The sequence below is a fragment of the Roseococcus sp. genome, assembly GCF_965227005.1.
Classification (GTDB): domain Bacteria; phylum Pseudomonadota; class Alphaproteobacteria; order Acetobacterales; family Acetobacteraceae; genus Roseococcus.
In genome coordinates this window covers 1-40618 of sequence record NZ_CBDDFJ010000031.1, presented here as the reverse complement: position 1 = coordinate 40618, position 40618 = coordinate 1, and the positions used below count along the sequence as shown (strand labels likewise).

Genomic DNA, 40618 nt, shown 5'->3' with positions numbered 1-40618 from the left:
ATAGCGACGGCAAGAAGGCCCAGACGGGCGAGCGCCGCGCGTTGGGCTCGGCCTGGGACAACGAGGCGACCCAGGGCTGGGCCGGCCTGTCCGACAAGTACTGGCTGACCGCGCTCACCCGCGGCGAGGACGGCGTGCCCGTGCGCAGCGCCTTCCGCCACACCGCCGACGGCGCGATCGACCGCTGGCAGGTCGACGTGGCCCCGCCCACGCCCCAGACCATCGCGGCCGGCGCGACCGGCCAGCTCTCGACGCGCCTCTTCGCCGGCGCCAAGGAAGTGCGGCTGCTCGACCGCTACACCGACGACCTGCACATCCAGAACCTGGACAAGGCGATCGACTTCGGCTGGTTCTACTTCATCACCAAGCCGTTCTTCTACGCGATCGACTGGCTGTTCCACTTCACCGGCAATTTCGGCATCGCCATCCTGATCTTCACGCTCGCGCTGAAGATCGCCTTCTTCCCGCTCGCCAACAAAGCCTACAAGAGCATGAGCCGGATGAAGGTGCTCGGTCCGAAGATGACCGAGATCAAGGAGCGCTATAAGGAAGAGCCGCAGAAGATGCAGGCCGAGATGATGGCGCTGTACAAGTCGGAGAAGGTCAACCCCGCCTCGGGCTGCCTGCCGATCCTGCTGCAGATCCCCGTCTTCTTCGCCCTGTACAAGGTGCTGCTGGTCACCATCGAGATGCGGCACGCGCCCTTCTTCGGCTGGATCCGCGACCTTTCGGCGCCCGACCCGACGAACCTGTTCAACCTCTTCGGGCTGCTCCCCTTCGAGCCGTCGCACTTCTTCCATCTGCCGGCCTGGGCGCTGATCATGGGCATCACCATGTTCATGCAGCAGCGCCTCAACCCGCAGCCGCCGGATCCGATCCAGGCCAAGGTCTTCGCCTGGATGCCGGTGATCTTCACCTTCATGCTCGCCAGCTTCCCCGCCGGCCTCGTGATCTACTGGACCTGGAACAACCTGCTCTCGGTCGCGCAGCAGTGGTCGATCATGCGGATGGACGCCAAGGGTCGGCCGCCCGCCCAGGGCGGTGGGACGACCGCCGTGGCGAAGAAGTGACCCTTCCCTCCGGCGGCCTCCTCGAAGCCCGCGACGACGAGGAGCGCGCCGCCCTGATCGAGGCGGGGCGCCTGCTCTTCGCGCGCAAGTGCGACTTCTTCACCGCGGCCCAGGGCCTGGACCACCTCCCCCCTCCCGAGGGGATCGAGGTGGCGCTGGCCGGGCGGTCGAATGTCGGCAAATCGTCGCTGATGAACGCGCTGACGGGCCAAAACTCCCTGGCCCGCGTCTCGGTCACGCCGGGGCGCACGAAGCAGCTCAACTTCTTCCGCGTGGAGGAAAGCGAGATGACGCTCGTGGACATGCCCGGCTACGGCTACGCCAAGGCCTCCAAGGCGATGAAGGAGGACTGGCAGGGCCTCATGTTCGACTTCCTGCGCGGCCGGCCGAACCTGCGCCGCGTGCTGCTGCTCATGGACAGCCGGATCGAGACCAAGCCCTCGGACACCGCCGTGATGGACCTGCTGGACCGCGCGGCCGTGCCCTTCCAGCTCATCCTCACCAAGGCCGACAGCGTGAAGCCCGGCCCGCTGGCCCGGCGCCGCGCCGAGATCGAGGCGCTGGCCCGCAAGCACCCCGCCGGCCATCCGCTCGTGATCACCACCAGCAGCGAGACGGGCCTGGGAATGGACGAGCTGCGCGCCGAGATGGCGGCCCTTCTCGTCTGAATCGACGACCGCCGGAGCCCGATCGGGACCCCGGCCTGGGTTGACGCAGCGCAGCGCGCATCCGATAGCCGGTTCAAAGCCTTCCAAGGACCGAGCATGGACGACGCCCTCGCCCAGATGCAGACGCTGACCGGCGCCCTGCCCTATCTCAAGCGCTATGACGACCAGATCGTGGTGGTGAAATACGGCGGCCACGCCATGGGCGAGGAGGAGACCGCGCTGCGCTTCGGCCGCGACATCGCGCTGCTGGAGCAGGTCGGCGTGAACCCCGTGGTCGTGCACGGCGGCGGGCCGCAGATCAACGCCATGCTCTCGCGCCTTGGCGTGAAGTCGACCTTCGTGCAGGGGCTGCGCGTGACCGACCAGCAGATGGTCGAGGTCGTCGAGATGGTTCTCGCGGGCACCGTCAACAAGCAGGTGGCCGAATCCATCACCCGCGCAGGGGCTATGGCCGTCGGCATCTCGGGCAAGGATGGCGGGCTGATCCGCGCCCGCAAGGCCACGCGCACCATCAAGGATCCCGGCTCCAACATCGAGCAGGTGCTGGACCTCGGCCTCGTCGGCGAGCCCGAGGAGATCAACACCAAGGTGCTGAAGCTGCTGATCGGCGCCGATATCGTGCCGGTCATCGCCCCCGTGGGCGTGGGCGCGGACGGGGTCACCTACAACATCAATGCCGACACCGTGGCCGGCGCCGTCGCGGGCGCGCTCTCGGCCGAGCGCATGCTCATGCTCACCGACGTGCCGGGCGTGATGGATGCGAACAAGAACTTCATCACCGAGATGACGGTGGCTGAGGCCCGCGCGGGCATCGCGGCCGGCTGGATCGCCGGCGGCATGATCCCCAAGGTCGAGACCTGCATCTACGCCGTCGAGCAGGGGGTGAAGGGGGCCGTCATCCTGGACGGGCGCGTGCCGCATGCCGTGCTGCGCGAGCTGTTCACGGTCGGCGGCGCGGGGACGCTCATTAAACCCTGAGTTCAGACAATCGCGCGATAGTTGTGAATATTTTCGCGACAATTGCACGCCCAGGTAGTAGATTCCTGGGCAGGGACGGACCGGGGTTGCGGAAGGCCGCAGCGCTCGCCGCCCCAGAGGTCTGACACGATGGGCGATTTCCGGAACGCCACGCTCCCTGAGATGCTCCGGCGTGGATGGGGCTCGCGAACCTCGGGACGAGCGCTCGCAACTTCGGCATGAGCTACAACCGGCTCAAGGTCCTGATCCTCGGCGCGGCCGCCCTCGCCCTTCTGGCGCTGGCTCCCTTCGTGGCACGGCTGCTCTGGCGCGGCGAGTTGATGACCGTGAGCGCCACGGAGGACGTTCTGACCCGCGCCGCGGATGTGGCGGAGTCGCTCCTCAACCGCCATCTCCTGCAGGTGGAGGGCCAGCTCGTCAGCCTGGGCGAGCTGATGGGCCAGGGCTTCCTCGACCGCGACGATGCCGGGCACGCCAGCCCCGCGCTGCGCGAGATGACGGCCCATAGCTTCACCTACCGCAACCTCCTGCTGACCGATCTGGACGGCTTGGTCTGGGCCTCGGCCGTGGCCTCGCGCATCGGCCACCCGCTGGCGATCCCGTCGGCACAGCTGCGCGCGGAACTGTCCCTCGGGACCACCGAGCTCTTCGGCCCCGTGCCGCATCCGCAGAGCGGCGAGCTCATGCTGGTCATGGTCCGCCGCATCACCGTCGGGCACGACCGGCCCGACATGCTCGCCGCCGCCGAGATCCCGACGGCGCTGATCACCTCGGCCCTGGCGCCCATGGTCAACCCCTCGGCGCTGCGCATCCGGCTGGAGCGGAGGGACGGGACGGTCCTCGCCGCCGGGCCGGGCCAGGAACATCTGGAAGGCGGGACCCTGATCCCGCTGCGCCAGCTGAGCCCCGACGTCGTCCGCGCCCCCAACCGGCAGGGCGAGGGCAAGGTGTTCGGCACGACGCGCGCGATCGCCTTCCCCGATCTGTTCGCCGTGATCATGCTGCCCGAGGACGTCGCCCTGGCGGAGTGGTATGGGATCCGCCACCGCGTCCTCATCGGCGCGGCGGTCATCGCCACGCTGATCCTGGTCCTCGCCATCGGCCTGCTGAGCGCGCTCGGCGCCCGCCACCGCGCCGCGCAGGACCGCGAGGCGGCGAGCCGGCGGCTCGCCGAAGCGGTCGAGAGCCTGGCCGACGGCTTCGCCCTGTGGGATGCGAGGGACCGGCTGGTGGTCTGCAATTCGCGCTACCGCCTCCTGATGGACCTGGGCGAGGAGGGGATAGGGCCGGGACTGCCCTTCGCGGACCTCGCGCGGCGCTGGATCAATCGGGGGCTCTACAGGAACCACGCGCAGTTGCCGGTCGACGCGCAGGTCGAGGAAGCCCTCCAGACGCATCGTTTTCCGGCCAGCCATGTCGATCGCGAACTGTCCGACGGGCGCTGGCTGCGCGTGGGCAAGCGGCGCGTGGCCGATGGCGGCACCGTCGTCGTGCTCTGCGAGATCACCGATGCCCGCCAGACCATGGCCGCCCTGGCCGAGGCGCGCGACCTTGCCGACCGCGCCGCCGCAGGCAAGTCGCGCCTGCTCACCCATGTCAGCCACGAGCTGCGCACGCCGCTCTCGGGCCTGCTGAGCCTCGCCGGGCGCATGGTGGGAGAGGCGAGCCTCTCGGCCGATCAGCGCCGCCAGGCGGTTCTGGTCGGCGCTACCGCCCGCCACCTGCTGGCCCTGGCCAATGAGGTGCTGGACCTCGCGGCCATGGAGGCGCGAAGCCTGACGCTGAACGTCGCGCCCACCGCCGCCGCCGCCATCTTCGAGGACGCGCTGGCCATGGTGCAGCCGCTGGCCGAGGCCAAGGAGGTGACGCTCGCCTTCACGGCCGAGGGGCTGCCGGCGCGCATCGAGGCGGATGCCACGCGGCTGCGGCAGATGGTGCTGAACCTGCTGGCCAATGCCGTGAAGTTTACCCCGCGCGGCAGCACCGTCCGCCTCGACGTGACGACGCGGTCCGTGCCGCCCGTGCTGCGCATCGAGATCCTGGACCAGGGCCAGGGCGTGCCGGACAGCGAGCGCGACCGCCTCTTCACCGACTTCACGCGCCTCGCCCCCTCGGAGACGGAGGGCACCGGGCTGGGGCTGTCCATCACCGCCCGGCTCACGGCGCTGATGGACGGGCGGATCGGCTGCACCGACGCCCGCGGCGGTCCCGGCGCCTGCTTCTGGGTGGAGCTGCCGCTGGTCGCCGTCGCGCCCGAACCCGTCCTCGCCCGGATGCCGGACGCCGATGCCGATCCCGTGCGCAGGCTGCGCCTGCTCGCGGTGGACGACGTGCCGGCCAATCTCTCGGTGATGCGGGCCCTGCTGGCGACGACCGGCTTCGAGGTGGAGACCGTCCTCGACGGCGCCGGCGCGCTGGCGGCGGTGGAACGCGCCGCGGGCGAGGACCGGCCCTTCGACATCGTGCTGATGGACGTGATGATGCCGGGGATGGATGGCCTCGAGACCACGCGGCGGCTGAAGGCCCTGCCGGGCGCGGCCGGGCGCATGCCCGTGGTCGCCGTCACGGCCAGCGTCTTCCCCGAGGACGTCGCGGCCTGCCGCGCGGCAGGCATGGCGGCGCATCTGAGCAAGCCCGTGGAGCGCCTTCAGCTCCTGCGGATGCTGGCCTCGATGATCGCCGATCCCTCCGGGTCGGCGAGCGGCGACCTCGCCGCGCTGCGCCCGCATTTCCTGGCCGAGCTCCGCCGGCGCCTGGAGCAGCTGGAGGCGCCCGGACGGGAGGGGTGCGGACTGGAGGGGCGTGCCCAGCTGGAGGCGATGCATGCCGTCGCGGGCATCCTGGGGCATCTGGGCGAGCCCGAACTGACGGAGACGGCGCGGCTCGTCCTCAGGGCGCTTCGCGAGGGGGATCCCGCGGCGCCGGGGCGAATGGCGGCGTTGCTGGTCGAGCTGGGGCGGGCCTTCCCGCGCTACGCCCTCGCCGAGGCGGCCGCCTGAGGCGCTCAGGCGGGCTTCGCGCCGTCCCGCTCGATCATCAGCCGCCGCGCCTCGGGCGGAATCGGCGTGCTGGCACCGTCCTGCACGCAGACCAGCAGCGCCTTGCATTCGAAGCAGAGGCCGCCCTTCCAGACCGCGTAGTCATGCGTGAAGCTGGTGTTGCGCAATCCCGGCACGCGCATCGTCAGCAGCACCTCGTCCTGGAAGCCGAGGGCGCGGACGTAGCGCGCCTCCAGCTTGGCCACGACCGGCCCCGGCGCATCGGCGCGCAGCACCTGGCCGAGCGAGCGCCAATGGTCCACGCGCAGGTCCTCGAACATCACGAGATAGGCCGTGTGGTTCACATGGCCGTAGAGATCACATTCCGCCCAGCGGATGCGGTGGCGCACCATCACGCTCCACTCGCCCTCGACGCCGAATTCCTCCGCCAGCGATGCCATGCCCGACTCCCGTTCTGAGCCGCGCAGGCTGGACGAAATCCCTCCCGCCATCCACCCTGCGCCCTGGATCGCATGAGACATCACCCATTGCGCCGCAGGGGCATCCTGCTGTCGGGAGGCCTGCTGGCGGCGCCGCGCCTAGCCCGCGCCGCCTGGCCGCTGGACCGCCCGATCGATCTCCTCGTCCCCGCCGCGGCGGCGACCCCGCCCGACGCGCTGGCACGGCTCGTCGCGCGGCATCTCGCGCGGCAGATGCCGGGCGCGCGCATCGCCGTGGTGAACCGGCCCGGCGCGGGCGGGCAGATCGGCTTCGAGGCGCTCTTCCACGCGCCCGCCGACGGCTATGCGCTGGGCCTGGTCACGGGCGCGGCGCTGCAGGCCCTCGCGATCGAGCGGCGCGTGCGCTACGAGCCGGAAGCCTTCACCTTCCTCGCCAATATCGTCGAGGATCCGGGCGGATTCTGGGTGAAGGCCAACAGCCCCTGGACCAGCCTCGCCGACCTCCGGCGCGCGGCCCGCGGCGGGCCGGGCGAGCTCGGCGTCGGCACCACGGGCATCGGCAGCGACGACCACCTGCTCCTGATGGACTTCGAGGCGGCCGCGGAAATCGCGCTGCTGCATGTGCCCTATGCCGCCATCCGGCCGATCCAGCGCGACCTGCTGGCCGGAACCCTGCCGCTGGCCGCCTTCCCGGCGAGCGAGGCGCTGCCGCTGCTGCGCAGCCAACGTATCCGCGGCCTGGCCCTGGCCGCGCCGGAACGCTGGGCGGCGATCGGGGACCTGCCCACCTTCCGCGAAAGCGGCTTTGACCTGCGCGGCGGCGCCACGCGCGGAATCGCGGGCCCGCCGGGCCTGCCGGGCGAGGTGACGCTGCAATTCGAGCTCGCGTTGAGGGACATGCTGACCGATCCCGAATTCCTCCGCGAGGCCGAGGCGCAGACACTCCCGCTGCGCCCGCTCGTGGGCGCAGCCTATCGGCGGATGATGGCGGCGGAGGATGCCGCGCTCCAGGCGCGGTGGCGGCGGCGGCCCTGGCGCGAGTGAAGCGCGATCCGCCGCGCCGGATCGCGCTTCGGCCTTTGCCGAGAGGGCGCTTCACCGTTTCGGCGATTCCACCGGAACGGATCGCACTCCAGGCAGATTGCCCTTGCGCCGGAGGTGCCGGCCCCGTCACGCTCCCTGAAAATTCAGGGAGGCCTTCATGACCAGCCGTCGCCAGATTCTGGCGGGGGGCGCGGCCGCGCTCGCCGCGCCGCGCCTCGCCGCCGCGCAGGCCGCCTGGCCGGGCGAGCGCCCCATCGAGGTCATCATCCCCTTCCCCGCCGGCGGCGGCGTGGATGTGATGGCGCGGATCGTCATGCCCCTGGTCGCGGCGCAGATTCCCGGCATGCGCCACGTCGTCACCAACAAGATCGGCGCGGCCGGGCAGATCGGGCTGGAGGCGATCTTCAACGCCGCGCCCGACGGCTATACCCTCGGCGCCACCACCCTGCCCGCGCACAACGCCATCCCGATGGAGCGCCCCGCGCGTTACCGGGCGATGGATTTCACCTTCCTCGCCAATGTCGTGGGCGATGCGAACTGCTTCTATGTCCGCGCCGACAGCCCCTTTCGCAACGTGGCGGACCTGGTGGCTGCCGCAAAGGCACGGCCCGGCCAGCTCACCTACGGCACGACGGGCGTGGGCTCGGACGATCATCTCTTTATGCTGAACTTCGAGCAGGCGGCGAACGTGCCCCCGCTGGTCCATATCCCCTTCCCGGGGGCCGCGCCGCTCATCCCGCAGCTGCTGGGCGGCCACATGGACTTCGCCGCGATCAATGTGGGCGACGCGCTGGCGATGAAGCGCGAGGGGCGGCTGCGCATCCTCGCCCAGGCCGCCGAGACCCGCTGGGAGGAGGCGCCGGACGTGCCGACCTTCCGCGAGGAGGGGCTCGAGGTGCTCAACGGCGCCGAACGCGGGCTGATCGGTCCGCCCGGCCTGCCCGAGGCGATGACCGCGCGGCTGACGGCGGCTTTCGCGGTGGCGCTGCGCGACACGGATTTCCTCCGCGAGGCCAGGCGCCAGTTCATGCCGCTGCACACCCTCGTCGGGGCGGATTACCGGGCGATGGCCCAGCGGACGGAGGATCAGCTGCAGGTTCTGTGGCAGCGCCGGCCCTGGCGGGAGCGCTAGGGCGATCACGCCCCCTGGTACAGCGCCTTCAGCGCGAGGCGCCGCAGCATGTTCCGGCACAGCCCGTCCACCTCGCGACGGTCCGTGAGCTGCGGATGCACGCTGGCCCAGGCGGCGGCCAGCCGCCGCCAGAAGAGGCCGAGCTCCACCAGCCGGTCCCGCACCCTGGCCTGCGCCGCCGCCAGGCGGGTTGCCGCGCCGAGCGTCGCGTTGCCGTCCAGCATGGCGACGGCCGCCGCCCGGAGGTTCTCCGCCGTCTCGCGCGGGACCGAGGCCAAGGGATCGATCTGGCGCAGGGCATGCGCCAGCAGGTCGCCCGACCAGCCGGCCTCGCGCACCAGCACGCGGGTCGTGGCGGAGACCATCCGCTCCATGCCCTCGTAATCGGGCTGGGCGGCGGCGGCGGCCAGCACCTCGGCATGCGCGCAGGCCAGGCGCTGCAGCCCCTTGGCCAGCCCGGCCACGCGCTCCAGCGCGAAGCCGCCCTCGCCGATGCAGCGCGCCGCGGCGAGCTCGAACATATGCGCCCCGGGCGGGGTCCGGCGCAGCGCGTCGAGAAAGGCGCCGCCCGCCTCCCCGGAACCACGCTCCAGCGCGGAGACGAGCGCGGTGGTGGCGGCGTAGAGCTGATGGTCCTCAGGCGGCGGCAGTGGTTCGCCGCGCAAGGTGGGCGGCATGGGATCGCCGGGACTGACCGATTCGACGAGGCGCAGCGCCGAGGGCATGAGCCGCAGCAGGCGGAAGTCCCGGCTGGCGGGCGGGATGTCGAGGGCGGAATGCGCCTGTTCGATGTCGAGGACCAGGCGCAGCGCCTCGAAGCGGCGGACGAGGATGATTCCACCCGAGGGCGCGCGCTCGAAGGCGAGGCTGGGATCGGCGAGCCAGGTCGCGTCGAAATCGAAGGCCGCGGGGGGCCATGCCTCGTCCGGCGCGACGCCGGGAAAGCGCACAGGATCGAAGGCCAAGGGATCGAGAAGACGGGGATTCGGATCCTCGACCTTCAACATCGGGGCGACAACATGGGGGCGGCAGGACACGGCACCGCCACAGCTTCCTTCCCGATCGGTTAACAATCGATGACCGCCAACGGCGTTTGCATGCCTTGCCGCAACTGGTATCGGAGGCGGGCGGCGGTGCAACGGCCCGGCCCGTAAGGGGTTGTATTTCGAATGCCTGTCGACCTGCCTGCCCATCCGGGAAAGCATTTTCTCTCCCGTCAGTTCCGGCGCCTTCGCAAGCTGGCCTATTGGACCGTGTCCGGCCAGCTGCCCGCGCAGCTGCGCGCGCGCCAGGACATGATCCGCGCGCGCTGGGCCTTCCTGGTGGACACCGTGATGCTCCGTGCCGGCACCCGCTCGCCGCTCCGCTCCCGCCTTGGCCTTCCCGCCGCCCTCCCCACGCCGGCCGCCGCGAGCCTGGTCCTGCCGACCTCCGACGCGCCGGTCCTGTCCATCCTCATCCCCACCTACGGCCAGGTCGACTACACCCTGCGCTGCCTCGCCACCCTCGCCGCCCACCCGCCGCGCGTCCCCTTCGAGGTCCTCGTCGCCGACGACGCCTCGGCCGATCCCCAGCTGCCCCAGCTGCGCCAGGTCCGCGGCATCCGCCTCACCGAGCGCACCGCCAATCTGGGCTTCCTGCGCTCCTGCAACGCTGCCGCACTGGACGCACGCGGCCAGTTCCTCTTCCTGCTCAACAACGACACCGAGGTCATGCCCGGCGCGCTCGACGCCCTGCTCGACACCCTGCGCGACCACCCCCGGGCCGGCCTCGCCGGCGCGCGACTGCTCTATCCCGACGGCTGGCAGCAGGAGGCCGGCGGCATCCTCTGGGACGACGCCTCCGCCTGGAACTACGGCAACCGCGACGACCCCAGAAAGCCCCAGTACTGCTATCTGCGCGAGGCCGACTACATCTCCGGCGCCGCCATCATGATCCCCACCGACCTGTGGCGCGCCCTCGGCGGCTTCGACGAGCACTACCTGCCCGCCTATTGCGAGGACAGCGACCTCGCTTTGCGCATCCGCCAGGCCGGGCGCAGCGTGCTCTATCAGCCGCGCGCCATCGTCATCCACCACGAGGGCGTCTCCCACGGCACCGACACCAACCAGGGCCTCAAGGCCTACCAGGTCACCAACCGCGACAAGCTCCTCCAGCGCTGGGCCGGCCTCCTCGCCGAGGACCAGCTGCCCAACGGCCAGCGCGTCCTGCGCGCCCGCGACCGCGCGCGGCACCGCAAGGTCACCCTCGTGCTGGACAACAACGTCCCCGAGCCCGATCGCGACGCCGGCTCGCGCACCATGGTCGCCTTCATGGAGGCGCTGATCGCGGCCGGGCGGGTCGTGAAGTTCTGGCCGCTGAACGGCCTCGCTCTGCCCGGCTATACCGAGGCCCTGCAGCAGCGCGGGGTGGAGGTGCTCTACGGACCCTGGTCGGGCTCCTTCGCGAGATGGATCACCGAGAACGGCGCCGAGATCGACGAGGTGCTGCTCTCGCGCCCCCATGTCGCGGCCGAGACGCTCGCGCTTCTGCGCCGGCACACCGCCGCGCCCATCGTCTTCTACGGCCACGACCTCCATCACGCCCGCGTCCGCCGCGAGGCCGAGGCCACCGGCCAGACCTCAGCCCTGGCCGAAGCCGAGCGGCTGCTGGCCGAGGAGCGCCTGGCCTGGCGCGGGGCGGATCTCTCGCTCTACCCCTCCGAGGAGGAGGCCCAGGCCGTGCGCGCGCTGGAGCCGGGGGCCGCCGTGCGCGCCATCACCCCCTATGCCCTGGCCGAGCGCGAGGGCCCCGCCCCCGTGCCCGAGGGCCGGGACGGGCTGCTCTTCGTCGCGGGCTTCGGGCACAGCCCCAACGAGGACGCAGCGGTCTGGTTCGTGCGCGACATCCTCCCGCGGGTCCGCGCCGCGCGGCCGGGCACGCGGCTGACCCTTGCGGGCTCCAACCCCACCCCGGCCGTGCAGGCCCTGGCGGGCGAGGAGATCGAGGTCACGGGCTTCGTGACGGAGGCGGAGCTGGCGCGGCGCTATGACGCCGCGCGGGTCGTCGTCTGCCCGCTGCGCTTCGGGGCGGGGGTAAAGATGAAGGTCGTCGAGGCGCTGCACCAGGGCGTGCCCCTCGTCACCACACAGGTCGGAGCACAAGGGCTGGAGGGGCTCGGCGAGGCCATCGACGTGACCGATCGGCCGGAAGACTTCGCCGCCGCCATCCTGCGACTGCTCACCGACGACCGGTACTGGATCCAGCGCTCCGAGGCCGCCGCCCGCTTCACTTCCGGACGCTTCTCGCAGGAGGCGCTGCGGCTCGACCTCGCCTCGGCCTTCGAGGCGGCGGAACAGACCGCCGCACCGCGCGCCGGCGGGATCAGCGCAGCCGGCTGAAGGCGACCCAGGCGCGCAGCAGCAACCCCATTCCACGCGCGTGATGCGCCAGGCCCGACCGCCGCAAGGCGGCCAGCCGGCGAAGCGGCGAGGCGGCGCGCAGGCCCTCCACCTCCGCCAGGGTGCGGCGGGCCTCGGGGGTCAGCGGCGCGTCGCGCAGGGCGGCGGCGTGCCGGGCGAGCGGCGCGAGGAAGCTGTCCGCCCCGCGCGCCAGGGCGCGGCGCGCGCGCTGGCGCAGCCCCGAGGCGCCACCCACCAGATTGCCCGGATGCTGGCGATAGAGGATGCGCGGCTCGGGATCGAAGATCAGCCGCCCGCCGCTCCCGGTCACCACCAGCACGCACCACCAGTCGTGCAGCGCGCCCTGCGGGAAGGGCAGGCCGAGCACGAGGCCGCGCGCCCGCGCATCCATCACCATGGTGCAGCCGGCGGCGATGTTGTGGGCCAGCAGCGTGGCGAAGCACGGCGCGCGGTCCGGCACGGGCGAGAGCCCGATCGGCGCGAGCTCGGGCGTCACCAAGGTAAGGCGCGTGCAGACCACCGTCGCGACGCCCTCGCCCAGCTGCGCGGCCGCGCGCGCCAGCTTGTCCGGCAGCCAGACGTCGTCCTGGTCCATGAAGGCATAGGCCCCGCCCTCCGGCGCGGCGGCCAGCAGCGCCATGAAGGAGCCGCCCGCGCCCAGCCGCTCGGACGGGCTGCGCAACTCCTCCACGCGCCCCGGATGGGCCGCCGCGAAATCGCCCAGGATCGCCACCGTGCCGTCGTTCGACCCATCGTCGCGCCAGAGCAGACGCCAATCCACCCCCTCCTGGGCGGCGAGGCTGGCGAGCTGCTCGGGCAGATGCGGGGCGCCGTTATAGGTCGCGAGGAGAACGTGGATGGGGGCCATGGCCGGCAAGGTCCCGCGAAGGGGCTCGCCGTCAAGCCCAGGGGTCTTCGCCAGCTTCCCAAAGCCGGCGTCGCGCGGCATAGCAGGACCCCTCCGGACGGCGTCCGGCCCCATCCGCGAAGGACGTCTTTCTTGATCATTCGTGCCCGTGCCCCGCTGCGCCTCGGTCTCGCCGGAGGAGGCACCGACGTCTCCCCCTATACCGACCTGCATGGCGGGGCGGTGATGAACGTCACGATCGATCGCTACGCCTATGCCATGGTGGAGCCGCTGACGGGCGACGAGATCGTCGTCGAGAGCGTCGATCTCCAGCGCCGCCGCGCCTATCCGCTGGCCGCGCGCCTGCCGCTGGACGGCGAGCTGGACATCGCCAAGGCCGTCTACAACCGCATCATCGCCGATTACGGCCAGGGCCGCGCCCAGGCCGTGCGGATCAGCACCTTCTCCGAGGCGCCGGCCGGATCGGGCCTGGGCTCCTCCTCGGCGATTGTGGTGGCGCTCGTGCAGGCCTTCACCGAATGGCTCGGCCTGCCCTTGGGCGAATACGACGTGGCGCATCTCGCCTATGTGATCGAGCGGCAGGATATCGGCCTGCATGGCGGCCGGCAGGACCAGTATGCCGCGGCCTTCGGCGGCTTCAACTACATGGAATTCTACGCGAACGACCGCGTCATCGTGAATCCGCTGAAGATCAAGCAGGAGGTCGCCAACGAGCTCGCCTCGCGCACCATGCTCTGCTTCACCGGCGTCTCGCGCGAGAGTGCGACGATCATCGCCGAGCAGAGCCAGAACGTGCGCTCAGGTTCCACCAAGTCCATCGAGGCGATGCATGCGCTGAAGGCCTCCGCGCAGCAGATGAAGGAGGCGCTGCTGCGCGGCGACTTCGAGCTGCTGGCCGAGACGCTGCGCGAGGGCTGGCAGCAGAAGCGCGCCATGGCGGCCGGCATCAGCAATGCCCGCATCGAGGAGGTGCAGGCCGCGGCAATGGGCGCCGGCGCCTATGCCGGCAAGGTCTCTGGCGCGGGCGGAGGCGGCTTCATGATGCTGCTGGTGCCGCTGGAGCGCCGGCTCGGGCTGATCGCCACGCTGGAGGCGATGGGCTGCCGGGTGGAGGGCTGCTTCTTCACCCAGGAAGGCGCCACCGCCTGGCGCGTGCGCTCCTGAGGCCGCCTCACCGGCCGCGGCGGAAGAGGTAGGAGAGCGCCTGGCGCGGCGACCGCGAGACCTTCCTCAGGATCATCGCGGCCCCCTCTTCCAACAACTGTCGCCGTTCGTCGATCGCCCAGGTCGCTGTCGCCGCCTCGACGTAGCAGCGCGCGCCCTCGGTGCCCGCGGACAACAGGAACGGGCCGAAGCGGCCCGCCTCCAGCCGCACGCGATTCTCCGGCAGCATGGTCCAGACACGGGTGAGCAGCGCGTTGCCGTCCATCGCGGGACAGGCCCCGTATTCCGCGAGAAAGGCCCAGTCGCGTCCCGGCAGCGCATGGACCGTGAAGCCGGCCGCGCCGAAGAGGTGCCGCAGCCCTTCGACGGAATAGCTGGCGATATGCCCGCGGCGGAAGGGATCGAGGTAACCGGGGTCGTCGCGCTCCACGAACTCCGGCTGAGCGGAGTTGAAATACCAGAGCGCACTTGGCTCGGAGACGGCGGCGAGCTGCCCGAGCATCGTCGCGAGGATCGCCGGCGGCAGATGCTCGATCACCTCGATGCAGGTCCCGCCGTCGAAGCGGCCCTCGAGGTCGGAGAGGAAGCCCGTCCGGTAGTTCGGGTGGCGGGCCCGGAATTCCGGCGGCGGCGGGAAGGGCTCGATGCCCCAGAAGGTCCCGGCGATCTCCGGCAGCAGCTCCGCGGCGGCGTCCAGCAGCGTGCCCGCGCCGCAGCTCACGTCGAGGAAGCGGCGGACGGGACGGCGCGCATAGAGGAAGACCTCGGCCAGCCGGATCAGCGAGGCGCCATAGCCCCGTGCCCGCGCGGCGGAGAGCTCGGCCCGCCAGTAGTCGTCGTCGTATTGCCGAGCCTCGCCGGCCATGGTGCGGTCAAGGAAGGCCTGCTCGGCGAGGATGCTGCCGCAGCCGTCACAGCGCAGATAGGGCACGCCCTCCACCTCGCGCAGCGGCCGAAGGGCGCCAACCCGACAGACAGGGCATGGTCCGGACATTTCCATCCCTGATCTCTACGGCATCGTAACAGGCCGTGAAACATTCAACTCCTGCACTGGTTTCCCAGCGCACGCCGCTACGACGCTTTCCGAACCGAATTTTGGCGGAGCGACGCGCGCTCCCAGCAGCCGACGGCGCACCACGCTGGCTCTGATCCGCCGGCACCAAACACTTAGCCAATCGGCTTATCTTCTTGACGACGACAGGCAACCCATGTCAGTTAGCCATATGGCTAACCTTGATCAGGTCTTTCACTCCCTGTCGGACGGCACCCGCCGCGCGGTGATCGCGCAGCTCGCCACCGGCCCGGCCACGATCGGCGATCTCGCACAGCGGCATCGCATGGCGTTGCCGAGCTTCATGAAGCACATCCGCGTGCTCGAAGAGAGCGAGTTGGTCACGTCCCGGAAACTGGGTCGGGTGCGCATGTGCCAATTGCGCCCTGACGCCCTCGCCACCGCGCAGGGGTGGATCGAGCAGGAACGCCGCGTCTGGGAGGCCCGGCTGGATCGGCTGGACGCCTTCGTCGAAACACTGGCTGCAAAGGAAGATGCCCGTGGAACTGAATGAGCAACTCGATCTGCTTCTCGAACGCATCGTGAAGGCGAGCCCGGCCCAGCTCTGGCGGGCCTGGACGGAGCCGGAGCTGCTCCGGCAATGGTTCGCACCGCGCCCCTATGGCGTGGCCAAGGCCGAGATCGATCTGGTGGCGGGCGGCCGCTTCAACATCGTGATGCAGTCGCCGGATGGAACGGCCTTTCCGGAGAAGCCGGGCTGCATCCTCGTGGTGGAGCCGCAGCGGCGCCTGGTCTGGACCGATGGTCTCGGCCCGGATTTCCGGCCGAATGCCGAAGCCTTCTTGACGGCTGATATCACGATGGAACCGGTGCCCGGCGGTACGCGCTATCGCGCGGTGGTGCGCCACAAGAGCCCCCAGGACCGGACGAAGCACGAGGAGATGGGGTTCTTCCAGGGCTGGAGCACCTGCCTCACCCAGCTGGAGGAACTCGCGGGACAGCTCGGAGACTGAGGCGCAGCCGGCGCGCCCCGGCCCTGGGGCGCGCCAGGCCGGGAAACCGGCCTTCAGCTCCCGACCGCGCCGCCGCCGGTCTTCGTGATGACCACCACCGAGGGCCGCGGCGGCATGTCCGGCTCGAAATCCGGCCAGCGCGTCGAGGGCTCCTCGAAGGTGCTGCCCGCGTCCTCGCCGGGATGCTGGATCGCGAGGAAGAGCGCGCTGTCATCGGGCAGCATCAGCGGCCCGCAGACCTCGGCCCCCGTGGGCGCCTGGTAGAAGAGGCGCGTCAGCGCGCGCCCCGCCCCAGTGGTGTCGGCGGCATAGAGGCCGTCGGCCACGCCCGCCGCCGATGTCGCGCCGTCGGTCGCGATCCAGATGCGGCCCTTGCTGTCGAAGGTGCAGTTGTCGGGGCAGGAGAGCCAGCCCTCGTCGCTCGTCGCGCGGTGGTATTGAGCCCCGGCGTCGATGCCCGGCTTGCCGGCGCGCAGGAAGAGGCTCCAGCGCATGGTCTCGGCCGCGTGGCCACGCGCATTCGCGGCGCCGGGCGGAACGATCTCCAGCACATGGCCATGGGCATTGGCGGCGCGCGGATTGGCGGCGTTCACCAGCGCCTCCGTCCGCGCCGTGTTGTTCGTCAGCATGACATAGACCACGCCGGTGACGGGATTGGTTTCCACATCCTCAGGCCGGTCCATGGGCGTGGCTTCGAGCAGGTCCGCCGCGCGGCGCGTCTCAATGAGCACCTCGGCCTGGCTGGCAAAGCCGTTGGCCGCCGTCAGCGGGCCCTGGCCGTGGACGAGCGGCAGCCAGCGCATCGTCCCGTCGGCGTCGAACTTCGCGACGCTGAGAACGCCCTCGTCCAGCAGGTCGCGATTGGCCGCGAGATCCTGGGGGTTCCAGGGCCGCGCGGTGACGAAGCGATAGACGTAGTCGAAGCGCTCGTCGTCGCCCATGTAGATCACGACGCGGCCGTCGGGCGCGATCGCGTGGGTCGCGCCCTCGTGCTTAACGCGGCCGAGCGCCGTGCGCTTGATGGGCGTGCTGGCAGGGTCATAGGGGTCGATCTCGACCACCCAGCCGAAGCGGTTGGCCTCGTTCGGCTCCTTCGCGCGATCGAAGCGGGCGATGTGGCGGTGCCACCCGTAGGCTGGCGTGGGCGTGATGCCGTAGCGGCGGTGGCTCTCGGCCTGCGTGGCATCGGCCAGCTCCCCGCCGAAATAGACGTTGAAGTTCTCCTCGCAGGTGAGGATCGTCCCCCAGGGCGTGGTGCCGCCGGCGCAGTTGTTGAACATGCCGAGTACGCGCGTGCCGGTGGGGTCCGCGCTGGTGCGCAGGCGCGGATGGCCGGCGGCGGGGCCGGAGATCGTCATGGGCGTGGCGCCGGTGATGCGGCGGTTGAGGCGGGGATCGCCGGCGGGCTTCCAGCGTCCCTCCACGCGCTCCAGCTCCACGACGCTGCCGCCATGGGCCATCAGCTCGGCCTGGACCTGCTCGGCCGAAACGCGGGCGCGGGCCTGGCTGTTGGTACCCATGCCGGGGAACATCAGATTGGTGTTGGTGTATTCGTGATTGGCCCAGAGCAAGGCGCGCGTGCCGATGCGCCCACCGCGCGCCGGCGGCAGCACGGCGATGAAGTCGTTGTTGTAGCCGAACTGCATCGCCTGCGAGGCGGCCGTGACGCGGCGCGGGTCGAAGGCCGGCGCGCCGGGCAGCACGGGATCGCCCCAGCGGATGACGACATGCTTCTCATGGCCCTCGGCCACGGCGTCGGTCTGGGCGAGCTGGTGGCTGAGCTCGGGGAAGGTCAGGCTGGAGGGGCCGCCGCGCATCGGCGCGCGCGCCTGCGCGCTGCCGGCGATGCCGCTGGCGAGCGCACTCAGCAGCGCGCCGCGCCTGGAGAAGCGCGCGGCGATGATCTCGCCGATGGTGGCGCGCGGCGCGGGGTTGCTGCCGATGTCCTCGGGCTCGCCGCAGTCGTCTTCGATGCTCATCTGGTCCTCGGGGATACGCGTCTGGCCGCAACATGCCCGAGGACAGTGCGGCCCAGGATGAAGTTACAGAGATAAGTCAGTCGGGGGTGTAGTGAGGCCGGGCGTCGAGGGGCCGGCCGGCAAACTTCAGCCGTTTCAGCCCCAGAGCCGCGCCGCGCCGAGCACGCCCGAGCTGTCGCCATGGACCGCCGGCACGATCCGCGTCCGCACCACATCGGAGAAGACGTGGCGCGGCAGGAGCCTCGGCAGTTCCTCGTAGAGATGCGCCATGTTGGACAGGCCACCGCCGAGAACCACGACCTCCGGGTCGAGCAGGTTCACCACATGCGCCAGCGCCCGGGCGAGGCGGTCCGCATGCCGCGCCAGGGCGCCGCGGGCGGCAGGATCGGCACGCCCCGGCAGGACGGTAGCGTCGCGCGCCCCCGGCCCGTCGGCCTCGGCGGCCAAGGCCGGACCGCAGAGAAAGGTCTCGATGCAGCCGCGCTGGCCGCACCAGCAGGCGGGGCCAGGGAATTCGTCGGTGGTCATCCAGGGCAGCGGGTTGTGGCCCCATTCCCCGCCGATCCGGTTGAAGCCCTCCAGCAGCCGGCCCCTGATGACGATGCCCGCCCCCACGCCCGTCCCGAGGATCACCGCGAAGACGCTGGAGGCCCCCGCCCCGGCGCCGTCCGCCGCCTCGGAGAGCGCGAGGCAATTCGCGTCGTTGGAGATCCGCACCTGGCGCCCCAGCGCGGCGGCGAGGTCGGCATCCAGACGCCCGCCGTTCAGCCAGACGGAATTGGCCCCGCGCACCAGCCCGGTCGCGGGCGAGAGGCTGCCGGGGATGCCCACCCCCACCGTGCCGCGCGCGCCGAGCTCGGCCTCGGTCTCCGCGACCAGACCGGCGATGGCGGCGATCACGCCCGCATAATCCGGCGGCGTGGATCTGCGGCGGCGCAGCCGCTGCGCCCCCTGGGCGTCCAGCGCCACAACCTCGATCTTGGTCCCGCCCAAATCCACGCCGATCCGCATCGCGGCAAGCTGCGTCGGCGGCACCCTTGCGGGCAAGCCCCCGGGGATGCTGGATAGGCGCAATGTCCGATCCTCTCGACCTCCGCGGCCTCGCCTGCCCGCTCCCCGTGCTCAAGGCCAATAAGGCGCTGCGCGGCATGGCGCCGGGCGAAACCCTGGTCCTGCTCGCCACCGACCCCGCCGCCGTGAAGGATTTTCACGCCTATGCCCAGGAGACGGGGCACGAGCTGCTCGCCTGGGCGGAGGAGGAGGACGAGCCCGGCCAGCGCGTCTTCCGCTTCGCCCTGCGCCGGAGGGAAGCGCCATGACCGTCCTGCTCCTCACCCATCGCGACGGGCTCGCCCACGACATGGGCCTGGGCCATCCCGAATGCCCGGACCGGCTGCGCGCCGTGCTCCAGGCCCTCGATTCGGAGGAATTCGCCGACCTGCTGCGCGACGAGCCGGAGGAGGCGAGCGTGGAGCAGCTCACCCGCGTCCACCCGGCCGATTACGTGGCGGCGATTCTGGCCATCCGCCCCCAGCCCGGCGACCGCATCGCGCTGGATGGCGATACCGTCATGTCCGCGGGCAGCGCGCGGGCCGCGCTTCTGGCCGCGGGGGCTGCCGTCCGCGCCGTGGACGAGGTCTGCACCGGCAAGGTGCTCCGCGTCTTCTGCGCGACCCGCCCGCCCGGCCATCATGCCGAGACGCGCAAGCCCATGGGCTTCTGCTTCTTCTCCAACGCGGTCGTCGCCGCGCGCCACGCCCAGGCGGTGCACGGGCTGGCGCGGGTTGCGATCCTGGATTTCGACGTCCATCACGGCAACGGCACGCAGGATTGCATGAAGGACGACCCCTCGATCCTCTTCGTCTCCTCGCAGCAGATGCCGCTCTATCCCGGCAGCGGCGCGGCCTCGGAGACGGGGGTGGGCAATGTCTTCAACGCCCCCCTGCCCCCCGGCGCCACGGGCGAGGCCTTCCGCGCCGCCTGGGAGAACCTCTTCCCGGCCATCGAGGCCTTCGCGCCGCAGCTGATCGTCGTCTCGGCCGGCTTCGATGCCCATGCGCGCGATCCCCTCGCCCAGCTTCGCCTGCATGAGGAGGACTTCGCCTGGATCACAACGCAGATCTGCGCGCTGGCCGACCGTTGCTGTTCCGGCCGGGTGGTCAGCCTTCTGGAGGGCGGCTATGACCTCGAAGCCCTCGCCGCCTCGGCTGCGGCGCATGTCCGGTCCCTGCTGCGCAGCTGAGACCCGCTTGCAACTGATACCGATCGGTTCGCGGAATTTGGGTTTCGCCGCCGGAAGCGATATACTCGCCCGTTCAGCGGGATAATGCCCAGTGGAGGGGCAGCGATGACCACCGACGCCCCTATGGCGACCACCACGTCCGACGACCTCGGCAACCTTCCCTTCGAGGAGGCCCTCGGCCAGCTCGAAGGCATCGTGCGGTCGCTCGAAGGGGGCAAGAGCACCCTCGCCCAGGCCATCGCCGAATATGAGCGCGGCACGGCGCTGCGCCGCCATTGCGAGGCGAAGCTGGCCGAGGCCGAGGCCAAGGTCCAGGCGGTGGTCGAAGGCGCGGGCGGCTTGAGCCTGCGCGACGTCGAATAGAACAAGGCTCGGGATAGGGATCGCGGGAATAGTTATGGATACGGTGACGGGCGGACATTCCGCCGCCTCCCTCTCGGCCGCGATGACGCAGGCCGCCCAGGATATCGACTCGGCGCTCGACCAGCTCCTCCCCGTCGCCGAAGGCGACGAGGCGCGGCTCTTCGCCTCGATGCGCTACTCCACCATCGGCGGGGGCAAGCGCCTGCGCGGCTTCCTCGTGCTCGAGGGCGCGAAGCAGTTCGGCGTCTCGCGCACCTCTGCGCTGCGCGTGGCCTGCGCCATCGAGATGATCCACGCCTACAGCCTCGTCCATGACGACCTGCCGGCCATGGACAATGACGACCTGCGGCGCGGCAAGCCGACGAACCACAAGGCCTTCGACGAGGCGACCGCCATCCTCGCGGGCGATTCGCTGCAGAGCCAGGCCTTCACGGTGCTGGCCGACGAGGCCACCCATCCCGACCCGCAGGTCCGCATCGAGCTCGTCCGCATGCTCGCCCACGCCTCCGGCCCGCGCGGCATGTGCGGGGGCCAGATGCTGGACATGATGGCCGAGCAGGCCGGCGTGCCGCTGGAGGAATCGGCCATCGGCCGGCTCCAGCTGCTCAAGACCGGCAAGCTGATCGAATTCTCGGCCGAGGCCGGCGCCGTGCTGGGCAAGGCCGCCGGCTCCCAGCGCCAGGCCCTCGCGCAATATGGCCGCGACCTGGGCGCGGCCTTCCAGATCGCCGACGACCTGCTGGACATCACCGCCTCCCCCGAGGTGATGGGCAAGGCGACGGCCAAGGATGCCGGCGCGGGCAAGGCGACACTTGTCGGCCTGCTGGGCGTTGAGCGTGCAAGGCTCCAGGCGGAACGCCTCGTGGCCCAGGCCCGGGGCCACCTGGAAGGCTTCGACGAGAAGGCGGGCCTGCTGCGCGCTTTGGCCGATTTCGTGATCGAGCGGAGAAACTGATGAAAGACCGCCCTGCCACCCCGCTACTCGACCGTGTCCGCTTCCCCTCGGACATGCGCAACCTGTCCAACGACCAGTTGAAGCAGCTTGCCGACGAGGTCCGTGCCGAGACCATCAGCGCCGTCTCCGTGACCGGCGGCCATCTCGGCGCCTCGCTCGGCGTCGTGGAGCTGACCGTCGCCGTGCATGCCGTCTTCGACACGCCCAAGGACCGCCTGATCTGGGACGTCGGCCACCAGGCCTATCCGCACAAGATCCTGACCGGCCGGCGCGACCGCATCCGCACCCTGCGCCAGCCCGGCGGCCTGTCGGGCTTCACCAAGCGCAGCGAGAGCGAATACGACCCCTTCGGCGCGGCCCATTCCTCGACCTCCATCTCGGCCGGCCTCGGCATGGCGGTGGCGAGCCAGCTCCAGGGCGACGACCGCCACGTGATCGCCGTCATTGGCGACGGCTCCATGTCCGCCGGCATGGCCTATGAGGCGATGAACAATGCGGGGGCCAGCAAGGCCAACCTCATCGTCATCCTCAACGACAACGACATGTCCATCGCGCCACCCGTGGGCGCGATGTCGGCCTATCTGAGCCGCACCATCTCCTCGCGCCCCTTCCTGTCGGTGCGCGAGTTCATGGCGAAGATGGCCAAGAACTTCCCCGGCCCGATCGAGCGCGCGGCCAAGCGCGCGGACGAATATGCGCGCGGCCTGCTGACCGGCGGCACGCTCTTCGAGGAGCTGGGCTTCTACTACGTCGGCCCGGTCGACGGGCATAACCTCGACCATCTGCTGCCCGTGCTGCGCAACCTGCGCGATTCCGGCCAGCAGGGTCCCTTCCTGCTCCATGCGGTGACGCAGAAGGGCAAGGGCTATGCGCCCGCCGAGGCCTCGGCCGACAAGTATCACGGCGTGGTGAAGTTCAACGTCGTCACCGGCGAGCAGCAGAAGGCGCCCCCGGGGCCGCCGAGCTACACCAAGGTCTTCGCCCAGGCGCTGATCGCCGAGGCCGAGGTGGACGACCGCATCGTGGCCGTCAACGCCGCCATGCCCTCGGGCACCGGGCTCGACCTCTTCGCGAAGAAGTTCCCCAAGCGCTGCTTCGACGTGGGCATTGCCGAGCAGCACGCCGTCACCTTCGCCGCCGGCATGGCGACCGAGGGGATGAAGCCCTTCTGCGCCATCTACTCGACCTTCCTCCAGCGTGGTTACGACCAGGTGGTCCACGACGTGGCGCTGCAGGGCCTGCCGGTCCGCTTCGGCATGGACCGCGCGGGCCTGGTCGGCGCCGACGGCGCGACGCATGCGGGCAGCTTCGACATCGCCTATCTCGGCTGCCTGCCCGGCTTCACGCTGATGGCCGCCGCCGACGAGATCGAGCTGGCCCACATGGTCGCGACCATGGCGACGATCGACGACGGCCCCTCGGGCGTGCGCTATCCGCGCGGCGAGGGCCTGGGCGTCGAGGCGCTGCCGGCGCGCGGCACGGTCCTGCCCATCGGCAAGGGGCGCGTGCTGCGCGAGGGCAGCAAGGTCGCCATCCTCTCCTACGGCGCGCGGCTGCAGGAATGCCTCAAGGCCGCCGACGAGCTGGCGACCTTCGGCCTGTCCACCACCGTCGCCGATGCCCGCTTCGCCAAGCCGCTCGACACGGCGCTGATTGAGCAGCTGGCCCGCCACCACGAGGTGCTCATCACCATCGAGGAAGGCAGCCTGAACGGCTTCGGCGGGCTGGTCATGCATCACCTCGCCACGCATGGCCTGCTGGACCACGGCCTGAAGCTGCGGCCGATGACCCTGCCGGACATCTGGATCGACCACGAGTCGCCCAAGAAGCAGTACGACCTCGCGCGGCTGAACGCCCCGCAGATCGTCGAGACGGCGCTGGCGGCGCTGGGCAAGGCCGCCCTGGCGGTCCCTGCCACGGCCTGAAGCATGATGAGCTTCGCTGCATCACGCTCCAGGGCTTTGCCGAGAGGGCGATTCGCGGCTTCGGCGAGGCCGCCTCAGCCGATCGCGCGGGCTCTGCCGAGAGGGCGATTCACGGCTTCGGCGAAGCCGCCTCAGCCGATCGCGCTCTAGCCCATGGCCAAGGGCACGCGCGCGGACGTCGCGCTGGTCGAGCGCGGGCTCGCGGAATCGCGGACCCGTGCCCAGGCGCTCATCATGGCGGGGCTCGTCTATTCGGGCGAGCAGCGCATCAACAAGCCGGGCGACCTCATCGCCGCCGAGCGCGCGCTGGAGTTGCGCGGCCAGGATCACCCCTGGGTCTCGCGCGGCGGGGTGAAGCTGGCCCATGGCCTCGCGCATTTCGGCCTCTCGCCGGCGGGGCGGGTCTGCATGGACCTCGGCTCCTCCACGGGCGGCTTCACCGACGTGCTGCTGACCAACGGCGCCGCCCATGTCTGCGCGGTCGACGTCGGCCACGGCCAGCTCGCCTGGAAGCTGCGCAACGACCCGCGCGTGACGGTGATGGAGCGCGTCAACGCCCGCCACATGAAGGAGGGCGACGTCCCTCCCCTCGATGTGCTGGTCTGCGACGCCAGCTTCATCGGCCTGCGCGTGGTGCTGCCCGCCGCCATGGCCCTCTGCAAGCCGGGCGCCTGGGCCATCGCGCTCATCAAGCCGCAATTCGAGGTCGGCCCCGCCATCGCCAAGGGCGGCGTGGTGCGCGATGCGGCGGTGCATGAGCGCGTCTGCGCCGAGATTTCCGACTGGTGGGCGGCGCTGCCCGGCTGGCGGGTGCTCGGCGTGGAGGCCAGCCCGCTGCTCGGGCCCGAGGGCAATCGCGAATTCCTGATCGCGGCGGAGCGCCTGGTTACGGACTGACGCCTCTATTTGTTGCGAAGGCATGCGAAACCGCTTGCCCGCCGCATCGTTGCTCAGGGCAGACAGAACCCCGGGAGCCGGGGTTGAACCCCTTTCGCGACACCCGAAGGTCGCGCGTGAGACGCGCACCGTGACCCTGGCTTTCAGAGCTTTTCTCGGCCTCCTCTTCGCCCTCGCCCCCGCCGGCCTCGTCCTCGTCCAGATGGAGCGCCAGGCCCGGACGGAACGGGTGGATCGCCTCGCCGAACAGGCGCGCCTCCTGGTCGAGCAGGTCGCGGCCCGGCAGTCCTCCACCGTCGGCGCGGCGCGGCAGTTGCTCAGCGCGCTCGGCGCCACGCCCCGGCTGGGCGACACGGAATGCCGCGCGGTCCTGGGCCGCATCCTGCAAGCCAATCCGCGCTATCTCGCCGTCGAGCTCGCGGATGCGCAGGGACGCAGGATCTGCTCGACCCGCAGCGGAAATGCCGGCGATCCGGGGTGGCTCGAGGTGCTGCGCGGCGACGCCTTCCGCCTCGGCGGCTACGAGGCCGGCACGGGGCCGGCCGGCGCATCGCTGAGCCTGGCCGAGCCGGTGCGCGACCCCGCGGGCCGCGTGGTGGGTGCGGTCGGGCTCACCCTTTCGCTGGACTGGCTGGGCCGCGATCTCCAGGCCATGGGCATGCCGCCGCAAAGCACCGCGACCATCGCGGACCGCAACGGCATCGTCCTCGCCAGCTCGCACGAGGACACGGCGGGCCACACCCTGGGCGCCCTCGCCCGGCGCCTGTTCGAGGCCACGGCGGCCGGCGTCACGCTCTCCCAGGATGGTCAGAGGCGAATCGCCTATATGCCGCCTGGGGAGGCGACGCATGGGCTCTTCCTCTCGGTCGGGCTGGAGGAGCACCCGGACTCCCTGCTGGCGGGCCGGCGGACGGAGCTGGCGATCGTGGGCGCCCTGCTGCTGAGCTTCCTGCTGGCGCTCTTCACCTTCCACACCTCGGCCGAGAGGCCGGTCCAGGCCCTGCTCGCCGCGGCCCGGCGATGGCGCGCGCAGGACTGGCACGCGCGCGTCGGGCGCATCGGCGGGGGGCATGACTTCTCCCGGATCGCCGCCGCCTTCGACGAGATGGCCGAGACGGTCGAGCTTCGCCAGCGCGCCGAGGCCCGGTGGGAGGCCTGCATGGAGGCCGCCCCGCTTCTGGTCCTCGCCGCCGATCCGCAGGGGAAGGTGCAATGGGTCAATGCGCAATGGCGCGACATGACCGGGCGCGACCTCGACCAGAGCCTGGGCGATGGCTGGCTCGATGCCATCGACCCCCGCGACCGCGCCGCGGTCGAGGCCGCCTGGCGGGCCGCCCTGGCCGAGCCCAAGGGTGCTCCCCTCCTGCAGGAGCTGCGCCTGCGCGGCGGGGCGCGCTGCCTGCTCAAGGCCGCGCCCGCCTTCACGCAGGACGGGGAGGTCCAGGCCTGGGCGATCTTCGGCCTGGACGTGCGCAAGCTGCGCCTCGCCGAGGCTCAGGCCGATGCCTCGGGCGCCCGGCTGCGCGCCATCTACGCCCATGCGCCGGTGGGCCTGTGCCTGCTGGACCGGGAGCTGTGCGTCCTGGCGATCAATGACCGGCTCGCCCGCGCGCATGGCAAGCCCGCCGCCGACCATATCGGCCGCCCCCTGGCGGAAGTGGCGCCGCATTTCGCCGCCGAGCTCCATCCCAGGCTGCTGCAGCTGGTGGCGACGGGCGAGGCGGTCGAGGACGTGGAATTCTGCGCCATGCTCGGCGACGAGGAGCGGTGCTGGCTCTGCAGCTACCATCCCGTGCATGACCGCGCCGGAACGGTGGTGGCCGTCAGCGGCGCCGTGATCGACATCACCTCCCGTCGGCGCATGGAGACTTCCGCCTGGCAGCTCTCGCGGGAGGTGGACCACCGCGCGCAGAATGCGCTCAGCGTGGTGCGCGGCCTGCTGCGCCTCTCTGCCGCCGATGCCGCCGATGACGTGCCGGCGCTGGTCGAGGAGCTGGAGGGGCGGATCGGCGCGATGAGCCGCGCGCATGACATACTCTCGCGCGAGAACTGGATGGGCGCCGATCTCGGCGAGATCCTGCGCGGCGAGCTCGCGGGCCATCCGGGCCGCATCGAGATCTCGGGGCCGTCGCTGCGCCTGGTGCCCGAGGCGGCCCAGCCCATGGCGCTCGCCCTGCATGAGCTGGTGAACAATGCCCAGCGCTATGGCGCGCTCTCCACACGCCAGGGGCGCGTCAGCCTGACCTGGACGAGCGGGCCGGACGGGGCCGAGCTGAACTGGGTCGAGCGCGGCGGGCCGCCGGTCCTGGCCATCCCCGAGCGCGTCGGCTTCGGCTCGATGCTGATCGACGCCAATATGCGCACCCAGCTCGCGGGCGACATCCACCGCCATTGGGACGCGGCGGGGCTGCGCTGCGTGCTCTCCATCGGCGCGGCGGCGCTGGCCACAACGCCCTCGGGCATGGTCCGGGGGCCGCTGGCCGGCAAGCGCGTGCTGCTGGTGGAGGACGATCCGATCTCCGCCCTGTCGCTCGCCTCCGTGCTGCGCGAGGGCGGCTGCGAAGTGCTCGGCCCGGCGCGCTCGGGTGCGGAGGCGATCTTCCTCGCCGGCCAGGCCGGGCGCGTGGATGTCGTCGTTCTCGCGGGGCGGCTCGGCGGAAGGCCGGTCCGGCAACTGGCCGAGGCCCTGCGTGCCCGCGCGGGGGTCGTGCTGCACATCTCGCCCGACGGCCTGAACGGCAGGACCATCACGCCCCGGCAATTGCGCGACGCGCTGACCGAGGCGCTGGCCTCCGCGCGGGACGACGCCGCCCCGGAAGGCAACCCTCCATCCGGGCCGGTGCCGAGTTAACGAACGACGCATGCAACGCGGGCCGACATCCGCGCGTTCCATCCCCGTGAGAATAGAAACAGGGACCAACAGCATGCGAAGTATCGGCAAAACGGCCTGTGCCCTCCTGTTGTTGGGCGGCCTTTCGGCCTGCGGCTACAGCACCGGCGATCGCGTTGGCTCGGGCGCCCTGCTGGGCGGCGCCGGCGGCGCGGCCATCGGCGCCATGGCCGGAAACCCGCTCGCGGGTGCGGCGGCCGGCGCGGTGGCCGGTGGCGCCGTCGGCGGCCTCACCTCGCCCAATTCCGTCAATCTTGGCCGTCCGGTCTGGCGCTGAGGTGAGCATGTCCGAGACCAAGACGAAGAAGCGCCCGGCCTCCAACAAGGCCGAGGCAGGCGTCGGCGCCTCCCTCAACGGCTTCATCGCGGACACCTATGTGCTGCTGGCCAAGACCCAGGCCTGCCACTGGAACGCGACGGGGCCCAATTTCTTCGGTCTGCACAAGCTGACCGAGGCCCAGTACGGCGAGCTCTTCGAAGCCATCGACGTCCTGGCCGAGCGCGTTCGCGCGCTGGACATCCTCGCCCCCACGGGCCTCGCCGCCATGCTGAGCCTCGCGAAGCTGGCCGAAGCGCCGGAAGGCGGGATCTCGACGAAGGATGCGGCCCGCACCCTCGCCGAGGACAACGCCGCCATGGCCGCCCGCGCGAGCGAGCTGGCCGAAGCGGCCGAGGAAGCCGAGGACCTCGCGACGCACGACATGTTCGTGAAGCGCATCGAGGTTCACGAGAAAGCCGCCTGGCTTCTCCGCAGCCATCTCGGCTGACCTTCTCCGCGGCCATCCTGGCTCACCCCCCAGTTCTAACAGGAGCACTCCATGTCCCAGACCTTTGACAACGCCCGCAACCTCGCCAACGACGCCAAGAGCGAGGCGACCCGCCTCGCCAGCAATGCGCGCGAGCTGGCCTCCGGCGCCAAGGACGACGCCTCGCGCTTCGTCGCCGACGCCAAGGCCGAGATCGTGGAGCTCAGGCAGCGCGTCGAGGCGCTGATGAACGATCGCGTCACGCCGGCCGTCTCGGCCGTGGCCGACAGGGCCAGCGCCATCGGGAAGTCCGCCACCGAAACCGTCCGCCACCAGGCCGATCGCGCCAGCGATGCCGTGCATGACAAGCCGCTGATCGCCCTGGGCGTCGCGGCGCTGGCGGGCTTCATCATCGCGAGCCTGGTCCGCCGCTGAGCCCGGACCGGAGCGTGATGGAACGGGGCGGGAGGCAACTCCCGCCCCGATTTCCATGCGCGAAAAATGGCTGTTATCCGCCGTTTTCCGACCCGATGCCTCGCCTCCGGCGAAACCCTGCGCAGGCTCGTTCGTTCAACACCCATCAATCCGAAAGAGAACGAGACCGATGAAGAACATCCTCCCCATGACCCTCGCGGCGGGTCTGATCGTCGCTCCCATGACGGCCTTCGCCCAGGCCGACGGCACGCCGGGCAATCCGGCGGGCACGGCCGCGAGCCGCGCGATCGACCGCGCCACCGGCAATCCCACCATTCCTGATGGCGCCCCCGGCAACCCGCCCGGCACCGCTCTCGGCCGTGCCGCCGACCGGATGACCGGCCAGCCCACCAACCGCGACGGCACCGGCAACAACCCCGCCGGCACCGTGGTGGACCGCGCCGCCGAGCGCGCCGGTCAGGCCACGCGCGACGCCACCGCCCCGGGCACGACGTTGACCGTGGCCTCCGGGTCGGTCCTCATGGAGCGCCCCCGGATCAGCCAGATCATCGGCGGCAACGTGTACAACGAGCGCAACGAGCGCGTCGGCGAGGTGGATGACGTGATCCTGGGCATGGCCTCGGGCGCCAGCCGGTCGCCCGTGGCGATCCTCCAGGTCGGCGGCTTCCTGGGCCTCGGCGGCCGCCTGGTCGCCGTGCCGCTGAACGACCTGCAATGGAACGCCGAGAACAGCCGCATCGTGATGCCGGGGGCCTCGAAGGAGGCGCTGCAGTCGCGCCCGGCCTTCGAATACACCTCGCTGCGCCGCGGCTGAGCCCTCCGCCATGGCGAAATGGGACGGCGCGGGGAGACCCGCGCCGTCGTTTCGCGCCGCGAGTAAAGTCCTGAAATCCGCGAGAAACCGTTCACCCGCCTGAACGTTGTGACGATATGTCGTGCCTCCACACAGATTTTAGCGAGCCTCGCTCCGATTTCCCGCTCGGCGATGGCCGCTCACAGAGGCCGTCAGACATGAGCAGCGATGCCCCCGATAAATCAGGAGACGAGAAGTTGATGCCGACCGGATCACACAGGTCGAGCTGGCAGCGCCGCGCTGCGCCTTCGGAGGCGGGCTTCGACAGCTGGTTGACCCGCAGCCTGCGCGCCTCCTACGGCGATGCGCTGCACGAGGCGGTGCCCACGGAACTGCTCGACCTCGTTCGCAGGAACTCCCAGCCCTGATCAGTCTGGGCCGGACAGGCCCCGGCTATTTACGCCCGCGCTTCATTTTCTTCGGATCGTAGCCGCCGCCGCCCGGACCCATGGGCTTGGGCTTCCAGTCCTTCTTCGGCGTCGCCTCCCGCAGCGAGCGCCCGGCCTGATTGGCCGAGAGCGCCCCATCCAGCGGGATCCCCAGTTCCAGCGCCTCCAGCCGCTTGATCTCGTCGCGGTAGCGGGCCGCCGTCTCGAACTCCAGATCGGCCGCCGCCGCGCGCATCTTCTTCTCCATCTCCACGATGGCCTGGCGCAGGTTCTTGCCGACGAATTGCGCCTCCGCATCGCCCTCCACCGCGTCCACCGTGACGTAGTCGCCCTGGCTGACATCGCGCATCACATCGGCGATCTCGCGGCGGATGGTGGTCGGCGTGATGCCGTGCTCGGCGTTATAGGCCATCTGCTTGGTGCGGCGGCGGTCGGTCTCCTCCAGCGCGCGCTTCATGCTGTCGGTCATGCGGTCGGCATAGAGGATCACGCGGCCCTCGGCGTTGCGCGCGGCGCGGCCGATGGTCTGGATCAGCGAGGTGGTGCTGCGCAGGAAGCCTTCCTTATCCGCGTCCAGGATGGTCACCAGACCGCATTCGGGGATGTCCAGGCCCTCGCGCAGCAGGTTGATGCCCACCAGCACGTCGAAGACCCCGCGGCGGAGGTCGCGGATGATCTCGATGCGCTCCAGCGTGTCCACGTCGCTGTGCAGGTAGCGGACCTTCACGCCCATCTCGGTCAGGTATTCGGTGAGCTGCTCGGCCATGCGCTTGGTCAGCACGGTCACCAGCGAGCGGAAGCCCTTTGCCGCGACCTCCTTCACCTCGGCCAGCAGGTCGTCCACCTGGCCCTCGACGGGGCGGATGTCGACGACGGGATCCACGAGGCCGGTCGGGCGGATGACCTGCTCGGCGAAGACGCCCTGGGTGCGCTCCATCTCCCAATGGCCGGGGGTGGCGCTGACGAAGACGGTCTGGGGGCGGAAGCTTTCCCATTCCTCGAATTTCAACGGGCGGTTGTCGGTGCAGCTGGGCAGGCGGAAGCCGAAGTCGCTGAGGACGATCTTGCGCGCATAGTCGCCGCGATACATGCCGCCGATCTGCGGAACGGTGACGTGGCTCTCGTCGACAACGAGTAGCGCTCCCTCGGGGAGGTATTCGAAGAGGGTGGGCGGCGGGTCGCCGGGATTGCGGCCCGAGAGGTAGCGCGAATAATTCTCGATGCCTTTACAGGAGCCGGTCGTCTCCATCATCTCGATGTCGAAGGTCGTGCGCTGGTCCAGGCGCTGGGCCTCCAGCAGCTTCCCCTCGGCCTCCAGCTCCTTCACGCGCTCCTTGAGCTCGATCTTGATGCGCCCGATCGCCTGCTGGAGCGTGGGGCGCGGCGTCACATAGTGGCTGTTGGCGTAGATCGAGACCTTGTCGAACTCGCCGGTGATCTCGCCCGTCAGCGGGTCGAATTCGCGCAGGCTCTCCACCTCGTCGCCGAAGAGGCTGATGCGCCAGGCGCGGTCCTCCAGATGGGCGGGCCAGACGTCCAGGTTCTCGCCGCGCACGCGGAAGCAGCCGCGCTGGAAGGCGGCGTCGTTGCGGCGGTACTGCTGCTCGACCAGGCCCTTGATCAGCGCGTCGCGCCGGATGGTGCCGCCGGTCTCCAGCTTCACGACCATGTTGGAATAGGTCTCGACCGAGCCGATGCCGTAGATGCAGGAGACCGAGGCCACGATCACCACGTCGCGCCGCTCCAGCAGGGACTGGGTGGCCGAGTGGCGCATCCGGTCGATCTGCTCGTTGATCTGGCTGTCTTTCTCGATATAGGTGTCCGTGCGCGGGACGTAGGCCTCCGGTTGGAAGTAGTCGTAGTAGCTGACGAAGTATTCGACCGCGTTCTCGGGGAAGAAGCTCTTCATCTCGCCGTAGAGCTGGGCGGCGAGCGTCTTGTTGGGCGCGAGGATGAGGGTGGGCCGCTGCACCGCCTCGATCACCTTGGCCATGGTGAAGGTCTTGCCCGAGCCGGTGACGCCCAGCAGCACCTGGTCGCGATCGGCCGCGTTCACCCCGGCGATGAGCTCCGCGATGGCGCGCGGCTGGTCGCCATTGGGCGAAAAGGGACTGACGACGGTGAGCGCCTTGCCCTCCGGCGGCATGGGCTGGCGGATGGGCTGGAAGAGCATCGGGGCAAGGGCGAGATCCATGGACCCCAATATAGTCTCGCCCGGCGCCGGATGCAGGTGTGCAACGCCCGCTCTCATGCCATATCATGGCAGCATGCCCGAAGACGTCGACCCCGAAGACCATTTCGTCAGCGACGACGCCTATGCGGCGGGACGTCACGCCTTCAAGGCGGGCGCCTCGGTGCTCGAAAATCCCATGGCCCAAACCGGCGACTGGGGCAAAGCCTGGTTCGCCGGCTGGCTCGACGCCCTGGCCGATGCCGTGACCGGGCAGGACCGCGAGACGGCCGGCTATGCCCGCCTGCTCCGCCATGACCGGGCCGAGCCCTTCTAGAGATATCGTCCCATGCGATTTGTCGTCCCCCTCCTCCTGGCCGCCACCCTCGCGGCCCCGGCGCAAGCGCAGACCCGCGTCATCGCCCAGGCCAATGGCTGGATCGCCTTCGGCGGCACGACGCCCGGGGGCCTCGCGACCTGCGGGCTGGAAACGCGCCATTCGGGCAGCGGGCGCCATTTCCTGCTGCAGCACCTGGCCGGCCAGGACCGCCCCGTGATGCGGCTGTCGCGGCCCGGCTGGAACCTGCGCGCCTCCACGACGCAGCCCGTGCGGATCGTCATCGACAACCGTCGCGTCTTCGCCGCGACGGCGACGGGCGCGGGACAGGAGATGAGCTTCCCCCTGGCGATCGAGGGGCCGAACGGCTTCGAGCAGTCCTTCCGGAGGGGCGCGCTCATCCGCGTCGAATTTCCCGGCGGGCCCGACACGCCCTGGGATCTGAGCCTGACGGGCACCAACCTGGTCATGGGCGCCTTCGTGGGCTGCATGCGGATGATGGCGATCCAGCCCAGCGAGGCCCCGCCTGCCGCGCCGCCCCTGGAAGCGCCGGCCCCCGCAGCACCGGCCCCCGAAGCGCCGCCCGTCGAGCCGCCGGCTCCGCTGGCCCCGCCGCCGGCCATGGCGCCCCTGCCCGATCCCGTCGCGCCCCCCGCCCCCATGGCCGCCCCCCCGGCGGCCGCGCCCGCGCGCCCCGGCCTGCCCGAGGACAAGCCGGGGCCGGCAGCCAAGCCCGCACCGGGCGTGAAGCCGGTCTCCCAGGGCTCGATCACGCAACTTTAGGACGCCGGGATGCACCACGGCGTTGCAGATCGGCGGGATCCCCCTCTCGCCTCGCGGGAAACTTGCGCGTAGTTTCCTCGCCAGAGGAAACAAGATGACACCGACCGATCTCGAAGCCATGGCCGCCAGCGTGCCCGACGGCGCGCTCGTCGCCATGCCGCCCGACAACTCCCTCCCCTCCGTCGCCTTCGCCAAGGCGCTGATCCGCCGGGGCGCGCGCGATCTGCGCCTGGTGGGCGTGCCCGTCTCGGGCTTCGCGACCGACATCCTGATCGGCGCGGGCTGCGTGGCCAGCGTGCAGACCAGCGCGGTGAGCCTGGGCGAGGCCGGCTTCGCGCCGCGCTTCACGGCGGCGCTGAAGGCGGGGAAGCTCTCCATCACCGACGCCACCTGCCCCGCCATCCACACCATGCTCCAGGCCGCCGAGAAGGGCGTTCCCTTCATGCCGCTGCGCGGGATCATCGGCAGCGACATCCTGGCCAACCGCCCCGACTGGCGCGTGATCGAGAGCCCCTTCGGCACCGGTGAGAAGATCGTCGTCCTGCCGGCGCTGCATCCGGACATCGCCGTCTTCCACGGCGCGATGGCCGACAGCCACGGCAATATCTATGTCGGCCGCCGGCGCGAATGCGGCACGATCGCCCATGCGTCCAAGCGGTCGCTGGTGACAGTGGAGCGCGTGGTCGAGGGCAATTTCCTCGAGGACGAGAAGCTGGCCGCCGGCACCATCAACGCGACCTATATCAGCGCCTTCGCCATCGCCGAGCGCGGCGCGCGCCCGGCCGCCCTGCTCGACCAATACGGCTTCGACGGCGCCTATGTCGCGGCCTATGCCCGCGCGGCCAAGACCGATGCCGGCTTCGCCGACTGGTGCGCCGAGCATGTCTATCAATCCCAGGCGGTGGCCGCGCAATGACCTACAAGACCGAGGAACTTCTGGCCGTCACGCTGTCACGGCTGATCCGTTCCGTGCCGACGCATCACATCGCCGTCGGCGCCGCCTCCCCCGTCCCGGCCGCGGCCTGCTGGCTCGCGGTGAAGGAGGGATACCCCGTCCGTCTGTCGCTGCTGCACAAGCGCTCGGGCAATCCCTTCACCGAGGGCACGCGCGAGCTCTTCGACCTCACCGGCCAGGGCCGTGTGGACCTCTTCTTCCTGGGCGGCGGGCAGATCGACGGCCAGGCCAATCTGAACCTCATCGGCACGGGCGAATGGCCCGGGCGCGACGTGCGCTTCCCCGGCAGCTTCGGCTCGGCCTTCATGTATTTCATGACCGGCCGCACGATCCTCTTCCGCGAGGAGCACAGCCCGCGCGTGCTGGTCGACAAGGTCGCGCATATCTCCGCCCCCGGCATCAGCGACCCCGCGGTCTATCGCCGTGGCCACGCCCAGGCGCTGGTGACCGGCCGTTGCGTCTTCACCTTCCACCCCGATCGCGGCCGCTTCTCGCTCGCCTCGCTGCATCCGGGCGAGACGGTCGAGAGCATCCGCGCGATGACCGGCTTCGACTTCGACGTGGAGGGCGACGTTCCCCAGACCCCTGCCCCCACCGAGGCGGAGCTTGCGCTGCTGCGCGGATCGGTGTGTGACGAGATGATGGAAACCTACCCGGACTTCTGCGCCCGGGTCTTCGACAGGAAGCTTGCGGCATGAACGACGCCCTCCCGATGGCAGAAGGGCCGCTGGCCGAGGGTCGCGCCCTCGCCACCGGCCCCGGCGCCCTTTCCGGGCTGCGCGTGGTGGATCTCACCCGCGTCCTCGGCGGCCCCTATTGCACCATGGTCCTCAGCGACCACGGCGCCGACGTGATCAAGCTGGAGCCCCCGCAGGGCGACGAGGTCCGCGACTGGGGCCCTCCCTTCGACACCAAGGGCGACGCCTCCTACTTCCTGGGCGTGAACCGCAACAAGAAGTCGGTCGGCCTGGACCTGTCGCAGCCCGCGGGCCGCGAGGTGCTGCTGCGCCTGCTCGAGGGCGCGGACGTGCTCATCGAGAACTTCAAGCCCGGCAGCATGGAGAAGTGGGGCCTCGGCTTCGAGGAGGTGCTGTCCAAGCGCTTCCCCCGCCTGATCCATTGCCGCGTCTCGGGCTTCGGCGCGACGGGCCCGCTCGGCGGCTTCCCCGGCTACGACGCCATCCTGCAGGCGATGGTCGGCCTCATGTCGATCAACGGCACGGAGAATTCCGGGCCAACGCGCCTGGGCACGCCCATCGTGGACATCGCCACGGGCCTGTTCAGCACCATCGCCATCCTCATGGCGGTCGTGGAGCGCGAGAAGTCGGGCCAGGGCCAGTATTGCGACATGACGCTGCATGATTGCGGCATGGCGCTGCTGCACCCGCATGCGGCCAACTTCTTCCTGAACGGCAAGCGGCCGGTGGCCACGGGCAATCCGCATCCCAACCTGGCGCCCTATGCCAAGTTCACCACGAAGACCTGCGAGATCTTCGTGGGCTGCGGCAATGACCCGACCTTCCGGAAGTTCTGCAAGTTCCTGGGCCTCGACGACCTCGGCACCGATCCGCGCTTCGCCACCAACGGCCAGCGCGTGATCAACAAGGCCGCGCTCACCGAGATCCTGAACAAGCGCTTCGCGGACGAGGACGGCATCGAGCTCTGCCAGCGCATGCTGGCGGCGGGCCTGCCGGCCGGCCCCGTCTATGGCGTGGACCAGGCGATGGCCGCCCCGCACACGGCCCATCGCAACATGATCACCGAGAAGGACGGCTATGTCGGCCTCGGCACGCCGATCAAGCTGAGCCGCACGCCGGGCGGCACCCACGCCGCGCCGCCGCGCTTCGCCGAGCACACCAACGAGGTGCTCGCGAAATACGGCTTCTCGGAAGAGGAGATCGCCCGTCTCGCCGAAGCCGGCGTCCTGGTCGAGAAGCGGCGCAAGTAGCGTGCTCGCCGAGGTCCGGGAATCCGACGCGCCCCCCGAGACTGCGGCGATCTACGCCAAGCTGCGGGAGGCCTATGGCCTCCCGCTCGTGAACCTCATCTGGCGCCATTTCGCGGCGCTGGAGGGGGTGCTGCCCTGGGCCTGGGACTCCGTGCGCCCCGCCTTGCCGCTGCTGGACGCCGCGCGCGAGCGGGTCCGCGCCGCACTCCCGGTGCCGGGCCTGCCGATGGGCGCGGAGGCGGCGGAGCTGGCCACGCTCTACAATCGCGGCAATCTCAGCAACCTGATCCTCCTGACGGCCCTGCTGCGCGGCAAGCAGGGCGAGGCGACCACGCCCGGCGCGCCGCCGCCGGCCATGCTGCCCACCCCCCTGCCCTTGCCCCGGATCGAGGCGCTGCCCGAGGAGGTGGCGCGCGCCGTCCGCGCTTTGGGGGCGCTGCACGGCCATGAGGGGGGCGTCATCCCCACGCTGTACCTGCATCTCGCGAATTGGCCGGCCGTGCTGAAGCCGCTCCACGCCTCGCTTTCGCCGATGATGGCGACGGGCCGCATCGCGACCCTGCGCGACGCCGCCCTCGCCGCCGCCTCGATCGAGGCGGACCGGCTGCGTCCCTACCTCGCCGCGCCCCCCGCGCCGCCTCCCGAGGCGCTCGCCACGGCCCGCGAAACCCTGCGGCTCTTCACCTCGCGCGTGATACCCGAGATGGTACCGATCGGACTTATGCTTGCGCATTAAGTGTTGATTGATTCGATTTAGAAATATTTTCTCCCATATACCGTAACCGATCTTCGTGATCTGAGAAATTCCCTGAAGATTCTCGGATATCCCAAAAATTATTACGTATTCCACGCCATTGATTGAGCTGGCATCAGGGAAAAATTCCATTCCATTCCTGTAGCATAGTGTCGGTCGGACAGTGCGTCCGTCACTGCTGGCAGCGTTGCGCAATGCCAGCTCACCTGACATTCATTTGCTGTAAAAAATGGGGTTGGAGTACGTCAATGCTGCGAAAATATCTACTGGTCGGTGTCGCTCTATCCGCTATTACTTTGGCACCGGCGGCCCAGGCCCAGCTGGTCGAGATCACGGCCACCGTCGGCGGCGTCACCCGGACGCTGAGCTTCAACAATCTCGAATCCGCCCTGAGCCAGCTGACGGGCCCCGGACTGGCCGCCACCTTCCCCGGCTACACCTCCGGCACGGCCGTGAACGCCAATATCAACTACAACAACCAGCCGCTGACCCTGATCGTCCCCCAGGGCACGACCACGAGCATCGTGTTCAACCCGCTGACCGGCCAGGCCGTCGCCGTCACGGCCGCGAGCGCGGGCGGCGCGGTCAACAACGTCCGCGCCTTCTTCCAGGGCGATACCAGCGTCGCCACGCCGGTCTCCTCGCTGCCGGCCTCCGTCCTGGCCAGCCTGCCGGCCGAGATCCGCAACGCGCCGGTCCTGTCGCCGACCACCCTCATCCAGAGCGCCGTGCGCCACACCATCACCGACCCGGTCGCCGGCAACCCCACCTCGCTGATGCCGAGCATGGTCGCGGCGGACTTCCTGGCCGGCTCCGCCCCCACGGGCGCCATGCTGGGCGTGAACCAGCCGCGCGAGACCGGCTGGCGCTTCAGCCTGGGCGCCAATATCGCCACCACGACCCAGGGCGGCGCCGACACGCGCGCCTTCTCGGCCCCCATGCGCGGCTCCTATTACAACGCCGGCACGGGCACCGAGATCTTCCTGGATTCCGTCCAGGCCCTCGTCGACGTCTCGGGCACCAATGTCTATCAGGGCTCGGTGGGCGTGGGCGTGCGCCAGCGGGTGTGGTCGGGCACGAACTTCGAGTGGAACGTGACGCCGGCCTTCCGCTGGGGCCTCGCGGGCTCGGAGAATTACGGCCGCGGCTCGCAGGCGGTCGGCGGCTCGCTGACCAGCGATTTCCGCTATGCCGTGACGCCGACCTATACGCTCGCCGTCACGAACACCGCCGCCTACTACCAGACCGAGCGCTATAACTGGAGCGGCGGCTCGGTGGATTACGATCTGCAGAACCAGTTCTATCGCAACGGCATCTCGCTCTCGCGGCCCCTGGGCGAGGCCTTCGGCCGGCCGGTGCAGGGCGGGCTGACCTTCGTCGACACCCGCGTCACGGGCTCGCACTGGGCGATCATGAACTGGCAGGAATACGGCGTGGTTGTCGCCAGCGGCGGCCGCCTGCCCGCGCGCTTCACGCTCACCTACATGAACGGCCAGCAGAACTTCCAGGCGCTGCGCTTCGGATTGTCGATGGGCTTCTGATCCGTCGGATCGGCATCGGAAGGGGCGGAGAGTTCTCCGCCCCTTTTTCGTCTCCGGGCCGCTATTCCGGAACGGTGGAGGTCTCCTCCGTGCCCGCCATCGCCTCGGCCTCGGCCTTGAGCTTCAGATACGAGCGGGCCGAGAAGTACAGCATGCCCACATACATCGCCCCGCCCAGCGCCAGGGCCGCCCAGGGCTCGGTCACCAGGAAGGCGATGAAGGCGCCCGTGCCCAGCAGCAGCGGCAGCACCATCTGCGCGGGCACCTTGAAGTTCTTGAAGGACCAGGACGGCAGGGAGCTGACCATCAGCCCGCCCACCACGAAGAGCACCAGCGCGCTGAACAGCGGATAGCTGATGGCATGGGCCAGGCGGTCCCACTCCCATTCCGCGACGGCGAGCGAGGCGAAGAGCGGGAAGAGCGCGAGCCCCGCCCCCGCCGGCGCCGGCACGCCCTGGAAGAAGTTATAGGCATAGGCCGGCTTGGGCGGCGGGATCACGCCGGGCTCGGCGATGCTGGCGGCGTTGAAGCGCGCGAGACGCAGCGAGCTGCAGACGGCGAACATCACGCAGGGAATGAAGCCCAGCGGCCCGGCATGCTGCAGCGTCCACAGATAGAGGATCAGCGCCGGCGCCACGCCGAAGCAGAGGAAGTCGCTGAGGCTGTCGAACTCGGCGCCGAAGCGCGAGGTGCCCTTGAGCATCCGCGCGATGCGCCCGTCCAGCCCGTCGATGACGGCGGCCACCACGATGAAGGCGGCGGCCTGGGGGAAGCGCCCCTCGATGCCGAAGCGGATGGCGACCAGGCCAAAGCACAGCCCCATCATCGTCATCAGGTTCGGGATCAGCCGGTTGAAGGAGGGGCCGCGGAAGCGCGGCCTCTGGCGCGGGCTGAAACGGCGCAGCCGTCCGCGAAGGCCGGGCTTGGTCATCCCGCGAGTTCCGCGAGGACGGTCTCGCCGCCGATCATGCTCTGGCCGACCCGCACCTTGGGCTTCACGCCCTCGGGCAGATAGACGTCGGTGCGGCTGCCGAAGCGGATGATGCCGAAGCGGTCGCCGGCCTGGAGCTGGTCGCCCTCACGCGCGGTGCAGACGATCCGCCGCGCCACGAGGCCCGCGATCTGCACGCAGGCGAGCTGGCGGCCATCCGGCAGGTCGAAGCGCAGGGCGTTGCGCTCGTTCTCCGTCGAGGCCTTCTCCATGCTCGCATCGATGAACTTGCCGGGGCGATAGGCGATCCGGCTGACGCGGCCGAGCACGGGCGAATAGTTCACATGCACGTCGAGCACGGAGAGGAAGATCGCCACGCGCCAGCGCGGGGCATCGCCCATCTCGAGCTCGGCCGGCGGAATGGCGGGGCCGACGAGCACCACCTTGCCGTCGGCGGGCGCGATGACGAGGTCGGGCTCCTGCGGCGGGAAGCGCGTCGGGTCGCGGAAGAAGTAGAGGCAGAAGAGCGTGAAGGCCACGCCGATCCAGAAGAGCCAGCTCCCCAGGAGCAGCCCGCCCACGACGGCGACCGCGGCCCCGCCGTAGATGAAGGGTTTGCCCACCGGATGCGGAGGCGAGAGGACGAGGGACAGGCTGTTCGCAAGGGACATGGGGCGGATTTATCCTCTGTTCACCATTAAGCGGCAAGTTCCGGTCGACATGATCACGCTCGGTCCCTTCGCCGTCCAAAGGGACGGCACGCTCTCCCCTCGATCGCCGGGGCTGCGTCCCGCGCTGCGCTTCGCCTGGAGGGGGCGGGCCTGCGAGGCGCTGATGATGGAGGGCACGCTGCGCCTGCGGGCCATGGCGGGCCGCATCCCCTCCACTGCGGAGCGCAACGCCGATCGCGCGGGGACGTTGCGCGCCGTGGCCGCGCTGCCGCCCGATCTGCCCGAGGGCTGGCGGCTCCACCTCACCGCCGACCATCGGCTCGCGCTGGAAATGCGGGCCCCGCCGCAGGGGACCGCGGTCGCTGTGCTGGGGGAGATGGTGCGCTTCGCGATGGCGATGGACCCGTATCTGGATCGGCTCGAGGCCGCCGGCGCGTAGCCCGTCAATTCGCGCCGCGCGGCAGGGTGAAGACCTGGCCGGGATAGATCAGATTCGGATTGCGGATCTGCTCGCGATTGGCCGAGTAGATGACCGTGTAGCGGATGCCCTGGCCGTAACTGCCGCGCGCGATGCGCCAGAGGTAATCCCCGGGCTGCACGACATGCCGGATCTCGGTCTGGACGGGAGCCTCGCCCTGGGCCGTGACGGCCGGGGCGACGGGCGGCGCGTCGCGCTGGAAGGGCTGCTCGACGCGCGCGAGGACCTGGCCCTGCGCGCCCAGCTGGTCGGCGCGGAGCAGGTGGCGGCCGAAAGCCGGCTGGGCCTGGGGCGAATAGCTCCAGCGACCCTGGCTGTCGGCCACGACCTCGCCGGAGAGCTGCTCGTCGATATAGAGGCGCAGCAGCGCGCCGACGGGCGCCGCGCCGGCGAAGCGCATGCCGGAGGCGCCAGCGTAATCCACGAGGTCGATCGAAAGCCGCGCGGCGGCGGAGGCCTGCAGCGCCTGCACCGGGGCCGGGGAGCCCGGCGCCGGCAGGAGCAGCGCCAGCGGCCCGCTGGGCTCGGCCGGGGCGGGGCCGCCGTCGGACGGAGGCCTGGCATCGGCCACCGCCGCGGGCGGCGGA

At 70.5% G+C, this 40618-nt stretch carries 40 protein-coding genes; 30 read left to right on the top strand and 10 right to left on the bottom strand.

The window, feature by feature from the left end:
- From yidC to ACO057_RS15455, 4 genes are all read left to right on the top strand, one after another.
- Window positions 1-1070: membrane protein insertase YidC (gene yidC, locus ACO057_RS15470; RefSeq protein ID WP_421993315.1), on the top strand; the 1070-nt coding region annotated here is incomplete at its 5' end.
- On the top strand, window positions 1067-1738 hold the full coding sequence (gene yihA, locus ACO057_RS15465) for a ribosome biogenesis GTP-binding protein YihA/YsxC (protein ID WP_421993313.1): 672 nt from the start codon (window positions 1067-1069) through the stop codon (window positions 1736-1738). The genes yidC and yihA, both read left to right, overlap by 4 nt.
- Before the next feature lie 96 nt (window positions 1739-1834).
- Complete coding sequence (gene argB / locus ACO057_RS15460; RefSeq protein WP_421993311.1) at window positions 1835-2716, top strand: acetylglutamate kinase; 882 nt, start codon at window positions 1835-1837, stop codon at window positions 2714-2716.
- A 176-nt stretch (window positions 2717-2892) separates the two neighbouring features.
- Window positions 2893-5715 (top strand): ATP-binding protein, encoded by a 2823-nt coding sequence (locus ACO057_RS15455; RefSeq protein WP_421993309.1) that lies wholly within the window; start codon window positions 2893-2895, stop codon window positions 5713-5715.
- A gap of 5 nt (window positions 5716-5720) precedes the next feature.
- Here the strand turns inward: ACO057_RS15455 and ACO057_RS15450 are convergent, their stop codons facing one another.
- Window positions 5721-6155, bottom strand: coding sequence for an acyl-CoA thioesterase (locus tag ACO057_RS15450; RefSeq protein WP_421993307.1), 435 nt, complete (start codon window positions 6153-6155; stop codon window positions 5721-5723).
- An 87-nt stretch (window positions 6156-6242) separates the two neighbouring features.
- Here ACO057_RS15450 and ACO057_RS15445 point away from each other — a divergent pair, with 87 nt between their 5' ends.
- Both ACO057_RS15445 and ACO057_RS15440 read left to right on the top strand, forming a co-directional pair.
- Window positions 6243-7199, top strand: a complete 957-nt coding sequence (locus tag ACO057_RS15445) for a tripartite tricarboxylate transporter substrate binding protein (RefSeq protein WP_421993305.1) — start codon at window positions 6243-6245, stop codon at window positions 7197-7199.
- Window positions 7200-7356: 157 nt separating this feature from the next.
- Window positions 7357-8331: a tripartite tricarboxylate transporter substrate binding protein gene (locus tag ACO057_RS15440; RefSeq protein ID WP_421993303.1), complete on the top strand. Its 975-nt coding sequence runs from the start codon at window positions 7357-7359 to the stop codon at window positions 8329-8331.
- Window positions 8332-8336: 5 nt separating this feature from the next.
- On the opposite strand, the gene ACO057_RS15435 is transcribed toward ACO057_RS15440, so the two are convergent.
- A complete protein-coding gene (locus ACO057_RS15435) occupies window positions 8337-9338 on the bottom strand; it encodes a hypothetical protein (protein WP_421993301.1) in 1002 nt (333 codons plus the stop codon).
- Between the two features lie 162 nt (window positions 9339-9500).
- On the opposite strand from ACO057_RS15435, the gene ACO057_RS15430 reads away from it, so the two are divergent.
- Window positions 9501-11711 carry a glycosyltransferase gene (locus ACO057_RS15430; RefSeq protein WP_421993299.1) on the top strand — a complete coding sequence of 737 codons (2211 nt, stop codon included), beginning with the start codon at window positions 9501-9503 and terminating at the stop codon, window positions 11709-11711.
- Here ACO057_RS15430 and ACO057_RS15425 read toward each other — a convergent pair.
- Window positions 11695-12600, bottom strand: coding sequence for a glycosyltransferase (locus tag ACO057_RS15425; RefSeq protein WP_421993297.1), 906 nt, complete (start codon window positions 12598-12600; stop codon window positions 11695-11697). The genes ACO057_RS15430 and ACO057_RS15425 overlap by 17 nt on opposite strands.
- A gap of 132 nt (window positions 12601-12732) precedes the next feature.
- On the opposite strand from ACO057_RS15425, the gene ACO057_RS15420 reads away from it, so the two are divergent.
- Window positions 12733-13764, top strand: coding sequence for a hypothetical protein (locus ACO057_RS15420; RefSeq protein ID WP_421993295.1), 1032 nt, complete (start codon window positions 12733-12735; stop codon window positions 13762-13764).
- A 7-nt stretch (window positions 13765-13771) separates the two neighbouring features.
- On the opposite strand, the gene ACO057_RS15415 is transcribed toward ACO057_RS15420, so the two are convergent.
- Window positions 13772-14695, bottom strand: a complete 924-nt coding sequence (locus ACO057_RS15415) for a methyltransferase domain-containing protein (protein ID WP_421993293.1) — start codon at window positions 14693-14695, stop codon at window positions 13772-13774.
- Window positions 14696-14987: 292 nt separating this feature from the next.
- On the opposite strand from ACO057_RS15415, the gene ACO057_RS15410 reads away from it, so the two are divergent.
- A complete protein-coding gene (locus ACO057_RS15410; protein WP_421993291.1) occupies window positions 14988-15329 on the top strand; it encodes an ArsR/SmtB family transcription factor in 342 nt (113 codons plus the stop codon).
- Window positions 15316-15789 (top strand): SRPBCC family protein, encoded by a 474-nt coding sequence (locus tag ACO057_RS15405; protein ID WP_421993289.1) that lies wholly within the window; start codon window positions 15316-15318, stop codon window positions 15787-15789. Before ACO057_RS15410 ends, ACO057_RS15405 begins: the two co-directional genes overlap by 14 nt.
- Window positions 15790-15842: 53 nt before the next feature.
- Here ACO057_RS15405 and ACO057_RS15400 read toward each other — a convergent pair whose 3' ends face one another.
- Window positions 15843-17768 (bottom strand): PhoX family protein, encoded by a 1926-nt coding sequence (locus ACO057_RS15400; protein WP_421993287.1) that lies wholly within the window; start codon window positions 17766-17768, stop codon window positions 15843-15845.
- A gap of 135 nt (window positions 17769-17903) precedes the next feature.
- A complete protein-coding gene (locus ACO057_RS15395) occupies window positions 17904-18779 on the bottom strand; it encodes an ROK family protein (RefSeq protein WP_421993317.1) in 876 nt (291 codons plus the stop codon).
- Between the two features lie 62 nt (window positions 18780-18841).
- Here ACO057_RS15395 and ACO057_RS15390 point away from each other — a divergent pair, with 62 nt between their 5' ends.
- The 12 genes from ACO057_RS15390 to ACO057_RS15335 all read left to right on the top strand — a co-directional run bounded on the left by ACO057_RS15390 (window position 18842) and on the right by ACO057_RS15335 (window position 29442).
- On the top strand, window positions 18842-19087 hold the full coding sequence (locus tag ACO057_RS15390; RefSeq protein WP_421993285.1) for a sulfurtransferase TusA family protein: 246 nt from the start codon (window positions 18842-18844) through the stop codon (window positions 19085-19087).
- A complete protein-coding gene (locus ACO057_RS15385; RefSeq protein ID WP_421993283.1) occupies window positions 19084-20010 on the top strand; it encodes a histone deacetylase family protein in 927 nt (308 codons plus the stop codon). The genes ACO057_RS15390 and ACO057_RS15385 overlap by 4 nt, the downstream gene beginning before the upstream one ends.
- Before the next feature lie 105 nt (window positions 20011-20115).
- The gene (gene xseB / locus ACO057_RS15380) at window positions 20116-20373 is read left to right on the top strand and encodes an exodeoxyribonuclease VII small subunit (protein ID WP_421993281.1); all 258 of its coding nucleotides are present in this window, start codon (window positions 20116-20118) and stop codon (window positions 20371-20373) included.
- A 34-nt stretch (window positions 20374-20407) separates the two neighbouring features.
- Window positions 20408-21328 (top strand): polyprenyl synthetase family protein, encoded by a 921-nt coding sequence (locus ACO057_RS15375; RefSeq protein ID WP_421993279.1) that lies wholly within the window; start codon window positions 20408-20410, stop codon window positions 21326-21328.
- On the top strand, window positions 21328-23253 hold the full coding sequence (gene dxs, locus ACO057_RS15370; RefSeq protein WP_421993277.1) for a 1-deoxy-D-xylulose-5-phosphate synthase: 1926 nt from the start codon (window positions 21328-21330) through the stop codon (window positions 23251-23253). The genes ACO057_RS15375 and dxs overlap by 1 nt, the downstream gene beginning before the upstream one ends.
- Window positions 23254-23406: 153 nt before the next feature.
- Window positions 23407-24150, top strand: coding sequence for a TlyA family RNA methyltransferase (locus ACO057_RS15365; RefSeq protein ID WP_421993275.1), 744 nt, complete (start codon window positions 23407-23409; stop codon window positions 24148-24150).
- Window positions 24151-24280: 130 nt separating this feature from the next.
- Complete coding sequence (locus ACO057_RS15360; protein ID WP_421993273.1) at window positions 24281-27001, top strand: PAS domain-containing protein; 2721 nt, start codon at window positions 24281-24283, stop codon at window positions 26999-27001.
- A 73-nt stretch (window positions 27002-27074) separates the two neighbouring features.
- Entirely contained in the window at window positions 27075-27317 is a 243-nt protein-coding gene (locus ACO057_RS15355; RefSeq protein WP_421993271.1) for a hypothetical protein, read from the top strand.
- A 7-nt stretch (window positions 27318-27324) separates the two neighbouring features.
- Window positions 27325-27807 (top strand): Dps family protein, encoded by a 483-nt coding sequence (locus ACO057_RS15350; protein ID WP_421993269.1) that lies wholly within the window; start codon window positions 27325-27327, stop codon window positions 27805-27807.
- A 51-nt stretch (window positions 27808-27858) separates the two neighbouring features.
- Window positions 27859-28221 (top strand): hypothetical protein, encoded by a 363-nt coding sequence (locus tag ACO057_RS15345; protein ID WP_421993267.1) that lies wholly within the window; start codon window positions 27859-27861, stop codon window positions 28219-28221.
- Window positions 28222-28390: 169 nt separating this feature from the next.
- Window positions 28391-29035 carry a PRC-barrel domain-containing protein gene (locus ACO057_RS15340; RefSeq protein ID WP_421993265.1) on the top strand — a complete coding sequence of 215 codons (645 nt, stop codon included), beginning with the start codon at window positions 28391-28393 and terminating at the stop codon, window positions 29033-29035.
- Between the two features lie 239 nt (window positions 29036-29274).
- The gene (locus ACO057_RS15335) at window positions 29275-29442 is read left to right on the top strand and encodes a hypothetical protein (protein WP_421993263.1); all 168 of its coding nucleotides are present in this window, start codon (window positions 29275-29277) and stop codon (window positions 29440-29442) included.
- A 25-nt stretch (window positions 29443-29467) separates the two neighbouring features.
- Here the strand turns inward: ACO057_RS15335 and uvrB are convergent, their stop codons facing one another.
- Entirely contained in the window at window positions 29468-31657 is a 2190-nt protein-coding gene (uvrB, locus tag ACO057_RS15330) for an excinuclease ABC subunit UvrB (protein WP_421993261.1), read from the bottom strand.
- Window positions 31658-31730: 73 nt separating this feature from the next.
- Between uvrB and ACO057_RS15325 the strand changes: the two genes are divergently transcribed.
- The 7 genes from ACO057_RS15325 (at window position 31731) to ACO057_RS15295 (ending at window position 37951) form a co-directional block, all read left to right on the top strand.
- Window positions 31731-31970 carry a hypothetical protein gene (locus ACO057_RS15325; RefSeq protein ID WP_421993259.1) on the top strand — a complete coding sequence of 80 codons (240 nt, stop codon included), beginning with the start codon at window positions 31731-31733 and terminating at the stop codon, window positions 31968-31970.
- Between the two features lie 12 nt (window positions 31971-31982).
- Entirely contained in the window at window positions 31983-32753 is a 771-nt protein-coding gene (locus ACO057_RS15320; RefSeq protein ID WP_421993257.1) for a hypothetical protein, read from the top strand.
- A 94-nt stretch (window positions 32754-32847) separates the two neighbouring features.
- Window positions 32848-33669: a CoA transferase subunit A gene (locus ACO057_RS15315; protein WP_421993255.1), complete on the top strand. Its 822-nt coding sequence runs from the start codon at window positions 32848-32850 to the stop codon at window positions 33667-33669.
- Window positions 33666-34406 (top strand): CoA-transferase, encoded by a 741-nt coding sequence (locus ACO057_RS15310; protein WP_421993253.1) that lies wholly within the window; start codon window positions 33666-33668, stop codon window positions 34404-34406. The genes ACO057_RS15315 and ACO057_RS15310 overlap by 4 nt, the downstream gene beginning before the upstream one ends.
- Window positions 34403-35656: a CaiB/BaiF CoA transferase family protein gene (locus ACO057_RS15305; RefSeq protein ID WP_421993251.1), complete on the top strand. Its 1254-nt coding sequence runs from the start codon at window positions 34403-34405 to the stop codon at window positions 35654-35656. The genes ACO057_RS15310 and ACO057_RS15305 overlap by 4 nt, the downstream gene beginning before the upstream one ends.
- A gap of 1 nt (window position 35657) precedes the next feature.
- Window positions 35658-36392 (top strand): hypothetical protein, encoded by a 735-nt coding sequence (locus tag ACO057_RS15300; RefSeq protein WP_421993249.1) that lies wholly within the window; start codon window positions 35658-35660, stop codon window positions 36390-36392.
- A gap of 266 nt (window positions 36393-36658) precedes the next feature.
- Window positions 36659-37951, top strand: a complete 1293-nt coding sequence (locus ACO057_RS15295) for a hypothetical protein (protein WP_421993247.1) — start codon at window positions 36659-36661, stop codon at window positions 37949-37951.
- Between the two features lie 61 nt (window positions 37952-38012).
- On the opposite strand, the gene ACO057_RS15290 is transcribed toward ACO057_RS15295, so the two are convergent.
- On the bottom strand, window positions 38013-38882 hold the full coding sequence (locus ACO057_RS15290) for a CDP-alcohol phosphatidyltransferase family protein (RefSeq protein ID WP_421993245.1): 870 nt from the start codon (window positions 38880-38882) through the stop codon (window positions 38013-38015).
- On the bottom strand, window positions 38879-39553 hold the full coding sequence (locus ACO057_RS15285) for a phosphatidylserine decarboxylase (RefSeq protein WP_421993243.1): 675 nt from the start codon (window positions 39551-39553) through the stop codon (window positions 38879-38881). The genes ACO057_RS15290 and ACO057_RS15285 overlap by 4 nt, the downstream gene beginning before the upstream one ends.
- 49 nt (window positions 39554-39602) lie before the next feature.
- Between ACO057_RS15285 and ACO057_RS15280 the strand changes: the two genes are divergently transcribed.
- Window positions 39603-39992: a hypothetical protein gene (locus ACO057_RS15280; RefSeq protein WP_421993241.1), complete on the top strand. Its 390-nt coding sequence runs from the start codon at window positions 39603-39605 to the stop codon at window positions 39990-39992.
- Between the two features lie 4 nt (window positions 39993-39996).
- Here ACO057_RS15280 and ACO057_RS15275 read toward each other — a convergent pair.
- Window positions 39997-40618, bottom strand: a 622-nt coding sequence (locus ACO057_RS15275) for a LysM peptidoglycan-binding domain-containing protein (protein ID WP_421993239.1), incomplete at its 5' end; no start/stop codon positions are given.

Coding starts and splice junctions, on each gene's coding strand:
- ACO057_RS15455 (WP_421993309.1), top strand. CDS start 2,893: ATGGGGCTCGCGAACCTCGGGACGAGCGCTCGCAACTTCGGCATGAGC.
- ACO057_RS15290 (WP_421993245.1), bottom strand. CDS start 38,882: ATGACCAAGCCCGGCCTTCGCGGACGGCTGCGCCGTTTCAGCCCGCGC.
- ACO057_RS15385 (WP_421993283.1), top strand. CDS start 19,084: ATGACCGTCCTGCTCCTCACCCATCGCGACGGGCTCGCCCACGACATG.
- ACO057_RS15355 (WP_421993271.1), top strand. CDS start 27,075: ATGCGAAGTATCGGCAAAACGGCCTGTGCCCTCCTGTTGTTGGGCGGC.
- ACO057_RS15345 (WP_421993267.1), top strand. CDS start 27,859: ATGTCCCAGACCTTTGACAACGCCCGCAACCTCGCCAACGACGCCAAG.
- dxs (WP_421993277.1), top strand. CDS start 21,328: ATGAAAGACCGCCCTGCCACCCCGCTACTCGACCGTGTCCGCTTCCCC.
- ACO057_RS15365 (WP_421993275.1), top strand. CDS start 23,407: ATGGCCAAGGGCACGCGCGCGGACGTCGCGCTGGTCGAGCGCGGGCTC.
- ACO057_RS15335 (WP_421993263.1), top strand. CDS start 29,275: ATGCCGACCGGATCACACAGGTCGAGCTGGCAGCGCCGCGCTGCGCCT.
- ACO057_RS15390 (WP_421993285.1), top strand. CDS start 18,842: ATGTCCGATCCTCTCGACCTCCGCGGCCTCGCCTGCCCGCTCCCCGTG.
- ACO057_RS15305 (WP_421993251.1), top strand. CDS start 34,403: ATGAACGACGCCCTCCCGATGGCAGAAGGGCCGCTGGCCGAGGGTCGC.
- ACO057_RS15315 (WP_421993255.1), top strand. CDS start 32,848: ATGACACCGACCGATCTCGAAGCCATGGCCGCCAGCGTGCCCGACGGC.
- ACO057_RS15280 (WP_421993241.1), top strand. CDS start 39,603: ATGATCACGCTCGGTCCCTTCGCCGTCCAAAGGGACGGCACGCTCTCC.
- ACO057_RS15375 (WP_421993279.1), top strand. CDS start 20,408: ATGGATACGGTGACGGGCGGACATTCCGCCGCCTCCCTCTCGGCCGCG.
- ACO057_RS15325 (WP_421993259.1), top strand. CDS start 31,731: ATGCCCGAAGACGTCGACCCCGAAGACCATTTCGTCAGCGACGACGCC.
- ACO057_RS15310 (WP_421993253.1), top strand. CDS start 33,666: ATGACCTACAAGACCGAGGAACTTCTGGCCGTCACGCTGTCACGGCTG.
- ACO057_RS15430 (WP_421993299.1), top strand. CDS start 9,501: ATGCCTGTCGACCTGCCTGCCCATCCGGGAAAGCATTTTCTCTCCCGT.
- ACO057_RS15295 (WP_421993247.1), top strand. CDS start 36,659: ATGCTGCGAAAATATCTACTGGTCGGTGTCGCTCTATCCGCTATTACT.
- argB (WP_421993311.1), top strand. CDS start 1,835: ATGGACGACGCCCTCGCCCAGATGCAGACGCTGACCGGCGCCCTGCCC.
- ACO057_RS15435 (WP_421993301.1), bottom strand. CDS start 9,338: ATGTTGAAGGTCGAGGATCCGAATCCCCGTCTTCTCGATCCCTTGGCC.
- ACO057_RS15400 (WP_421993287.1), bottom strand. CDS start 17,768: ATGAGCATCGAAGACGACTGCGGCGAGCCCGAGGACATCGGCAGCAAC.
- ACO057_RS15350 (WP_421993269.1), top strand. CDS start 27,325: ATGTCCGAGACCAAGACGAAGAAGCGCCCGGCCTCCAACAAGGCCGAG.
- ACO057_RS15440 (WP_421993303.1), top strand. CDS start 7,357: ATGACCAGCCGTCGCCAGATTCTGGCGGGGGGCGCGGCCGCGCTCGCC.
- ACO057_RS15340 (WP_421993265.1), top strand. CDS start 28,391: ATGAAGAACATCCTCCCCATGACCCTCGCGGCGGGTCTGATCGTCGCT.
- ACO057_RS15410 (WP_421993291.1), top strand. CDS start 14,988: ATGGCTAACCTTGATCAGGTCTTTCACTCCCTGTCGGACGGCACCCGC.
- uvrB (WP_421993261.1), bottom strand. CDS start 31,657: ATGGATCTCGCCCTTGCCCCGATGCTCTTCCAGCCCATCCGCCAGCCC.
- ACO057_RS15320 (WP_421993257.1), top strand. CDS start 31,983: ATGCGATTTGTCGTCCCCCTCCTCCTGGCCGCCACCCTCGCGGCCCCG.
- ACO057_RS15450 (WP_421993307.1), bottom strand. CDS start 6,155: ATGGCATCGCTGGCGGAGGAATTCGGCGTCGAGGGCGAGTGGAGCGTG.
- ACO057_RS15285 (WP_421993243.1), bottom strand. CDS start 39,553: ATGTCCCTTGCGAACAGCCTGTCCCTCGTCCTCTCGCCTCCGCATCCG.
- ACO057_RS15395 (WP_421993317.1), bottom strand. CDS start 18,779: ATGCGGATCGGCGTGGATTTGGGCGGGACCAAGATCGAGGTTGTGGCG.
- ACO057_RS15425 (WP_421993297.1), bottom strand. CDS start 12,600: ATGGCCCCCATCCACGTTCTCCTCGCGACCTATAACGGCGCCCCGCAT.
- xseB (WP_421993281.1), top strand. CDS start 20,116: ATGACCACCGACGCCCCTATGGCGACCACCACGTCCGACGACCTCGGC.